This is a genomic window from Flexithrix dorotheae DSM 6795 (genome assembly GCF_000379765.1).
Classification (GTDB): Bacteria; Bacteroidota; Bacteroidia; order Cytophagales; family Flammeovirgaceae; genus Flexithrix; species Flexithrix dorotheae.
On record NZ_KB903431.1, the window covers coordinates 1 to 57,671 of the forward strand.

Annotated in this window: 40 protein-coding genes (1 of these 40 running past the window's edge); 23 read left to right on the forward strand and 17 right to left on the reverse strand. The window is 35.9% G+C overall.

Features of this window, described 5'->3' with window-relative positions; genetic code table 11:
* From A3EM_RS41455 to A3EM_RS0103910, 5 genes are all read left to right on the forward strand, one after another.
* On the forward strand, positions 1–3,380 hold a 3,380-nt coding region (locus A3EM_RS41455; protein WP_044237447.1), incomplete at its 5' end, for a choice-of-anchor D domain-containing protein.
* Positions 3,381–3,547: 167 nt separating this feature from the next.
* The gene (locus tag A3EM_RS0103895; protein ID WP_083925169.1) at positions 3,548–4,447 is read left to right on the forward strand and encodes a PorP/SprF family type IX secretion system membrane protein; all 900 of its coding nucleotides are present in this window, start codon (positions 3,548–3,550) and stop codon (positions 4,445–4,447) included.
* Between the two features lie 11 nt (positions 4,448–4,458).
* A complete protein-coding gene (locus A3EM_RS0103900; RefSeq protein ID WP_020526860.1) occupies positions 4,459–6,099 on the forward strand; it encodes a PD40 domain-containing protein in 1,641 nt (546 codons plus the stop codon).
* A gap of 273 nt (positions 6,100–6,372) precedes the next feature.
* A complete protein-coding gene (locus tag A3EM_RS0103905) occupies positions 6,373–8,439 on the forward strand; it encodes a PP2C family protein-serine/threonine phosphatase (RefSeq protein ID WP_020526861.1) in 2,067 nt (688 codons plus the stop codon).
* A gap of 159 nt (positions 8,440–8,598) precedes the next feature.
* Entirely contained in the window at positions 8,599–9,918 is a 1,320-nt protein-coding gene (locus A3EM_RS0103910; protein ID WP_020526862.1) for a glycosyltransferase, read from the forward strand.
* 17 nt (positions 9,919–9,935) lie between these two features.
* Here A3EM_RS0103910 and A3EM_RS0103915 read toward each other — a convergent pair whose 3' ends face one another.
* From A3EM_RS0103915 to A3EM_RS0103960, 9 genes are all read right to left on the reverse strand, one after another.
* The gene (locus A3EM_RS0103915; protein WP_020526863.1) at positions 9,936–10,550 is read right to left on the reverse strand and encodes a DUF445 domain-containing protein; all 615 of its coding nucleotides are present in this window, start codon (positions 10,548–10,550) and stop codon (positions 9,936–9,938) included.
* A gap of 105 nt (positions 10,551–10,655) precedes the next feature.
* Positions 10,656–11,180 (reverse strand): DinB family protein, encoded by a 525-nt coding sequence (locus A3EM_RS0103920; protein WP_020526864.1) that lies wholly within the window; start codon positions 11,178–11,180, stop codon positions 10,656–10,658.
* Between the two features lie 187 nt (positions 11,181–11,367).
* A complete protein-coding gene (gene floA, locus A3EM_RS0103925; RefSeq protein ID WP_020526865.1) occupies positions 11,368–12,357 on the reverse strand; it encodes a flotillin-like protein FloA in 990 nt (329 codons plus the stop codon).
* Positions 12,358–12,550: 193 nt separating this feature from the next.
* A complete protein-coding gene (locus A3EM_RS0103930) occupies positions 12,551–13,309 on the reverse strand; it encodes a copper homeostasis protein CutC (protein ID WP_020526866.1) in 759 nt (252 codons plus the stop codon).
* 114 nt (positions 13,310–13,423) lie between these two features.
* A complete protein-coding gene (locus A3EM_RS0103935) occupies positions 13,424–16,078 on the reverse strand; it encodes a family 20 glycosylhydrolase (protein ID WP_020526867.1) in 2,655 nt (884 codons plus the stop codon).
* A gap of 59 nt (positions 16,079–16,137) precedes the next feature.
* Positions 16,138–17,118 (reverse strand): glycosylasparaginase, encoded by a 981-nt coding sequence (locus tag A3EM_RS0103940; RefSeq protein WP_020526868.1) that lies wholly within the window; start codon positions 17,116–17,118, stop codon positions 16,138–16,140.
* 216 nt (positions 17,119–17,334) lie between these two features.
* Positions 17,335–19,266 carry a glucosamine-6-phosphate deaminase gene (gene nagB, locus A3EM_RS0103945; protein ID WP_020526869.1) on the reverse strand — a complete coding sequence of 644 codons (1,932 nt, stop codon included), beginning with the start codon at positions 19,264–19,266 and terminating at the stop codon, positions 17,335–17,337.
* Positions 19,267–19,501: 235 nt separating this feature from the next.
* The gene (locus A3EM_RS0103950; protein ID WP_020526870.1) at positions 19,502–20,947 is read right to left on the reverse strand and encodes a sugar MFS transporter; all 1,446 of its coding nucleotides are present in this window, start codon (positions 20,945–20,947) and stop codon (positions 19,502–19,504) included.
* Positions 20,948–21,510: 563 nt separating this feature from the next.
* Positions 21,511–22,260 (reverse strand): DeoR/GlpR family DNA-binding transcription regulator, encoded by a 750-nt coding sequence (locus A3EM_RS0103960; RefSeq protein ID WP_020526872.1) that lies wholly within the window; start codon positions 22,258–22,260, stop codon positions 21,511–21,513.
* Between the two features lie 475 nt (positions 22,261–22,735).
* Between A3EM_RS0103960 and A3EM_RS0103975 the strand changes: the two genes are divergently transcribed.
* Positions 22,736–25,882, forward strand: a complete 3,147-nt coding sequence (locus tag A3EM_RS0103975; RefSeq protein ID WP_083925171.1) for a CHAT domain-containing protein — start codon at positions 22,736–22,738, stop codon at positions 25,880–25,882.
* Between the two features lie 28 nt (positions 25,883–25,910).
* Here A3EM_RS0103975 and A3EM_RS0103980 read toward each other — a convergent pair whose 3' ends face one another.
* A complete protein-coding gene (locus tag A3EM_RS0103980) occupies positions 25,911–26,168 on the reverse strand; it encodes a hypothetical protein (RefSeq protein WP_020526876.1) in 258 nt (85 codons plus the stop codon).
* Positions 26,169–26,405: 237 nt separating this feature from the next.
* Here A3EM_RS0103980 and A3EM_RS0103985 point away from each other — a divergent pair, with 237 nt between their 5' ends.
* Positions 26,406–27,404 carry a gluzincin family metallopeptidase gene (locus A3EM_RS0103985; RefSeq protein WP_020526877.1) on the forward strand — a complete coding sequence of 333 codons (999 nt, stop codon included), beginning with the start codon at positions 26,406–26,408 and terminating at the stop codon, positions 27,402–27,404.
* Between the two features lie 148 nt (positions 27,405–27,552).
* Here A3EM_RS0103985 and A3EM_RS0103990 read toward each other — a convergent pair whose 3' ends face one another.
* Together A3EM_RS0103990 and A3EM_RS0103995 are read right to left on the reverse strand one after the other, a co-directional pair.
* Positions 27,553–29,781: a metallophosphoesterase family protein gene (locus tag A3EM_RS0103990; RefSeq protein WP_020526878.1), complete on the reverse strand. Its 2,229-nt coding sequence runs from the start codon at positions 29,779–29,781 to the stop codon at positions 27,553–27,555.
* 175 nt (positions 29,782–29,956) lie between these two features.
* The gene (locus A3EM_RS0103995) at positions 29,957–30,478 is read right to left on the reverse strand and encodes a hypothetical protein (RefSeq protein ID WP_020526879.1); all 522 of its coding nucleotides are present in this window, start codon (positions 30,476–30,478) and stop codon (positions 29,957–29,959) included.
* A 394-nt stretch (positions 30,479–30,872) separates the two neighbouring features.
* On the opposite strand from A3EM_RS0103995, the gene A3EM_RS45500 reads away from it, so the two are divergent.
* Complete coding sequence (locus A3EM_RS45500; RefSeq protein WP_083925172.1) at positions 30,873–33,548, forward strand: T9SS type B sorting domain-containing protein; 2,676 nt, start codon at positions 30,873–30,875, stop codon at positions 33,546–33,548.
* 21 nt (positions 33,549–33,569) lie between these two features.
* Here A3EM_RS45500 and A3EM_RS0104005 read toward each other — a convergent pair whose 3' ends face one another.
* From A3EM_RS0104005 to A3EM_RS0104030, 5 genes are all read right to left on the reverse strand, one after another.
* Positions 33,570–37,673: a carboxypeptidase-like regulatory domain-containing protein gene (locus tag A3EM_RS0104005; RefSeq protein ID WP_020526881.1), complete on the reverse strand. Its 4,104-nt coding sequence runs from the start codon at positions 37,671–37,673 to the stop codon at positions 33,570–33,572.
* A 58-nt stretch (positions 37,674–37,731) separates the two neighbouring features.
* Complete coding sequence (locus A3EM_RS41465; RefSeq protein ID WP_020526882.1) at positions 37,732–38,718, reverse strand: FecR family protein; 987 nt, start codon at positions 38,716–38,718, stop codon at positions 37,732–37,734.
* A 559-nt stretch (positions 38,719–39,277) separates the two neighbouring features.
* Positions 39,278–40,390, reverse strand: coding sequence for a Gfo/Idh/MocA family protein (locus tag A3EM_RS0104020; protein ID WP_020526884.1), 1,113 nt, complete (start codon positions 40,388–40,390; stop codon positions 39,278–39,280).
* Between the two features lie 121 nt (positions 40,391–40,511).
* A complete protein-coding gene (locus tag A3EM_RS0104025; protein ID WP_020526885.1) occupies positions 40,512–41,375 on the reverse strand; it encodes a sugar phosphate isomerase/epimerase family protein in 864 nt (287 codons plus the stop codon).
* 83 nt (positions 41,376–41,458) lie between these two features.
* A complete protein-coding gene (locus A3EM_RS0104030) occupies positions 41,459–44,980 on the reverse strand; it encodes a PVC-type heme-binding CxxCH protein (protein WP_020526886.1) in 3,522 nt (1,173 codons plus the stop codon).
* 231 nt (positions 44,981–45,211) lie between these two features.
* Between A3EM_RS0104030 and A3EM_RS0104035 the strand changes: the two genes are divergently transcribed.
* From A3EM_RS0104035 to A3EM_RS0104105, 15 genes are all read left to right on the forward strand, one after another.
* Entirely contained in the window at positions 45,212–46,087 is an 876-nt protein-coding gene (locus A3EM_RS0104035) for an AraC family transcriptional regulator (protein ID WP_020526887.1), read from the forward strand.
* Positions 46,088–46,122: 35 nt separating this feature from the next.
* Positions 46,123–46,380 (forward strand): hypothetical protein, encoded by a 258-nt coding sequence (locus A3EM_RS0104040; RefSeq protein WP_020526888.1) that lies wholly within the window; start codon positions 46,123–46,125, stop codon positions 46,378–46,380.
* A 283-nt stretch (positions 46,381–46,663) separates the two neighbouring features.
* The gene (locus tag A3EM_RS0104045) at positions 46,664–47,368 is read left to right on the forward strand and encodes a phosphoadenylyl-sulfate reductase (RefSeq protein WP_020526889.1); all 705 of its coding nucleotides are present in this window, start codon (positions 46,664–46,666) and stop codon (positions 47,366–47,368) included.
* Between the two features lie 136 nt (positions 47,369–47,504).
* Complete coding sequence (locus A3EM_RS0104050) at positions 47,505–48,428, forward strand: NAD-dependent epimerase/dehydratase family protein (RefSeq protein ID WP_020526890.1); 924 nt, start codon at positions 47,505–47,507, stop codon at positions 48,426–48,428.
* Between the two features lie 74 nt (positions 48,429–48,502).
* Positions 48,503–49,363 (forward strand): glucose-1-phosphate thymidylyltransferase RfbA, encoded by an 861-nt coding sequence (gene rfbA / locus A3EM_RS0104055; protein ID WP_020526891.1) that lies wholly within the window; start codon positions 48,503–48,505, stop codon positions 49,361–49,363.
* Between the two features lie 71 nt (positions 49,364–49,434).
* Positions 49,435–50,451 carry a UDP-N-acetylglucosamine 4,6-dehydratase (inverting) gene (pseB, locus tag A3EM_RS0104060; protein WP_020526892.1) on the forward strand — a complete coding sequence of 339 codons (1,017 nt, stop codon included), beginning with the start codon at positions 49,435–49,437 and terminating at the stop codon, positions 50,449–50,451.
* A 6-nt stretch (positions 50,452–50,457) separates the two neighbouring features.
* Positions 50,458–51,606: a UDP-4-amino-4,6-dideoxy-N-acetyl-beta-L-altrosamine transaminase gene (gene pseC / locus A3EM_RS0104065; protein WP_020526893.1), complete on the forward strand. Its 1,149-nt coding sequence runs from the start codon at positions 50,458–50,460 to the stop codon at positions 51,604–51,606.
* Positions 51,607–51,609: 3 nt separating this feature from the next.
* On the forward strand, positions 51,610–52,377 hold the full coding sequence (locus A3EM_RS41470; protein WP_020526894.1) for a cytidylyltransferase domain-containing protein: 768 nt from the start codon (positions 51,610–51,612) through the stop codon (positions 52,375–52,377).
* Positions 52,355–53,386: a hypothetical protein gene (locus A3EM_RS0104075; protein ID WP_020526895.1), complete on the forward strand. Its 1,032-nt coding sequence runs from the start codon at positions 52,355–52,357 to the stop codon at positions 53,384–53,386. The genes A3EM_RS41470 and A3EM_RS0104075 overlap by 23 nt, the downstream gene beginning before the upstream one ends.
* Positions 53,379–53,864, forward strand: coding sequence for a MaoC family dehydratase (locus A3EM_RS0104080; protein WP_020526896.1), 486 nt, complete (start codon positions 53,379–53,381; stop codon positions 53,862–53,864). Before A3EM_RS0104075 ends, A3EM_RS0104080 begins: the two co-directional genes overlap by 8 nt.
* Positions 53,851–54,660 (forward strand): HpcH/HpaI aldolase/citrate lyase family protein, encoded by an 810-nt coding sequence (locus tag A3EM_RS0104085; RefSeq protein ID WP_020526897.1) that lies wholly within the window; start codon positions 53,851–53,853, stop codon positions 54,658–54,660. Before A3EM_RS0104080 ends, A3EM_RS0104085 begins: the two co-directional genes overlap by 14 nt.
* Positions 54,661–54,702: 42 nt before the next feature.
* On the forward strand, positions 54,703–55,584 hold the full coding sequence (locus A3EM_RS0104090) for an HpcH/HpaI aldolase/citrate lyase family protein (protein WP_020526898.1): 882 nt from the start codon (positions 54,703–54,705) through the stop codon (positions 55,582–55,584).
* 70 nt (positions 55,585–55,654) lie between these two features.
* A complete protein-coding gene (locus A3EM_RS0104095; RefSeq protein WP_020526899.1) occupies positions 55,655–56,311 on the forward strand; it encodes an acetyltransferase in 657 nt (218 codons plus the stop codon).
* Between the two features lie 12 nt (positions 56,312–56,323).
* Complete coding sequence (gene pseI, locus A3EM_RS0104100) at positions 56,324–57,373, forward strand: pseudaminic acid synthase (protein WP_020526900.1); 1,050 nt, start codon at positions 56,324–56,326, stop codon at positions 57,371–57,373.
* Positions 57,374–57,395: 22 nt separating this feature from the next.
* On the forward strand, positions 57,396–57,671 hold the 5' portion of the coding sequence (locus tag A3EM_RS0104105) for an oligosaccharide flippase family protein (protein ID WP_020526901.1). It continues 1,152 nt past the right edge of the window; only the first 276 of its 1,428 coding nucleotides appear in the window; it begins with the start codon at positions 57,396–57,398; its stop codon lies beyond the right edge, outside the window.

Sequence of the window (57,671 nt, forward strand, 5' to 3'; positions counted from 1 at the left end):
CAGGATTAAGGAGTGCTACAGTAAGTATAGACAATGATGATAATAATGAGGACCCTTACACTTTTGCGATTCAGGGAACAGGTTTAGAACCAGAGATCTTGGTAGAAGGGAGTTCCACAGAAATTGTATCTGGAGATGCCACTCCTTCGGCAGGAGATGATACAGATTTTGGATCGAGCTTAATAGCAGGAGGGATGGTAGTTAAAACCTTTACGATAGAAAACACAGGGAATTCGAATTTGAGTTTAACCGGAGCTCCTTTAGTATCGGTCAGTGGAGCAGGATCAGCAGATTTTTCAGTAACAAGGCTACCTGCTTCAATAATTAACAATGGAGATACTACCAGTTTTGAGATTACCTTTAATCCCTCAGTTTCAGGATTAAGGAGTGCTACAGTAAGTATTGCCAATGATGATAATGATGAGGACCCTTACACTTTTGCGATTCAGGGAACAGGTTTAGAACCAGAGATCTTGGTAGAGGGGAATTCTATAGAGATTGTATCCGGAGATGCCACTCCTTCGGCAGGAGATGACACAGATTTTGGCTCGAGCTTGATAGCAGGAGGGATGGTAGTTAAAACCTTTACGATAGAGAATACCGGGAATTCGAATTTGAGTTTAACTGGAGCACCCTTGGTGTCGATTAGTGGAGCAGGATCAGGAGATTTTACCGTAACAAGACTGCCTGCTCCCATAATTAACAATGGGGATACCTCCAGTTTTGAGATTACTTTTAATCCATCGTTGATAGGCACCATAGAGGCAACTGTAAGAATCGTTAATGATGATAATGATGAGGACCCTTACACTTTTGCCATTCAAGGAATTGGGTTGGAACCGGAGATGGTAATTAAAGGTAATTACACAGAAATTAATTCAGGACTGTTAATTCCCTCTAGTGGAAATGATACAGATTTTGGAAGTTCTCAAGTTGAAGGAGATAGTGTAGTAAGAACATTTAGTATTGAAAATATTGGCAATTCCTCTTTAACCTTAAATGGAACTCCTTTAGTGTCAATTAGTGGAGCAGGATCAGGAGATTTTACCGTAATAACATCTCCTGGTACTCCTTTGGCAAGTGGGGAAATTACAACTTTTCAAATCTCTTTTAACCCATCGGTACCAGGATTGAGAAGTGCTACAGTAAGTATAGACAACGATGATGATGATGAGGATCCTTACACTTTTGCGATTCAGGGAACAGGTTTAGAACCGGAAATTGTAGTTGAAGGAAATGGAGAGTCAATAATAACAGGTGATACCTTAACTTCCGCTCTGAATAACACAAACTTCGGAAATATTTTGGTGGCTGGCGATTCAATTATTAAAATTTTTAGTATTATAAATAATGGGAGTTCTTTGCTAAACTTAATAGATAATTCCCTTGTGGAAATTTCGGGTCCACATAGTGGAGATTTTTCCATAATCGTAAACCCTTTAAGTATTTTACTTCCAGGAGCTTCTACTGATTTCCAAATAAAATTCAAACCGTTAGCTCCGGGGGTGAGAAAAGCTACTATTTCTATAATTTCCAATGATAATGATGAGGGGATATTCGAGTTCTCAATTGAAGGAACTGGATTAGAACCAACTATTTCTGTAAAGGGTAATGGGAATTTGATACCCGATGGACAGATTTTTCCTGAAGTTCCCAATAATACATCCTTCCAAAATGCAATAATTGGCCAGGAAACAGTTCAAAAAACTTTTACAATAATAAATGAAGGAACCATAGACTTAAATTTATTAAATGACCCTAAGATTAAAATTTCAGGGGCAAATAGCAGTAGTTTTAAAATTTTAGGGGTGGTCAGCCCAGTAATTCCTTCTAAAGATAGCATTCAGTTTGAGGTTTTATTTGATCCACAAGAAGCAGGGTTAAATCAGGCCTCAATTACAGTGGAAAGCAATGTTTCTGAAAATCCAATTTATAACTTTAATATTGAAGGTTTTGGGGTAATTTCATATCCGGTTGCCCTGGATGATACAGTTAGTCTAGAAAAAAATAAGAACATTATCATTGATGTTCAGAAAAATGATACTCATCCGGGTAACTATAAGTTATCCACGCAAATACTTGATTTTCCTTCAAATGGGTTTACAAAAATAATAAATCAGGACAGTATATTATTCCAGCCTAATACAGATTATATTGGGCAGGATCAAATAGAATATTCCGTCTGTGATCAGTTTGGTTATTGTGATACTTCAATAGTATATATTCAGGTAATTGAGAATAATAAACCAGTTGCTTTTAATGATACTGTAGAAGTACTAGTGAATACTGCATTGGATATTTTTGTTTTAAATAATGATTTTGATCCAAGAAGCACTCCATTATTTACCACAGTTTTAACTGAACCGGTAAATGGGGATATTTCTCTAAATAATGATCAGTCTATAAATTATAATCCTAACAGGGGTGTGACAGGAAAAGATGCTTTTTCATACAAAGTATGTAATGAAGAAGGACTATGTGATACGGCATTTGTATATATAAGTATTTCTTCATTTAATCAGGAACCTATTGCAAATAATGATTCTGTGAGAATAAATCAAGATAACATTGTGTCTATTGCTGTTTTGGAAAATGACCTTAATCCAAATGGAGGTAACCTGAATCTATCCTTAGTTAGCCAACCAGGAAATGGGGAAGCTAATATTATAAATCAAAGTACTGTAAGTTTTGAACCTGCTAATGGGTTTTCAGGTACTGAAGTATTTAGTTATCAGATTTGTAATAATATTGGTTTGTGTGATACTGCTATTGTTTATGTTTTAATTGATGACCAAACTGCACCAATTGCAAATGCAGATATTTATAATACCATTACAGGAGCTACAATAGATTTTAATGTGCTGGATAATGATAATGATATTCAAAATAATATTGATGAGACTTCTGTACGAGTGATTCAGGAACCAAATCAAGGTGGATCAATTGTAAATTATGGAGACGGGTCATTTGCTTATAAATCTGCTAACTTTTTTGTAGGTAAGGAAACAATAGTATATGAAGTCTGTGATTTAACAGGTTTTTGTGATCAGGATACCGTATTTATTTTGGTAGAGGCACCAGAATCTGAGATTGTAAAAATTAGCCAGGGATTTTCCCCTAATGGTGATGGTATAAATGATATTTGGTTTATTGAAGGGTTACAATATTTCCCAAGAAACCATGTGAAGGTTTTTACCCGAGATGGAAATATTGTTTTTGAAGGGGAAGGATATGACAATGTCAAAGTTTTTTGGGATGGTATCCTTCAAAATAGCTTATCAATTGGGAATGGAAGGGCTAAAGAAGGAACTTACTTTTATTTGCTCGAACTGGGTAATGGAGAGCAACCTAAAAAGGGTTTTATTGAGGTAAAATATTAGCAAATGCAATAGGAATTTTAGGTAACTTATAGAATTTGGAATTTTATAAGTTGCCCAATGCTGTTTAGGAGTGGATTTTTTACACTTGTTTGAATTACAAATGTTAATAGCATTGTGGACAATAAAAATCTCACCGTTATAAGAGCAAAAATGACTAATTCAGAAACATGAGTTCTCCTAGAAAACTGCTTATTATTATATTAACACTTGTAACTAACCAATTGCTTGGACAGGTTGAGACTCAATTTACGCAATACATGTTCAATGAATTTGCAATCAATCCAGCATTTGCAGGTAGTGCAGAATCATTAAATCTAACCGGGTCCTACCGAACTCAATGGACAGGAGTTGAAGGAGCTCCCACCACGCAAACTTTTTCCGGACATACTCCACTTAACAATGAAAACATTGGTATTGGATTATTGGTTTTAAATGATCAGGTTGGAATCCACAAGACACTCAGAGTCCTTTCAGCCTATTCTTATAAAATAAAATTAGACAGAAATAGCTATCTTTCTCTGGGAGTACAGGCCGGTTTGGTGAATAAAAAATCTGAATATTCTAGTATTTCCTCAAGTTTACAAAATCAATTGGACCCAACCTTTTTAGGTGGGGACTACAACGAATTGATCCCCGAATTTGGAGGGGGATTATATTTCAACTCAAAAAAAGTTTTTGCCGGACTTTCCGTTCCAAATATTTCTGCAGGAACATTCAGAGATAATATTCATGGTTTTTTGTATTTGGGAGGAAAAATTGGAATTAATAAAGGTGTGGAATGGCAACCCAGTTTAATGGTTAAAGCTGTTGAAAACACGCCAATAAATGTAGATATCAATTCGAATATTATTTTTAATGAGGTGTTATGGCTTGGAGTATCCTTAAGGTCATTCAAATCCGTTAATTTTCTTGCTCAGGTTCAGGCAACTCCCCAATTAAGAATAGGATATTCCTATGATACTAACCCTATAGATTTAAACTCAATTAATGGTGGAGCTCATGAAATTGTATTGAATTTTAGGTTCACTTTTTTCAATCCACGTTTGGTAACGCCAAGACATTACTAAAATCCTAAACCATGAAAGCATTTAAGCCTTTTTTTCTATTCATTTTACTACATGCAATTTTTTTTAAGGGAAATTTATTCGCCCAGGAAAATATTGTTACAGGATTAAAAAGCGACCTTAAAAGGGCAAATACTTTCTTCCAAAATTATAACTATTCCGCTGCTCTTGATTTGTATCTTCAGATTTATTCTACGGAAGGAGGTGACGGAATAATGCAAAAAATTGCTGAATGCTATATCAAACAGAATAATCCAAGTGAAGCTATAATATGGTATAAAAAGATGGAAGAGTTTGGATTGAGCTTTCAGTATAAAGATAAATTAAATTATGCCCTGGCTTTATCTAGCAATGGTGATTATTCTAAAGCACAACAATGGTATGAAAGTTATGTGAAAGATCTTCCCAATACTATAGATAAGCAAGACCTTATGATGACAAAGAAAGATTTTGCATTATTATATAGGGATTCCATAAATTTTGATGTTGATTTTGCCGAAATAAATTCTGAGTACACCGATTTTAGCCCGACTTTTTATGACAATGGGTTAGTGTTTGTTTCTGGAAGGGAGAAAAAATTTGGGGTAAAAAATGTAAGTGGGGTAACTTCTAAAGGGTATCTTGAATTATTTTTTTCTGCCTTTTTCGAAAAGAACGCAGATGTTTTTCAAGATAGCCTTACAGAAGTAAAAAAGTTTCCGATCAAAAGTAAAATTAAATACCATGAGGGCCCAGTTGCATTTTTTCCAGGAGAGCAAAAGATGCTTTTTACTGCAAATCAGACCAAAGGGCCCGATGGCACACGTCATTTAAGTCTATTCATAGCAGAACTTAAAGGTAACAACTGGACTAATATTAAACCCCTGAAATTAAATAATCCGTCTTACAGTATTAGTCATCCATCCCTTTCCTCTGATGGAAAAACTTTGTTTTTTACTTCTGATATGCCAGGAGGGTTTGGTGGTTCGGATATTTATAAAAGTGAATTGAAAAATGGGGTTTGGTCAAAGCCACAAAATATTGGAGAAGATTTTAATTCAACAGGGGATGAAATGTTTCCATACTTATACAATGACTCCTTATTGTATTTTTCATCAAATGGACATGGAGGACTTGGTGGTTTGGATATTTTTAAAGGAAGGATTGACTCCAAGGACCCTGTTGAGATTAAAAATTTAGGATATCCCATTAATTCTATGGCAGATGATTTTGGTTTTATCTTAAACAAAATAGGTAATTTAGGTTACTTCTCTTCCAATAGAAAGGACGGAGGATTTAATGATGATATCTACAGGGTTTATGTCAATCTAAAAAATTACGGCCCACTTTATCCCTTAACGATAAAGGGAAATACTTTTTCACAGGAGTCTGCTTTTGATCAAGCTGAGCCAAAAGTATGTAAAAATGTAGATGTTCGTGTGGTAGATTTTTACACAATGGAACCTGTGGTTAATACAGTGACTGATGGCAAAGGAGGATTTAATCTTGAAATTCCCTACCCGGGAGATTTTTATTTGATTTGTAGTAGTGAAGAAGCAGGGTTTTACCAATCTGTAATAAATATTCCCAAAAAGACCGCCTACGATGAATATTTTCATATTGTATTTTTTAAGGACCAGATTGAGGATTTACTAAGCAAAAACAAAACTGAGTAGCCTAACCAATTTTATTATTGTATCTGTAATTTTTCTGTCTGATTGATCTTCCAAATTATACTTAAAATAGAAATGACCCACTATACGGTAAGCCTAAAACGTTCGTTCATTTTCAGGTGACCTATATCCATAGGAGAGGTAGATTACTACATAAAATTATTAATGAAACATTATTTTTTACATACTTTTTTGCTTGGGATACTTCTAATTTTGAATTGTAACATTGTGTTACAAGCTCAAAATGGAGAAGATTTATCCGTTCTATGTAAAATAATGGACACAAAAGGACAGCCTCTGGCTCAAGTTAACCTATCTATTGATGAAAGAAGTTTTGACCCTTCAGATGAAAATGGTTCAATTATTTTAAATCAATTTAATCCAGAAAGTAAACCTAAAAAAATATTTGCCTATAAAGAGGGAGTGGAGTTGGCTTCATGGGGAATGAGAAAGGGAAAGATAGAAATCATCATGAGGGAAAGCAAATATAAGTTATTAGAAGGTGAGGTTTTAGATTTGGAAGGCAACCCGATTATTAACCAAGAAATAATATTTTTAGGTAAAAAAAATGCGGCATCTTCAAAAACAGATCAAAATGGAAAATTTAAAATGATTCTGCCTGTAGAGACAGAATTGAATGAAGGCAGTGAGTTTTTAATTGAGGAGCATTCAATCTATCATAAGTATTTTGAGTACAGAGGAGTATATGATTTTAAACTAACAATCAAGAAAAATAGGGAGGAAAAGTACTTTGGAAAATTTTACAACGGGTTTGTTTTAGATAGTGCAAGGAGGCCCATACCAGATGTTCAATTGAATATAGGAGGTTATAATTACCTGACAAATGAATCTGGAAAATTTAAAGCTGTATTACTTGATAGTAAAGAAGGAGTCAAGGTAGAAGGATACAAAATTGTAAAACTGGATTCATCTTCAACTGAGAATAAAATTAATCTTATTTTAGAAAGGGACCCCAATTATGTTGATCTTGAAAAAAATAATTTGGGTGAAAATGGAGAAAATCTGTTTACCGGATTATTAGACATGCCCACTCTCAAAAGGTTGATTAATGATTCAACGAAGGTAAGTGATGATGTAAAATATTTATTGAGAGATTTAATATTGGAGGATGATCTTGAGGATATTGATGATGAAGAAAAAATTAATCAGGATTTAAATAAGGTTCTAAGTAAGTTAGAGGGAGGACATGAGCTTTCAAAAGATGAAAAGGATTCCTTAAAAATTCAACTTGCCAGATTGGAAAAACTGATCGAAGTGAAAAAAGTTGATTTTAAAGATTTTGAAGAAACTCAATCTTTAATAGAGAACCTAAAGGTATCACTACTTGAAAAAGAAGAGCGCCTTGCAATTATTGAAGATCAAAAAAAATTGGAACAAGCTGAGTTCCAAAGAAAGCTAACCATCATTTCGGGTATTACTGCATTTTTAGCCTTGTTGGTAGTCGTTTTTGTAATTTTAGCAAGGAAGTTGAAAAAACGAAAAAATGAGCTAACAATTTATAAATCTAAGTTAGAATTAACCATTGATGATTTAGAGGGAAAAAATTTAAAAATTACTGATAGTATCAGATATGCGCAAACAATTCAATATGCCATCTTACCGCAAGAGGAGTTAATGCGTAAACATTTTGATGATATATTTATTTTATATCGCCCGAAGGATATTGTTTCTGGTGATTTTTATTGGTTTGCAAATACCAAAAATGAGGAAAATAAAGAAATCACATTAATCGCAGCTGTGGACTGTACAGGACATGGAGTGCCAGGTGCATTTATGTCCCTCATCGGAAATACTATATTAAATGAAATTGTTGATAGGAGACTTACTTTAGAAACGGATCAGATTTTAGAAATTCTGAACAAAGAAATTATTTCAGCTTTGAAACAGGACGAAAAACAAAATGACGATGGTATGGATGTCTGTTTATGTAAGTTGGAAAAGGTTGATGAAAATATTACAAAAGTGAATTTTACAGGGGCCAAGCGTCCACTATATTATATTATTTCCAAAAACCGTTCTCTTAAATATTTGAAAGGAGACAATAAATCAATTGGAGGCCTACAAAAGAAAAATAGACAATTCACTTCAGAAAGTTTCTTTCTTCAAAAGGGGGATATTCTTTATTTATCTACAGACGGCTATGTGGATCAAAATAATTCAGAGAATATGAAAATTGGGAAAAGGAAATTTGCCGATCTACTTCAGGAGATTGTAATGCTTCCGTTAGAGGAACAAAAGCAAATTTTTGAGAAAACACTTGATGCTCACCAAAATGGACAGGAACAAAGGGATGACATTACAATAATTGGTATAAAAATTTAATTTTTCCAATTCCTTTTGTGACTTATAATAACCCATCTTTAATATTTTTTTAAAATTCAAATCTTTATTGTTCCATTAAATTTTTATTGCGATAATTTATCTTTTATTTTCTAAATTTAACCAGACAACAAACTACTTCAATTTTTTAAAACTCTGTTTGTGAAGGAATCGAAAATAAAAGTACTTATGCTTGGTTGGGAATATCCTCCCAAATTGACTGGTGGATTGGGACAAGCATGCTATGGAATTGCTTCTGCGTTGGCTGAAGCCGTTGATCTTACATTAATTATTCCGAAAAAAGAAGCAGCCTCCAGGTTATCCAATGGGGAATTAATTGGCCTAAATGAATTGGATTATGCTGATAGTTACAAAATAGAGAAAGAATATAAATATGAGTCATTCGCCAAAGTAAAATATGTACCTGCATATTTTGATATTTATCCAGTTTCAAACTCCAATGTTCCCATTGTAGAATATGAGGAGAAAGTTGTGGAAATGGAGACTAAAATTCCTCAAAAATCAAAACTCAAAGCAATTTTCAATGAAGAGGTAAATTATGGGAATAATATTAGAGAAAAAGTAATGGCCTATACAAAGGTGGTTGTTGAATTGGCCGAATCTATGGATTTTGATATTATTCATGCGCATGATTGGATTACCTTTCCAGCTGCAATGGAATTAAAACGCAGGTTCAACAAACCTTTTGTGGCCCATATACATTCTCTTGAGACTGACAGGGTAGGGGATTTCTCTAAATCTAAGGTTTATGAAATTGAGAAAAGTGCAATGGAAGCCGCAAATTATGTCTTCCCCGTAAGTTTATATACAAGGGATTGCATCCAAAAGTATTATCAGACTGACATTGAAAAAGTTTTTCCTATTCACAATGGTATTGACCAGCAGGTAAGTCTATTAAAGAAAAAGCGAAAAAAGAAAGCTGAATCGGGAATAAAAAAAATTCTCTTTTTGGGGAGGTTAACGCGCCAAAAGGGAGCAAGCTTTTTAGTAGAAACAGCCGTTCAGTTGCTTAGAAAATCGGATAATATTAAATTTTTAATTGCCGGAAATGGTGACCGGCTAAGAGAAATTATGCATTATGCTATTCAAAGAGGAGTAAGAGGCTATTTTGAATTTCATGGTTTTTTGGATAAGCAAAAGGTGCAGGAAATTATGCAGGAATCAGATATCTATTTTATGCCAAGTATTTCTGAACCGTTTGGTCTTTCTGCCCTGGAGGCGGCTCAAAATCAATTACCAGTTATTACCTCTAACCAGACAGGAGTAACGGAAGTTTTACCAAATGTGCTTAAGGCAGATTTTTGGGATACAGGAAAGTTTGCGAATTACCTTTATGCCTTGCTTAACTATAAGGGCTTAAAAAAAGACCTTGTAAAACTTAACAGTGAAAATATCTCGGAAATTACCTGGACAAAATCTGCGGAAGATATTCTCTTCTATTATGAGAAATTACTCAAATGAGCGAGTAAACTTCCATTTTAAATTTCATGAGTATATCCTTCTGCAAACACGATAATACCAACCTGGATTACTCCTATAATAAAACCAAGAACTGCACCGGCAAGCTCAATGAATTTCAACTCCTTTTTAATTACCGCCATCAATAAACTTTCTAATTTTTCATTGGAAAAATTGTTCACCCTGTCATGGACTATTTTTTCAATATCAATATTCTCCACTTTACCTGTCATCTGATTCATCAGCTTTGGAATTAACTCATCCAACATTTCAGCGAGTTTTCCTTTAAACTGGTCGATCATTTTATCATTAAGAAACATGGCAATCATTGGGTTGGAATCCTTGAACTTTGTCCTCAGATAACTATCCAGCTGAACCAAAATGGTTTCCTTAATTTTTTCCCTATTTTCACCATTATCCAATTTATCTGAAATCATTTTGGGTGAAAATAAATCTCTTGCCACAATTCTTCCTAACCTTTCAGCAAGTACTGGCTTTCTTTTAGGGAAAATTCCCTGAAGTTTAAATAATCCAAAATTTCTTTCCTCTCTCGGGTGAAATAACATCTTCAAAGCAACATAATTTGTAAACCAACCAATTGCTGCCGAAATAAAAGGAATTATGTATAATACCATCGTATTTTATAAACGCTTAATTCTAATCTGATTTTTGGATTGCAATAATAATCCATATCCTCAATATTGACAATTAGAATTTTCCAGGAAAATGGTATTTTTCCATTATCCCTTCTTATTTAGATTTATGCCACCATAATAATTTAGATCAATCTCTTTTTTCAATTTTACAAAATAAGATATTTGCCCGACATGGTAAGAAAAATGCTCGATTACATGAATAATAATACTGAGTTTTGTTTCTCTAAACCCTTGTACACCAACCTCCTGTATTAATTCTTCTACTGAAAGATGATTGATTACTTTTGAAACCTGGGACATCACTTTTTCCATGTTTTCTATTAATTCAGAGGCCGGAATGGGGCCTTTTTCATTAAATTCAGCAGAGCGATTCCTGGTATCCTCAAGTCCGCCAATCCCACTTAAAATATACTGGCTTACATTTCCACATAAATGCAATACAAGGTTTCCTACACTATTCGATTCCGAATTAGGTTTGAGCCAGATTTCCTCATCTGTGAGTAAACCAAGACACTTAATCAATCTAGGGACAGATTCTGAAAAAATCCTTCGTTTAAACTCTTCAATAATGTTTTGTAAAATGGCCTGGTTTAATGCATCGCTTTTCATGAGTGAATTGAATAGGGTAGAAGATAATTCATGATTTAACTTAAGGTAATTTCTAATTCCATGTAGCTACAGAATTTAAAATAATATACTTTAGAGTTTTTAATAAAAAAAGAGCTGTGAATAAATTAAATCCACAGCTCTTAGAAAAAATATTTTTTGAATTAGAAAAAAAGGAAGCTTACACTAATTAATCATCATCATCTTTTTTATCTGTTTTTTCCAACAATGGATCCGCAATAGAATCACGCATGGCTGTATCAGCCTGAATATTTTTCATCTTATAATAATCCATGATACCCAGTTGACCTTCCTTAAATGCATGGGCGATTGCCAAAGGAATATCGGCTTCTGCTTCGATTACCTTAGCCCTTGAAGCCTGAGATTTAGCTTTCATTTCCTGCTCTACAGCTACCGCCATAGCTCTTCTTTCTTCAGCTTTAGCTTCTGCTACCTTTAGATCCGCATTGGCCTGGTCAATTTGAAGCTTTGCCCCAATATTATCTCCAACATCAATGTCGGCAATATCAATAGATAGAATCTCGAAAGCCGTTCCAGAATCCAGACCTTTTTCCAAAACCAGTTTAGATATTTTATCTGGATTTTCCAATACATCTTTATGCGAAGTGGATGAACCAATTGAGGTCACAATTCCTTCACCAACCCTTGCCAAAATAGTATCTTCTCCGGCTCCCCCAACCAACTGGGCAATATTTGCTCTTACAGTTACCCTGGCCTGTGCTTTTAGTTGAATCCCATCCTGGGCAACAGCTGCTACAATAGGAGTATTAATTACCCTTGGGTTTACAGAAGTTTGAACGGCCTCAAATACATCCCTACCTGCCAAATCGATGGCGGCAGCCTGTTTAAAGGTAAGTTCTATATTGGCCTTGTCGGCAGAAATTAATGCCTTGATTACAGAAGGAACATGGCCACCTGCCAGGTAGTGTGTTTCCAAATCAGCTGTGGTTAAAACCAGACCGGCTTTTGTGGAATTTATTAATGATTCCACAATTACCCTTGGAGGGACTTTCCTCACCCTCATAAATACCAGCTGAAAAAGGCCAACATTTACCCCTGAAAAAATAGCAGTTATCCAAAGGTTTACAGGCACAAAATACATGAAGACAAAAAAGCCAACAATGATAAGCGCCAGGTAAATTAAAATAGTAAATTCCATTTTCTTAGTTTAAAAAGTAAGTAGATAATTTGATTATTTATAAAAAATCAAAGTCTGGAAAATCTTTAATAATTGAAAATCTAAAGTAATATTCTTTCAGGAATTATTATAATGTTTGTGTAATAAAGTTGGCATAAATTACATTCTTTTTCACATGTTTTCTGTTAAATTAATTTTGTGATTTTTTTTTCACTCAAAAATTAAAATTGGATACTGCTTCTCTCATCCTTCGGACCCTTTCCGGATCTGCAATAAGCAATTGATATTCTGTTTCTGGATTGGATTTCCCCAAAGAAATTGTGGGGTTCTTATATCGCATTTTACTTTCTTTTATGGTTTTTGCAGAAAAATGACATTCTGAAACTCCAGTTCCTTCAACAATTTCCAAAATATTATCTTCGTTTACCCCACCTCCAGGCATTATCGAAAGTTGATTCTTAGACTTTTCTACCAATTTAGCAATTAGTTCTTTTCCATCTAAGGCGGAGGATTGTTGGCCTGAAGTTAATATCCTTTTTATGCCTGTTTGCTTTAATTCCTCAAGCCCAACTTCAGGGTCTTTGCAAAGATCAAATGCCCTGTGGAAAGTAACAGGTAAGGGATAGGCCAATTCCACAATCTCTTTGGTTTTTTCTATATCAATACTGCCATCGGAATGAAGAAACCCGATTACCACTCCGTCTATACCCAGGTTTTTCCCTATTTCAATATCTCTTTTGATAATTTCAAATTCGATTTCAGAATACAGAAAATCACCAGGTCTTGGCCGAAAGATAACAAAAAGTTCCAATTCAAGATGCTTTCGAGCCATGGCTATAGTTCCATAACTAGGTGTGGTTCCTCCTTCAAATAAATTATCGCATAATTCCACTCGGTCTGCTCCACCTGATTGAGCCTGCATGGCCGACTCAACAGAATTGACACAAACCTCAATCTGGAAATTTTTCCCCATTTCTGTCTTTTATGTGTTTACGTTAGAATTTTAATAAAATATGTGTGTAAAGTCAGGAGTTAGTTTGTAGTCAGGTAGAATTTGCCCGAGTTTTTCATCAGGCAAATAAATTATTTATTTCACTAATTCCAGAGTTGCAAATCCGCTGGGGACATGAAAAACCTTCAGGTTCATGAAATCATAATATCGGTAATCTCCGGTTTTATCGTTCCGGTCATTTGTACATAGATTAATGCCAAGTTTTAAACCATTGGCAGGAGTTTTTCCAATTTCTTTCCACTTGATAGCTACCTCCACCTGGTACCCCTTATCAATATCGGTTGCCTGGTTTATGGTCCCATTAATTTTCACTGCAGTTTTGGCTTTTCCATTCCACTTGCTGTTGTATTGTCCTTTAGCATCCAGGCCTCTGTCATCAATAATTGCATTGAGAACATTAATGTGATAGGCAATATCATCCCCTTCCCAGCTCTTTGATTTGTCCAGGTTGGCATCAATCAAAAATTCAACTCCATCGTCCATATGCAGACCTTCCTGATCTCTTTTTTTCTTTAAAGCCTGAAGGTTGGAGTTTTTTACATTAAAAGCGATATACAGATTTTCTTCATCCCATTTTAGGGCAAATTCAGTTTTGTCTTTCCAGTAATAATCATTTGGTACATAGGAATACCATTTGGCATCTTCCCATTCTGTAAGCTCCCCATCAATTTCAATTTCCTGACTGGTAAAATTTGCACTAAGTACAGCACTATGATATTTTACAAGTTTTTCAATTGCGTTCACCACTTGCAGTTCAGTCCGGCCTCCCTGTTTTCTGGCATTTTGCAAGATTTCCATGTGGTCATCAAATTGACCAATACCTGGTTTAAACCCTGGTTGCATTACCTCAAGACCAATTTTGGCGATCCTGGAAAGGTTAGCCGATATTTCCTCCATTTCTTTTAAAGCCGGAGCTTTTACAATAATCTTTTCCAAAGCGGCATGGTTGTTTGCCCAAAGGCTAAGCCATTTTTTTATTTCTTCCACCTCTGCTTTTGATGGCTCATAAAGAAAAGTATTCACCAGTTTATTAAATTTTCTGGCTGCCGGAGCATCTGCATTGGCAGCATCAGCAGTGAGGGTAAATGGCGAATAACTTTGATACATAGTACCTCCAGGGTTCCTTGTATAAACTTTTAAGGGTTCAATCACTTCAATTAAATTTTTCAGTGATTCAGTGTCATTTCCCCTGGTTAAATTCCGCATAATGATCTCTCTGGAGGTAATGTGTTTTAATCCTAATTCCTCCAATTGCCTGCCTACTACTTCCATTCTTTTATACATGGACTCCACATCCTTTACATTTGCTGGTGACCAAAATCGCTCAGCAATCGCTGCTGATCTTGGCCAGATTCTGGAATCCACCGTAAGCTGGGTTACCAGTTCTCCCCACTGGGTAGCTTCGCCTCCCAAAATATTATCCTTAACTTCTTCGGTTAAATTATTTCCCTCTGGTAAGGGATCATTCAGGTAATGGTGCCATGCCGGATGCATCAGGTCTATATAATAACCATTCGATAAGATAGCTTTGTAACCTTTTTGGGCTGCTTCATACAATGATTCCTTTCCTCTCCAGGAATGAATAATAGCATTTTTGGGCAGGTCTGGTTGAAGAATTTCGTCCCAACCTACCATTTTCTTCCCCAGTGGCGTAAGAATTTCTAAAAGTCTATTATTGAAATAACCCTGCAATTCATGATTATCCTTTAATCCCTTTTCTTTCATGAATTTTTGAATATCGGCATTATTATCCCAGTCATGACCTTCATTTTCATCTCCTCCTATATGAAAATATTCATCGGGAAACAAAGGAGCCATTTCCTGGAAAAGATTGGTAAGGAATTCATAAGTTTTTTCATTTGTGGGATCCAGAGTTGGATCAAATATTCCTGCATTTCTTTCAATTACATATGGTCCTGGAGCGCTTCCTAATTCCGGATAACCTACAAGAATAGCAGTAGCATGGCCAGGTACATCAAATTCCGGCATCACTCTTATTCCCCTTTCACCGGCATATTTTACAATATCTTTTATTTCCTGTTGGGTATAATAATTGCCATCGGATCCCAATTCATGCAATTTGGGATAAACTTTGCTTTCAACCCTAAAGCCCTGATTATCACATAAGTGGAAATGTAAAACATTCATTTTAACAGCCGACATCGCATCGAGATTTCTTTTTATTACCTCTACAGGCAGAAAATGTCTTGCCGGATCCATCATTATTCCCCTCCAGGCAAATCTTGGCTCATCAATGATCTCGATAGCCGGGAAATAAAATCCCAACTCATCTACTGCCAGTAATTGCAAAAGGGTTTCCAACCCATGCATGGCTCCAAAATCTGTCCCTGCTTCTAAACTGATTTTTTGAGCGGTAACTGTAAGTTTATAGGATTCATTTTCAAAAAGCTTTAATTCTCCATTTTGCTTGGCAGATATTACCAGTGACGCATCTTGCTTATTGTCATTTTCGGATAAAAATCCCTGTTTAAAAAACATTCCTGTTCTGCCATCAAGTCTTCTTAAAAATCTGGTAGTTGCGGCATATAATTTTTGCTGTCCTTTAGAATTTTGAAAAGAAACCGTAAAAGATTTGTCAATCCTGAATTTTCCATTTTGCAGGGTAGCATTAGCAGGGTAAGGCATCAGATTCAATGATTCATGAACCTGGGAAGAAACCGAAAAATGTAATAATACCAGTATTAAAACTGTGAAAAAGCTTTTTTTCATGGAGTTAATTTAAATGTGTTTAAAATGTTTTAAAGAAGGCGGATAATTTATTTCTTCCCTCAATATTTCATTTTATGGTTAGCATCTTTTAGAATTTTAGTTTTTGGGTCTTTTACGGCATAGTTAAATCCATTATAGATGCTATAAGCTCCGTAATCCCCAGCTTTATTTAAAGCTAAAAATCCTACTTGAATGTCTTTCAGGTTTTTATGTCTTGACATGATTCTTTCAACTGCAATTTTGCAGGCTTCTTCAGGACTTTTTCCATTCCTCATATTTTCAACCACAATGGCACTGCCGGCAATTTTGATAACTTCTTCACCTACACCAGTGGCTACAGCTCCTCCAATTTCATTATCCACAAATAGGCCAGCTCCAATTAAGGGTGAATCTCCAACCCTTCCATGAATTTTATAAGCCATCCCACTGGTGGTACAGGCACCAGAAATGTCCCCATTTTTATCTAAAGCCAACATTCCAATAGTATCGTGGTTTTCGATATTCACAATTGGTTTGTATTTAGCTTCTTTCAGCCATTTTTTCCAGGCGGCTTCGGACTCTGGTGTAAGTAAATTTTCCTTTTTAAAACCCTGAGAAAGGGCAAATTGAAAAGCTCCTTCTCCTACCAGCATCACGTGAGGGGTTTCTTCCATTACCTTTCTGGCTACAGCAATGGGACTTTTGATGTGTTCCAAAAATGCCACTGAACCGCAATTTCCCAACTCGTCCATAATGCAGGCATCCAGGGTTACTTTCCCTTCTCTGTCAGGCAGGCCTCCATAGCCCACACTGGTTTCCTTCGGGTCAGATTCAGGTACCTGAACTCCTGCTTCTACTGCATCGAGGGCTCTGCCTCCGGTTTCCAATATTTTCCAGGCAGCTTCATTGGCAGCCATCCCAAAGTTCCAGGTGCTGACCACCACCGGTTTATTGATTTCGATATTTGATTTGGAAAATGAATTTAGGGGATACTGAGTCCCTAATACTGTTGCACCTAAAGTTGCGGTTTGAATAAATTTTCGTCTTCCTTTTTTTTGCATAGAAGATTATTGTTAATAAGAAATTGTAACTCTTTGTAAAAATTATCTGCTTATGTAATTTCTCCCTCTGCAGGGATACAGCCCAAAAGACTGAATTAAAAATTTGCCCACTTCACATCTTGCCAGGCAAAGAAGCAATTCACTTATTTGTTGTAAGAAGAGAAACAAGGGAGGTTTTTACAGAAAATTCCTCCCTTTCTTAAGAATCTAAATCGATTAAAACAAATATCTCTTAAAAGCCTCCATCGCCTCGTATTCTGCCATTCCCAACTGATTGTAAAGTTCTGCAGTTTTTCTGTTTCTGTCCTCAGCCCTTTGCCAGAATTCTCTGGTATCCGAACCGGGGAATAAAGGCCTGTCCTTTTGAGACTGATGCTTAAATACGGCTCTCCTTTTTCTCAACAATTCTTCAGGACTAATAGGCACTGCCATTTCAATATCTTCTACATCCCATTCGGCCCATGCTCCTCTGTACAACCAAACCCAGCAGTCTTTTGTCCAGGCTTCTTTTTTCAGTCGGTCTAATGCCCTGAATATGGCTTCCAAACAAACTCTGTGGGTACCATGAGGATCTGATAAATCTCCGGCAGCATATATTTGATGGGGCTTTATTTCCTGTAGCAAGTCAATAATGACCTGGATATCTTCTTCACCCAATGGCTTTTTCTTAACCAGGCCTGTTTCATAAAATGGCATGTCAAGGAAATGCGCTTTTTTGTCGCTTAAGCCTACAAACCGGCAACCAGCTTTGGCTTCTCCTCTTCGGATTAATCCCTTTATTTTTTGAACCTCAGGGGAATCAATATCACCGGGTTTTTTAGCTTTGATGTCGTCTACCACTTTCGAAAGTAACTGCCCCGCATTTTCTTCCTCAAAATTAAAGGCATCACTATAATCTCTCACGAAATCAGCAAATCTGACTACATCATCATCAAAAACCGCAATGTTCCCTGAAGTTTGGTAAGCTACATGCACATCGTGGCCCTGGTCAACCAGCCTGATAAAGGTTCCTCCCATAGAAATCACATCATCATCCGGGTGTGGACTGAAGATCACCACTTTTTTCTTATCGGGTTTAGCCCGCTCTGGTCGGTAGGTATCATCCGCATTGGGTTTCCCACCAGGCCAGCCGGTAATGGTATGTTGCAATTCGTTGAAGATCCGAATATTGATTTCGTAAGCATTCCCATGGCTGGCAATTAAATCGCTCAGGCCATTATCATTATAATCCCTGTCAGTTAATTTAAGAATTGGTTTTTTAACTCTCTGGCACAACCAAAGTACAGCCCTTTTGGCCAATAAACTGTCAAACTCACAAACCTCCACCAACCAGGGCGTTTTCACTCTCGTAAGGTCGGCAGATGCAGGTTCATCCAGAATTACCGTTGTATTTGGATGATTTTGCAGGTAAGTTGCGGGTACATGATCAGAGATTTTTCCCTCAATAGTTTTTTGAATAATGGAAGATTTGCCTTCCCCCCAGGCCATTAGAATAATTCTTCTGGCGTTCATAATGGTACCTACACCCATAGTAATTGCCCTTCTGGGTACATTTTCTTCAGCGAAAAAATCACTGGCAGCATCTATTCTTGTAATGGAGTCCAGCGTAATCATCCTTGTTTTGGAATGAATGCCTGAACCTGGTTCGTTAAATCCAATATGGCCGGTTCGACCAATGCCCAAAATTTGCAAATCTATTCCACCGTAGTACTGGATTTTTTCTTCATATTTCCTGCAAAAGGAATGAACCTTGTCCAGGGAAAGTGTACCATCAGGAATATGGATGTTTTCTTTCAGAATATCTACATGGTCGAATAAATATTCATTCATAAACCGCACGTAGCTCTGAAGTGCCTCTGGCTGAATAGGGTAATATTCATCCAGGTTGAAGGTAATTACGTTGCGGAAGCTGAGTCCCTCTTCCTTGTGCATTCTCACTAGTTCCCCGTAAACCCTTGTAGGAGAAGAACCTGTAGCTAGTCCCAGCACACATTTTTCTCCTTTACTGCTTTTCTTTCTTATTAATTCGGCAATTTCCTGAGCAATAGCTACAGAAGCAGAAACAGAATCTGCAAAAATCTCTGTATGGATTCTTTCAAATTTTCTGTTTTCAATGGCGCCAATTTCTTTGTGTTGAATTAAACTCATGGTAATGGTTAGAAAATTTTAAGTATTCAATTAAATAAATTTCTCGCTTGAAAAGCCTTCGGATTTATTTTTTCCCAAGGACCTACAAACTAAAATCAGGTTCAGGTATTTGATTGAAGAATCACACTGCAAATAATTACTATATTTTTTTAAAATATAAATAGGAGGAAGCCAAAGCTTCCTCCAAGATTGATAGTTAAATAAATAGGGAAAAGATTTTAAAATAATTCATACACTAAATCATGTCTTTTCTTCCTGCCTTGTATCCTTTTATCCCATAAAATACAAGATACAAATAACAAAATATAGGAACAATAAAAGAATTATGAACCCCAATGGAATCAGCGAGTAAACCCTGAATTGGTGGAATTAACGCTGCGCCCAAAATAGCCATTACCAGCAAAGAAGATCCCTGACTTTTATATTTCCCCAGACCTTCAATGGCTAGGGTGAAAATATTTGACCACATAATGGAATTGAATAATCCAATGCCGATTACCGACCAAAAGGCCATTTTTCCATCTGTAGAAAGGGTAATGACTAGCAATATAATATTTACAAAAGCAAAAACAGCCAGTGTTCTGCTTGCAATTGATTTTCCAAAAACAAAGGCCAATAAATTAATCGCAACAAAAATTAAAAATGGAGTTACGGTAGAAAATTCAAGTGTAAAACCACTTTTAAAATAAGCACCAAAATAAATGACCCCAAAAGAAGCAATGGAAACTATAGCCATTAGCCCCAGCTTTTTGGCACCATCAGCCATTTTACTCAGGGAAATTGCTCCCAGAAATCTCCCTATCATTGCTCCTCCCCAATAAAAGGCAAGGAAAATATCTCCTTCTGATTTATCCAGCCCCATAATCTCTTCAAGACCGAAGAAGTTGATTAAAATACTGCCTATAGTTACTTCTCCTCCCACATAACAGAATATGGCAAACATCCCGAAAATCAAATGTGGATATTTTAGTGCTCCTGCTCCTTTTACCCCTGCATCTTCACTGGTAAATTTTGGTAAATTGGTTGCTTTAATTAATAAAGCCAAAAGGAAGAAGGTAAAGGCAAAAACCAGGTAAGGAATTTTCACCGAGTCAGCAGAAAGTTCTCCGTCCCGGGCGAAGTATTCGAAAACCAGAAAGCCTCCAATCAACGGGGCAATTGTGGTTCCGAAAGAGTTAAAACCCTGAGATAAATTGAGCCTGCTGGAGGCCGTCTCCTCAGTTCCTAAAATAGAGACATATGGATTGGCTGCTATTTGAAGGAGAGTAAACCCAATGCCTAAAAGAAAAAGTGCACTTAAAAAGAAACCATAAATTTTTAGTTCTGCTGCCGGGTAAAATAGTGCACAACTGAACCCTGAGATTAAAAGACCTGCTATTATTCCGTTTTTATATCCAATTTTGGTAATGGGGTCCCCGCTGCTGGCTGAGATTGCAAAATAAATAAGGGAGCCAATAAAATATGCTCCAAAAAAAGCAAACTGAACCAACATCGCCTGAAAATAAGTAAGGGTAAATACATCCTTCAGGTAAGGAATAAGGATATCATTCATACAGGTAATGAAGCCCCACATGAAGAATAAAGAGGTTAATACGATTAATGCAGTGGTGTAATTCGGATTTCCACTCGAAGTTTTTTCTACTACAATCTTACTATCACCTAATGCTGAATTTCCTGCCATTTGTTTAGTTAATTAATTGAAGATTTTAAATTTCCTCTAATTTCAGTATTAAATTAAAATTATCTAACCATGTGCTGAAAATATATGCAGTTTGATCGGTTTATTATTTCCTGATTTATGAACCAGAAAAGTTTTTTTATTTAATAATCAAACAGACAAGCGAATGGCTTGTCTGTTTGAACTTTTTGGTAATAAGCACGCAATGAAATTTAATGTGTATTGTTAAACCTTGGTTAGGTTAAAAGTCTGTAACGTTTTCTTAATAATCTGGTAAAAAACAGGCTAAAGTTTGCATGTTTTTGCAGGTTATTAACTCAAAGCTATAAAAGTGGGTGGATTATTCCAATTATAAATGGAGGAAATATTCAAGAAATGCCTGATTTTTATGAATTCTCTTGAGCAGGTTGCATGATTATGCCAAAAATGCTCAAAAAAATCCTCAATTTGAGTAGATTTGAAAAGTGGGAACGTTTCCAAAATTGAATTTTCTGGCAAATCACGTATGCATTTGCCGAAATATTGCAAGATTAGCCCAATAAGGTTATAGGCTGGTTTGCTGAGCATTATAACACCTCCACACCCGATTTTTTATAATTCTCCAACCGACTGTCGTTGGGATCGAGCTCGGTTACGATGGTATTAATTTTATTAATTCCTTCTACTTTAAATGGCTGAAGGGTGTCCAGTTTATCGGAAATGGCAAGGGATACCACATGATTTGCAGATTGGGCAATGGCTCTTTTTACCTGGGCTTCTTCTCTGTCAATTTCGGTAATACCTCGGCTGTGATGAATGCTTCTGGTGCCTAAAAAACAAATATCTGCCTGAATTTCACTTAAAGAATTGATGACATCCAAACCAATACTTACCAAAGCGTTTTTAATTACTTTCCCCCCAATAAATACTATTTCAATGTTTGGGTGCTCGGCCAGCTGAGTGGCCACTGGCAGGCAATTGGTAAAAAATGTGGCTTTCAAATCCTGGGGAAGTAATCTTACTAATTCAAGGTTGGTGGTTCCGCCATCTATCAGTACCACCTGATCGTCTTTTATGAGGGGAATGGCTTTTTTAACGATGGCAATTTTTTCTTCATGTGCATAAACTTCCCGATCTTTATAGCTAAAAGGAATGTAAGAGCTGGCCATAGCTCCACCATGCACTTTTCGGATCTTCCCCGTGTCAGATAATTCCTTCAGGTCCCTGCGAATAGTGTCTTCAGAAACATTCAGCTGAATACTTAAATCAGAAGATTTAACCTTGTTATAGGCCCTAATTTCGTCTAATATATAGTTTAGTCTTTCTTCTTTTAGCATATTAATAAAGGATATAGGGATAGTTGCTTGATAATTCTACAATTCTAGGAATAAATTTGCGGATTTCCACCGGTATTCCTGCAAAACTAGGGAGTTCCTATAAAAAATATAAATTGTTGATTTTTAATTTCCTGCCTGGTGGATGGGACGGGCTTAAATAATTCGGGTTTTTAATTTAATCTGGAATTTTGTCAGTTGAAAAGTGTAGGTTTACTTATTCCGGCAATGGCCAGGGTGATCAATAAACTTTTGGTTTATCCTAGAGGAGAAAAACAAGTGTTAAGTTATGCTCCTTTTGAAAAAAGCCTAATTAATGGTCTATCCAGATACACAGGATTTTAATAAAAAAAAGTTTCTTATTGAGTTCCAGTTGTTTATATTGTTAAATTTGTATTCTTAACCTTAGGGTTTTACAGTTAAAGTGTATTTATTACTTTTTCACCTGTTTACTGGCTAATTTTTAAACAACCGTCTAATGAATCACTATCCCGCTGAGCGTGTTTTTTGCACAATGCTTTATTGTATGTGGTTAGTTTTAGGGTTTGGGTTTTATGGGAAAGCCAAATCATTATCCCTGGATAATCCCTATCCTGAAATTACTGTAGTCAACAGTAAGGCAACCACATTAATTTCTGATTCCATAAAACAGATGTTGGTTCCGGAAAACTATGAATACCTGGACCAGGGTGATGACTTGGTGGCAAAAAATAAAATTGCTGAAGCTATAGATGCTTATACTAGTGCCAGTGAAAAGTTTAAGTCGGAAAACAATGAGGACGGCTATTTTATTGCATTAATTAAAACAGGATACTGCCAAAGGCGCTTAAGACAATACAAAAAATCTTTTTCAATTTTAAATTTTGTGCTCGATTCGGCATCAAAAAGATTTGATCATTCCAGTCTGATATTGGCGGAAGCTCATCATTTCCTGGGACAATGTTTTGATTATACTAATGATTCGGAAAATGCCCTGATACATTATAATCAAGGATTAAATACCAGGATAAAAAAACTAGGTAAGGACCATATACTAGTGGCAGATAGTTATCAGAGTTTGGGTGATTTATCTTATTATGTGCTTCACGATAATAAAAAAGCGGATTTATATTTTAAAAGTGCCCAGAATATTTATGAAAATCAGTCTCCAAAAGATGAATTAAAAATTGCCAAAAATTATAACATGCTTTCAATGGTTAACCGCAAAAAAGGCGATTTTGAGAATGCTTTAACATATTCAAAAAAGGCCATTGAAATTTTTAATAATTTCAATGACAATATAAGCCTTTACAAGGCTTATAATGGTCTGGCTAATATCTATTTTGAGAAAAAAGCCTATCAAAAAGCCTCCGAATTTTATGAAATAGCAATTGATTTAGAGGGAAAAATAAATAAGCAAGAACCATCTGAGCTTAGGGTTAAGGCTTTAACTAATGTTGGTACATGTTACCTTAATTTATCTGAATATAATGATGCTTTAAAGTATTATTTTATAGCTCTAAGGGTTTTAAATAGATTGCAAGAACCCAATTATATTTTAAAATCAGCACTATTTAGTAATATCGGAATGTCTTATGGTCATACAAAACCAGACTCAGGGAAATTTTATTTAAATAAAGCATTGGAGATAAGGAGGGACATTTATAATGAATCTCACCAAAAAGTTGCTGATATTTATAACTGGTTTGGGGATTTGTACCTTGAAAATGACGATCCTGATTCCGCATTGGTTTACTATCAAAAAGCCCTGTTTTCTCCTATAGAAAACCTTCATGCAAGCGATTTGTTGAGCAATCCTGAGGCATCCTGGCTAAATACCGATCTCACTACAATTGTGCTGTTAAAACAGAAAACCAGAGCCCTGATGAAAAAAGCCGACTTATCGGCAAAAACTGAGAAGGAAGCCATCCTACGGGCTGCTTTAAATACCTGCTTATTGGCAAAAAAACTTATTTATACCAATCAGGTTTCTTATTTTCATGAAGGGTCAAAACTACTTTTATTGGATGAAAATGCTAACCTATATGAATATGCTCTGGATTGTGGGTATCAGCTATTTCTCCTTACCCGGGATGACCAGTATATCCATTTGTGCTTTGAATTTTTGGAAGCCAGAAAAGCAACAATTTTATCAGAATCCTTTCAATATGCCGAAATCCTCAATTCTTCAGGAATTCCTGATTCTGTTATGGAAAAAAGGAGGCAATTAATTTTTGAGCAGGAGAAAAACAATAAAATCATTACTGGTACGGAAAATCAAGAAGAAAAAAAGAATGCCCAGAGCCGCTTATTCGAGATAAGCCGGGAATTGGAAAAATTAGTGGAAAGTCTGGAAAACAATTATCCACAATATCAGCAATTGGGCCAGGCAAACAAAACTGAAATTTCAGAATTACAACAGCATTTAGGAGGTAGTGCTTCCGGCCTGATAAATTATTTGTATGGGGAAGAGGCGATTTATTGCATTGGAATGAATAAGGAAGAAATGATCATGCATAAAATTGATATTTCTCCAAACTTTCAGGAAAATATCCATACCTATATAGCCTGTTTGAAACATTCGAATTCGAATGTTTCAAAAGTGGAAAGGCAAAAACAACTGTTAAATTCCGCCTGGTATTTATATAATGTGCTTATAGAGCCTTTCCAACCAGTTTTAAATTCAAAAACTGTGGAGAGAATTGTCCTCGTTCCTGATGGTTTGCTTTCCTTTATTCCATTCGAAAGCTTTATTACCAGACCTGTGGATTCAATAATGAATTTCAGGAATGCCCCCTATTTTTTATACGATTATAATACAAGCTATCATTTTAGTGCAGGATTGTTCAATACAATGCCTCATAAGAATAGGGATAAAGGGCTGGGAGAGGTGCTCGCCTTTAGTTTTTCCCGTGAACTGGACAAAGATAAACTGGCTGGTAATTTCAGTATTTTCAGGGATGATGAATTCAGGGAGTTGCCCGGAACTGCCATAGAGCTGGAAACCATATCCAAATATGTAGGTGGAGCATTTTTTTCAGGCAAAGATGCCACAAAGGAAATTTTCATGGAAAAAGCACCCAATTATAAAATGCTGCATTTGGCCATTCACGGTGAGGCAGATGCTGAAAATAAGTACAATACCCGCTTGATTTTTAACTCACCAGAGGATGATATGGCAAATAAAAACTTATATAGTCACGAATTGTACAATTTGAATTTGAAAAGTGAACTGGTGGTGCTAAGTGCCTGTGAAAGTGGATTGGGAAAACAATATACAGGCGAAGGGGTGTTCAGTATGGCCAGGGGATTTGTTTATGCAGGAGTGCCTTCTGTAGTTAATACACTCTGGAAAATAAATGATAATTTTTCAGCTGATATTATGGGTGGGTTCTATCAAGAACTTGCAGATGGAAAACAGGTAGATGAGGCCTTGCAACAGGCTAAAATTAACTATATTCATCAGGCGGATGAAATTTCTGCAGACCCTGCGAATTGGGCTGCTTTTATCCTGCTTGGAGAAAAAGAAGCATTGACCACAAGAGGCTTTTTTAAAAATAGTTGGTTGATATTTTGTATTGTGATTGCGACTGGGTTGATTTTTTTCTTTTTTTATATAAAAAGAAAAGCCAAGGCATCTGCCTAGGCTTTTGATACCCGTTAAGGAAAGTTTTTTAAGTGGAAGATGACGAAGATAATACTTCTTCAATAGTGGCAACTGGTAATGTAAATGATTGACCACTCAACGTTATTTGAGCAGCTTCAACATTATACCTAACAAGTTGTCCAGCGACTAAAGGTGTGCCATCTGGCTGCTTAAATAATTTAACAGTTGGAAAAGTTTTTGGCGGAACTGAAATTACTCGCAAATATCCGAATTCAGTTCCATTAGCCCCATCATCCCGGGCATCTAAAATTTCACCTTCTGGCATAGTTTTATGGTTTTAAGTGAACAATAAGTTATAGTTGTCTATGCAGTATTTTCTTATAGGTCTCCTGAAAAATTCAAAATTTTTTTATTCAGCTATCTTTTAAGCTTAAATTTAAAGGTGGAGAATTGCAGGCCTGATAGATAAAGCTTTATTTAAGTGCTGTTTTTTTGATGTTGTCAGGGATTTGTAAGTCAATCAACAAGTTAATAAACCTGGGTTTCATTGAATAATGGGTGAATGAATAATCAAAGGAAAATCATAAAAATCTGGGGCCAGGATCCTGCCGAATCAGACTTGGGTATGGTGAATGTAGATCTTACTTTGCCTAAAGAAAAATGGCCCATAGAAGTCTGTTGTGGAGGAAAACAGATAAAAAATCTGTTGACTGTATCGCATCCAGAAATTACAGATTTCTTTAATACTGAACAATTGAAAGATTTAATACATACATATGGGGTGTCCCTAATGATGCTGCAGTATGGTGAAAAACTTTTAGGCAAGGCCATAAAATGGTCATGGAATAGGAAAGGAGAAAATTTACCCTTGCTACTTTACCCTTATTATGATGAAGATATAAATGCGTATTATGTGAAAGAAGAGCGGGCAGTTCAACTTTGCAAATACGGTATTCCTCCTTATAAAAAATATGCTTGCAGGTCTTTTGATATTGTGGCTCACGAAACGGCTCATGCCATTTATGATGCCCTCCAACCCGCCTGGCATGATTTAAAAACGGATACGGAGGCAGGAGCCATAAAGGAAGCTTTTTGTGATTTGTGTGTAGTTTTTCTTTTCCTTTCTCAGCTGGTTTTATGCAATTATATACTAAAAGTTACTGGCTCCGATTTATCCAAAAAATCAGTGCTGACTACCATTGGTGAGGAATTCTACCAAAACAGATTAAGAGATATAAATGTTTTGGTGAAATATGATGAAGTGAATAAATCCAGGAAATATGAATTTTCCGTAGTTTTTTCTGGTGGAATGTATGAAGTTCTCGCCAATTATTTTCAATATGCTTTGGAGAAAAATAAGACTAACAATCCCACAATGTTATTGATGAAAATTAGTGGGGAATTGGCAAAAATACTGTTTTTTACCATTGCCAATGAAAAAGAAGTAAAACCCACTATGGCTTTATTGATAACCCAAATGGCAGGTTTTGCCATGGATTACGACAATCCCATTTTAGCCGGGCTAATCAAAGAAAGTTTCATCAGGCGTAGGGTGATTTGAGTTTTACAGGAATTGTAAAAAGAAACCAGCATAATTGATTTGTAGGAATCTCCCGGAGCTTTCATGTCTGTTTTTTATTTGTCAACACTTTTATGAAATCAAATTAAGGACCTTTGTAGAGGTAGATTTCAACAATGTGTAACGCATATCACGAATTTCCCATTTTTTTTGAGTTTAAAATATACTGGTGTTCACCGGCAATGTGGGTAAAAGGAAAATATTTTCCCATCCACCAGATTTCATTATCGGGTTTGGGCATTATTAGCGTATTTCCACTTTTACTGGGTTCTGAATTTCCATAATTCAATTGAATATCCCGAAAATAAATACCATAGGGAAAATCCTGTCCGTCATTTATGGTCCAGGTGCCTAGTGTAATGGTGAGTTTATCCAGGTTTAAGTTATGGAATTTGGATGTGGAGTTCTTCTCAAAATCTTTCAGAATATTTAAATGCGTCTGTTGGGTTTCCGTATTTTGATCCGCCATTTTCAAATGCACATTTTTACAGAATTCACTTTGGTTAAACCTACCGCCCAAACCACCATAGGCAATTCCCGTCCAGTAAATAAGGTTAAGTTTTTTGAAAGACCGGTCAAAGCCTTCAATCCAGATATAGGCTCCACACCAATCTACCTGGTCTGAAAATGCTTTATCAATCTGGTAATTAAGGGAAATAGAGGGAGACTCACCGGGTTTCAGTTTTACTGTTTGGGAAATTCTGTTGATCGTTTGGGGAAGCCTGTCCTGACCGGGGATATCGTAGCCTCTTTTCCTGGAAAACAGATACAAACAGGGTTGTCCATGATTATCCCTTATCTCACAAATATTGGAAGGATTTTTATCTTCGGTATAAACAAACCTTTTTGTCCAGCCTTCAATTCCATTTTTAAAGTCACCATTCACTAATTTATCCGAGGCTGGGAGTTCAAATTTATAATTGAGCCATAATTTATATTTCTCTTCCTCAAATTTGGGCAGGGTTTCAGGATATTCATAGACTTCCTGAGTCACGGTCTTAAAGGTGGCTTTTGCCTGATCATCATTAATATCCACAACCAAAATCCCCTGGCAGGGACCGCCTCCGAAATCCTCTTCTCCAAAAGCCCTTGGTCTGTAACCCGCAGCCGGCAGGTTAATCATTTTCATTCCCTTATATTCAACTGCAGTTTTGAAAGAAGCTTTGATGGGAATATGCACATGGCCACTAAAATTGTATTTCACATTGCTATGTCTGGTTAAGAGCGCAAGCAATGTCCTTTTGACTTCTACCGATTCTGCATAATTAATGAGTGGGTTGATGCCAATCGGGTGGGAGGGGACATGTTGCATGAAAATAGTTGGTCTGTCTTTATGTTTTTCCAGGTCTTCTTCCAGCCAGTCGAAATAATGAGGATGAGTTTCCCAAAAATTATTTCTAAGGGGATCTGGCCAGACTATAAAATGCCATTTGCCCAGGTTGAAGGAATAAAGCATAAGCTCCAAACCATTGATTTTTTTCTGAGCAGCAAAAAAATTGTTGAATTCCTCCATATAATATCCCGGAGTAAATTCAGCCTTATACCTGGTCTCATGATTGCCAACCGCATACAGAATGGGAGATTTTAATTCCTTAAAAAACGCCTCCATACTTTGGAAGTTGGCTTCCTGACCCTGTCCATCTACAATATCTCCAAGCATTATGGAAAAAACCGGCTCAGGATCTAGTTTATTCGCCTGTACGATACTTTCTTCTATCCAGGCATTATGGATTTTCATTCTGGTTGGATGGTTCCCTTTTTCTTTAGGATCGCCCCCCTGGGGGTCTGCCATAATTACAAATCTGAAGGTATCACCAGGAATTTTGGCTCCTATTTCTTTTAAATCCAGTTCTCCAATTTCCTTATCGAGTAATAGGTTGGACGTAATTTTGGTTTTACCGAAAATTTGAGCAAACTCCTCATGATCTACCAATTGCTGAAGGGTAAAAGTATATTTCCCTTTTGCATGTTTAAAACTAATTTCGGTTTTGGGAGAAAATTCATTTAACCAGAGGACTAAAATATCTACATTTTCCCCGCTGGATTGGACTTGCAGGCTAATGTCTTCACTGGCAAATTTATCTTCCCCATTTTCAAAAAAGTAGGATTTGCTTTTAGAAAGTTTTCCATTTTTAATTTTTATTTTGTCTTTGGTGGAGGAAATATCGGGTATTTCAGAGGACCTGAATTCCAGTCTTACCATTATCTCCCCTTTTTTAGAAACAGCCTCATCCAGGTGCTCAATTTTTCCATAGCTGTAGGCAGGAGTAAAACTATGTGGGGAAGTAATTAGTGAGGAGGTTGCCAATACCGAAGGAGCGGAAAGTCCTAAGTTTTTGATAAAGTTTCGTCTTTTCATGAGGGTTGATTTTTTTCATTTTCAATTTAAATACCCCATTTGTTCTTTAGGTATGAAACCTAAAGGCAATTAAATTTCAGGATAACAAAAAATTGTTACCAATGGGCATTGAAAAGGAAATTTAGTCAGATTAATGTTTCCGGATGTCCTGTGCTTTCATGAAAATAAGGAACAATTATTTCCCAAATGGGATAAAAACAAACTTGCCGGGAGAAGGATCGAGATTGAATCGGGGTATCAATACCGAATCGGAAGGTTCTTCATAATACCGGGCAGCCAGGTTGGTATAGGTATCCTCTTCTGTGAGGTAATGCATGCCTTTCACCGGAACAATAAACCATCGTTCTCCCATTACATCATTCCATTTGATGGCTTTGCTATTGGTGATATTAAATTTTAAGGCCACATCCAGTACTGAGTATCTTTTTTCTACATCCCTGTAAAGTCCATAAATTCGGAAATTATCACTATCGAAAGGATCAAATCTATATTCATACATAGCCCTGTCCCGCTCAAAGTTGTCTTCTTCAATTTTTGCAAGTTTTTCACTTAAAGTGGCGGATAGATTTTCCAGGCTGTCCAGTTTGCTGGAAGAATTGGAGTATTTGGTCTCCCATTCCTCCTTATTTTGGAGATATAAATAGGTGATAAATCCTGAAAAGGCAAGAAAGGCTATGATGTTGATTGCTTGTTTCATTTTAAAAAAATTCTACAATCCCCGATGTATTTCGGTGATAGTGATCCATGGTATTGATCTAAATAGAAAAAATGGAAGTTTATTCCCCTTCCAACTGATATTCCAGCCCAAAATTATTACTTCTTCCAAATTCTAAAGATTTTTTGATGAAAATTTAGGGAGATCTGCTTTAAAAATGTAATTATTAAGGTAACCTGCAATTCACGTTTTACAGACAGAAAGATTGGGAAATAATGAAAAGAAAGGGAAATATTGATTAAATTGATCAGCATTTAGTTAATAAATTTTTCCATATTTTTTTGGCAAAACGTTTTGGGTTACCTTAGACAACAGCTGAATTTGGAAGATAAAGTCTGATTCCTTCAAGGATCAGATAAAGCTAAAAACCGAAACTATGAGAAGATATTTACTACTGAAACCTTCAGGGCTCATGCTCTGGCTAATTTTCTTTTCCCTCATCCCGACAACTCATCTTTTTGCTACTCATATAGTAGGTGGGGAAATGGAACTTACCCATCTTGAAAACAATAGATACCGAATTGGTTTACTACTTTATTTTGATGAAATAAATGGTCAACAGGGCGCCAAAGATCAAAGTGTAAGTATTGCCATATTTAGAAAATCCGATAATTCCAGAATCCGAAATTATATATTATATCAGCGTGAGGTTGTCCCGGTAAATTACACGGTTCCTGAATGTGCTATTGGTTCGTTAAAAACAAGTAAGGTATATTATGCAGGTGAATTTTTTCTCGCACCCAATGATTTTAGTGATCCTGAAGGGTATTATATGGCATTTGAAAGATGTTGCCGGAATGACATAATCGAGAATATTTTAAGGCCTGAAGATGCGGGGCAAACATTTTACCTGGAATTCCCGCCTTTAATAAAAGATGGGGCGCCTTTCATTAATTCCTCCCCCAAATTATTTCCTCCCTTAAGTGATTATGCCTGTATCAACCAACCTTTTATTTTTGACTTTTCTGGTGAAGATGCCGATAATGATTCCTTAAGTTATGCTATTGCCACTCCAATTAATGGGTTCTCCACCCCGGATGATCCTGCGCCAAACCCAAGGCCGGGACCTTATTCCACAGTAGAATTTTTACCCACATACGGTTTAGATAGTATGATCAAAGGAAGTCCTCCTTTAAACATTGATGCTAAAACGGGAATCCTGAGCCTCACTCCTTCAGAGCTGGGCTTATTTGTGTTTTCAGTGAAATGTGAGGAGTTCAGAAATGGAGAAAAAATAGGTGAAGTGGTGAGAGATTTTCAGATGTTGGTAGTCGATTGTCCAATCCCCAATGCACCCACAGTGATGGCACAAAATTCTGATGGAACCTTATTCAACAATGTAGATACTTTGATTTATGAGGTAGGGAAAGGGGATGCCTGTATCGAAGTTTTTGTTACAGATCCCGATCCTCAAACCAGAGTTTATACCAGAGTGATTCCAAAGAATTTCAAAACAAACGAACTGGAAATTTTAGGGGATTTACAAAGAATGATTAATCCCGGAGATACCGCAAAACTTCAGCTATGTATAAAAGATTGCCCCGATATTAGAAATGAAATTTATGAAGTTGAGGTATTGGTAGGGGACAATACCTGTAGCTTGCCATTAGTGGATACTTTCCGGTTGGTTTTCGATATTCGGGAGCCCAATACCCCTCCTGAGTTGAAAAGTGAAGATTTGAGCTTTAACAATGAATTGAAGGTATATGAAACCACATTGATTTTGGGAGATACCCTTGATTTTAAAATGCTGGGTTTGGATGAGGATATGGATAGTGTGGTCATGAAAGCCATTGGCGATGGATTTGATTTTGGAACTGAAGGCATGCAATTGAATAATGTTTCCGGAATTGCCCCTGTGGAAGCTGGATTTAGTTGGGTGCCAACCTGTGCTAACATGGGACCGGGAATTGAGGAAAAGTCCTTTGAGATAGATTTCCTGCTTCAGGATTATGGGGCTTGTGGAATTAAATCTACTGACACTGCAAGAGTGAAAATTAACCTGGTTCATATTCCAGAGCCGAATAAAGTTCCTCAGGTTTCTGCAGATGGACTTTCCTTCGATGGTAAATTGAGTGCATATTGTGATACGGTAATTGTAGGAGATTTGTACAAATTGAATATTCGGGGATTTGATCCGGATGGTGACAGCATTACCCTTACCGGATTTGGAAGTGATTTTAATTTCCTGGAAAAAGGGATGGTATTTGGCAATGTTTCTGGCTTTGGAGAAGTTACCTCAGAATTTATGTGGCAAACCTCCTGTAGTGATATTCAGGGCGTAAATGAGGGCGTAAATATGCAGACTCTGGAATTATTTTTTGTAAGCTCCGATTACAATGATTGTTATGCTATTACTGCGGATACCGTTAAATTAAAATTGAAACTGATATTTGTACCTGATCCGGCAAAAGCTCCCGTATTGAGCATTAACGGAGCAAAATATGATCATGAAGCTTTGATTTACACCGAAACGATTGAAGCAGGCCAGGATATTTCCCTGGATATTTTTGGAAGAGATTTTGGGTCGGATGAACTTGATGTCACGATTTCAGGAATGGGATTCAATCTGGCAGATTTGGGTATGACTACTCAAAATGTCACGGGGAAATCTCCAGTGAAATCTGAGTTTTACTGGATTACGGACTGTAGTATGCTCAATGATTCTGCTGCCACAGAATTTACTTTGCAGATAATAGCCCGAAATAGTCAGAAATGTGGCCTGGAAGCCGCTGATACCGCTCTTCTAAAGCTAAAAGTAATTGATCCCCTAAGGGAAGATTTGGAAGCTTTCCCCAATGCATTTACACCCAATGGAGATGGCAAAAGCGATACGTATTACATTACGGAACTCCCCAAAGATACCTGCAAAGACAGGTTTGAATTTGTTGAAATCTCCAACAGGTGGGGAGATATTATCTTTAACAGTGAGGAAAGAAATTTTCAATGGGATGGGGTAGGGCATCCTCAGGGAGTCTATTATTATGTCATCAAGTTTACGGAATCCATTTACAAAGGAACCATTTCTCTGGTTGGCCCAAATACCAATTAAGGAAGTAAGGGCAAGGAAGGCTTAATCCTCTTTTCTTATGAAAACAATTTTCTCTCTGTGTTTAGTCATGATTTTATCAAAGAAGGCTTTGAATTCAGGATATTCAGAGGGAAATATTTCATTGGAGCGGGTGTGAATTGTACTAGAAACATTGATTTCATTCATATTGTAGGAAACCTGGTAAATGAACTGGGCCACAAGTGAGTCTTTCCCCATTTTTACAAGAAAATCAGAAAGCTCTTTTTCAAATTTAATATCTGTGTTTTGTGGAGCCCTGGCTATTTTATAACCTTCCGGAATCTCCAAGGTAATGACGTGCACATAATTTTTGGGGTAAAGTAATGTAATAGGATCAATAATGGAATCTGCAGAAAATGGGTTGGCGCGCATTTGTTCCAGCATCATAGGGTTTACTACAATGGAATCTGCCTGTTTTTCAGAAAAATCCAGCGTTCTAAACTTATAATTGGATTTCAAAGGCTTATCAAATTCTGTAAGGTTGATAAAAGCCATATTGTCCACCTTTACATCATTAAACCGGCTTTCAAATACAGATTGCAGCTTTCTGGACAATTGTTTCTCATAAATTTCCCGTCTTTTGTCCAGCGCCATAAAATTCGTCTGCTGATAGGTGATTTCCCCTTCCATTGCCCCAACCATATCCAGATGCATTTTCGCATAAGAAAACTGGGTTGACCGGGCATTCAAAATATTGAGCCACTCGGGGTTATCTGAACTTACCTTCCAGGCCAGACCATTCATGTCCTCAGCCGAAATAAGGTTGTAACCCCTCATAAAATCCGTAGCATCCAGCAAAATGGTTTTTCCATTGATCTTCACTTCAGCAATCACATTGTTCAATTTCCGGATATCAGGCACTGATTGCAGTAATGGACCATGGGTTTTGGTACTCAGTACCACAGGGTTAGCCTTAATTCCGGCATCATTGAGCAAAGCTGTAAGGAAAAGATTTACATCTGCACTGTTCCCCCTTTTAGATTCTGCTATTTTTTTGAGGTCCTGGGAAACGAAAATAGAATATTCTCCATTCCACCGTACATTATTTTGCACATATTTATAGATTCTAACCATTCTCGCCAGGTCAGAATCAATGAAATCGAAGAGTGGAATCAGTTTTTTAGTGAATTTTTTGGAATTTTTGAGTTGCTGCCCGAAATTCTCATGGGTAATCAAAACTTTATTAACTTCTTCCCACGATTGGGTTTTTGTAGGCAGTTTTTCTCCAATTAACAATTCATTTTCTTCTCCGGGAAATACAGCCCTCATGGGGTGTCTTTTGAAATCGTCCTCCAGGCTTTCTCTGGTCCACCTTCTTCCACTGTATCTGGAAGTTACAGGGCGATTAATGCCTCGGTTGAATGCTGTGAAATTATTATTGAAAAAACTTGGTCCGTATCTGTTCCACCTAATTCTTTGCAGCCAGGTAGCATCCTGAAAAATACCCATAGGATTTACATTGCTGTATCCTGATAAATTAAAGGTCAATTTCGAAACCTGATTGATGCCCGGGTTTTCGGGTATTGGAGGAAGATCCTTTAAAATAAATACCGTTCTTAAAGTACTTACAGCCTGTTGATAGTTTATGTTTTGTCCATTGTACCTTGGTGCGGTATTGGTATTCATCCAGTTACTATAGCCCATTTGCATATAATCCCAATTGGCAAATTCTGCAATTGCTGCCATTCTGATGTTTCCGGAAATATTCTGGGATACGGATTCTTTAATTATCTGGTGGGCGGGATACAAACCTTGTAAATCTGTTTTGTATTCGTAAAAATGGGGAATAAGTAATTCCAGCTCGCTATATTCTGTAGGAAGCTTGTTTTGGAAAAACCATGGAATCAGGTTTTCGTAGTCATCGTAAATCAGTTCATAGGTATATTCAATAATGCTTCCCACACGAACCTCCGGCATAGTTAAAATTTTATAGGCAACTGTAGTATCTTCATTGAGGGCATATTTGAACTTACCCCTTTCATTTTCATATCTATTAGTAAAGTCGGTGACAATGTCCCTTTTCTTTATTTTATTTCTACTGATATTGTCATTCAGGTCGAGATTGTAGGTATTGGCTTTCACATAATTGATACGGGCATTTTTAGGGAATTTTATTTTTATATTTCCGTGTTTTACCCCTTCCTGTGTTTGAATTTTTATTCTTCTTGTTTTTTCAATTACAAGCTTTACCAAACCATCGCTATCAACAATATCGTATCGAATAATACCCTTATCGAAAAGAATTACAGCATCGTGATTGGGAAACTTCACGGAATTGTTTTCTAAATCTTCCTGCGTAATTTTACCAAGGTTTGAAGTGATTTCGTGTATGGTTTTAGAAGCAGCTTCATTTTTCTTTTCATTTTCTAATACCCCTAATGAAGCAGGTATCGCATCCTGTTCCTCGTTTGTTTCTTCATTTTCTCTGAGCTGATTTTCCTTCAGCCAATCCACATATAAGTTGCCAAAGGTACCGGAGGCTTCGAAAGATTGGATTACATTTTCCTCAATAGGAGTTCTTCTTACAATAGGATTTTCCTGCCAGAATTTCGGGTTATAATTAACTCCTTTTATTTTTTCCAGATCAGAAAGCAATTCCTCCTCTTCATTATTCATCTGGCTTTCATGCTGGAGAATTACTTCTGAGTTAAAACTGTATTCGTCCGTATTGATAAGCGAATCCGACTGGCTTTTATCGGCATCGAGGTCATGGTTGTAAAAGGATAAAAATGAATGGGTGGTAATTTGTCGGTCATATTGTTTTCGCTTGGAATGATTAAAGGTATGTGTAATATTAATATAATCGAGCACCAGCGATTCATCCTCCAGTTCCCTGTAGGCCATATCTATTTTTCGTCTGTAATCTGAAATTTTACTTCCTTTCCCCTTCACCAGATTTATGGATGCTCCAAGAATCTCTCCTTTTAGTTTTAAGATATCATAGTTTTTGGTATCAATATAAATGTCCCCCTTAAAAACTGGAAAACCGATAGTTACATTAGGTATAAACTCTAAAATGGCCACAAGCCGGTCCTGATATTTGATGAAGTTTTTTAATTCAATATCGTAAAATTGTTCGGGGTTTTCCCTGATAGGAGAGAGTAGCAGGTTTTCATCGGAAATCCCATCATCAAAAGATTTTAAATGTTTGGATATCAGTGTGAAATTGATATGATACAGGTATTCTTTTTCGAAAATATCGCCTCTTAAGGCAAATCTGCCATTGTTGATTTTCCAATTGGCAATTCCCTTTCTGCTATAGGAAACATCATATAAAATCTCATAGATTTCCGGATAAACATCATCAATTTTGGAGATTTGCCTGTAAAATGCTTTGGCAGTTTGTAAACTATATTGGTAAGAAAGTGCTTTCTTTCGTGCATTTTCAATTAATGACTTTTCATAATTTTCATTGACGGTAATTTCAGGAATTATCTGTGCACTGGGAGTAAGGTAAATTACTGAATTTTCATTTTCTAAGGTAGAAGCTAAAATTTCGATTCTTTCAAACCCAATGTGAGAGAAAATTAAGGTATCGGTACGTCCTGATTTAATGATAAATTCTCCTTCGATGTTGGAAGAAGTACCCTTTCTTTTTCCTTTTAGACCAATATTTACAAAAGGGATGGTAGCCTGGGTTTCCTTGTCCTTTACTTTGCCGGAAAAATTTTGAATTTCCGGTTCATTAATTTTGAGCACAACAATATCTGTTAAAAAGGAAAAGGAAATATTATCCGGGCCGAACAGGTTACTCAAAACCTCCCTTAAAGGCTTTTGTTCTAATTTGAGAGTTGTTTTTTTTTGTAGTGTCTGAAGGATATAGTTGTTGATATAAGAAAACCTGATTTTATATTTTTCTTCTAATTCCCCCATGGCCTGTTCAATGGAAATATCCTGGAAATCCACCGAAACTATTTTATCCTCCAGGTTGGACTGGGCCATCACCCGTCCTGAAAAAGGGTTGAAAATACTTGAAAGTAATGCAAAGATTATGAGAGGGAAAACCTTTTTCAGGAAAGGTTGAAGCATATTGGCCTTATACCTGTCGAAATGCAAAAGGTAAATTTCTTTACTTTTTTTTGGTTTGTAGCAACTCAGTTTCGGCATATATAAAAGCTTTTTTGAGGACCATTATTGAATTAGCCTTCAAAAATTAAATTGTAAATTATTGGCATCCACTTCCCTTTAAAATGCAAGCATCTTTTTCTAATGTATAGGATATATTTGAAGCTGTCTTTAAAACTTCCAGAATTTTTTCTAAATCATCATTTTTGAATGTGGATGTTAACCTGCAATTGTATAAGGCCTCATTTTCAATAATAACATTCACTCTATAATAATGTTCCAATACTTGCTCTACATCCGACAAAAGTGTATTTTTAAAAATTATTTCTTCGTTTTTCCAGGCAAGCAGATTAGGATCATAATTTACTTTCTTTTCCATTTTTGGGCTGCTTCGGTGAATAATGGCCTGTTCTCCTTTAGTGAGTAGGATTTGGGAAGATTCGCCTTCATCTTTATTATAGCAGGCTACCTTTCCGCTAACCACTATTACTTCGTCTATTTCTTCATCCTCATAACACCGAACATTAAATGAAGTACCTAAAACTTTTATTTTGGAATTTCCCACATTGATAATAAAGGGCTTTTCAGGATTTTCGGTGACATTAAAAAAAGCTTCGCCCATTAATTTTACTTCACGGATTTCGCCTTTAAATTCCTCCGGATAATACAATTTACTGCCTTTGTTTAGGAAAACAGAACTGCCATCGGCAAGGATGATTTCCTGCTTTTTATTTTGGCTGGTTGAAAGTTCAATGTAGTCCGGCTGATCATTCAATATGCTGAACCCAATGAATGCCACCAAAAAACCTAATCCTACCATAGCGGCTACATTGGTAAAGAATCGCATTTTCCTGGTTTTTGTTTTTTCGGGTTGAATAAACAATTTGCTTCTGGAGGGATTTATTTTTTCATAGGCGCTGGTTAGATCGGGTTTAAAATTAATGGCACCTTTTTCAGCCAATTCCATTTCATTTTTTATTTGTAGAAGGTATTGCTTGTTCTCTTCAGAACGATTGACCCAATTTTCAAGATCTTTATTTTCCTGTCCTTCCAAATAAGATTTTATGACTTCTGAAAAGTCTTTCATTGTAGTACTCTTGGATTATAATTAAGATTGTTGATAGTAGTAGGTTTTGTATCCTTCAAATTTCAGGAAAATCAGATTCTAAGCTTATGAACTTCACAAGTAAATAAATTTCCCGTTTACCATGTTTATTTTTTTTAGATTTTAACTGGCAAAATAGTAATCCATGTTCATAATTCCTTAACAAATTCATTAATAACTCATTTGGGAGCAATTAAAAACTATTGGGATACGACATTTGCCAAAAAAATCCTCTTGTTAGTTCCCAGACAAAAAGTCCGGTATTTTGGAATTTTAAAATTCCGTTAGTTTATCTAATTTATTTTAGCTGGTACGAAAAAAACAAGGGGGTTATCCAGTTCTTGTTTGATATTTAATTAGTAGCAGCTTTCCCAGCCTACCCCCAAAAAAATTTAAAATTTTTTAACTTTTCAGTTGGAGCTTAAAAAGAAAAGTCCTGTTAAAGAGTTCGTTGTGGTTTTTATTTTTTCCCGGAAATAAAAAAGGAGTTCCTTAGAAAGAAACTCCTTAGTGATATTTTTTCACAATAATAAACTACCTCCTAACCTAAAGTGAAGTCTGGTAGCTTAATAATCTTTCCTCCTTCCATAGCCGAATCATGAGCCAGAATACCCACGCATGTAATGTTGGCAGACTGTTTGGCATTTGGATAAGGAGACCTTTTTTCATTGAGTGCCGTAACAAATTCATGTACCAAGTGCGGATGAGATCCTCCATGTCCTGCTCCCTGGGTAAATGAAAGGTGCTGGTTTTCATCGTCATCATATACGCCTTTAGTGGTATACTTCTGGATTTCTTCAGGAAGTAAATGGGCATAATCAGGTACATCTACACGCTCAGGACTTTCCCCGGTATGAATGACAGGTTGCTCATGCTCAATCTGAGTCCATTCAAAAGATTTTTTAGAACCATAAACATCAAAACTTTCCCTATACTGGCGGGCTGTATTGAACAAGGAACGAGTAATTTCAGCCGATAGGTCTGAGTCTTTATATTTGATATGGCAGGATTCAATAGCAAATGGAGACCCATAAATAGGAATTAATTTTTCATCAATCCGGCCAGATCCAAAACAGGAAACATATTCGGCTTCTCCCTGAGTTAAGGCCAGAACCGGACCCACACAATGTGTAGCGTAATACATAGGAGGAAGTCCTTCCCAATAGCCCGGCCAGCCAGCCATTTCCTGCTGATGGGAAGCTCTTAAAAATTGTATTCTGCCCAATTCTCCTTTTTCGTAAAGTTCTTTCACAAAAAGAAATTCCCGGCTGTAAACCACTGTTTCCATCATCATATAAGTGAGTCCGGTTTCTTCAACTAAATCCACTATTTTCTTGCAATCTTCTACTGAAGTGGCCATTGGAACGGTACAGGCTACATGCTTACCTGCTTTCAAAGCTGCAATAGTTTGTTCGGCATGGTTAGGAATGGGTGAATTGATGTGTACAGCATCCACTTCCGGGTCTTTCAGTAAATCTTCATAAGAAGTATATCTTTTCTCCACCCCAAAATAGTCCCCAACTTCATTGAGTTTGCTTTCTGTTCGTTGGCAAATGGCATACATATTAGCCTGAGGATGTTTTTGGTAAATGGGAATAAATTCTGCTCCAAAACCCAGCCCTACAATTGCGTAATTAAGTTTTTTGTTTTCCATATTTATTAGAATTTAAGTAATCAGTCAAGTTTAATTATATTGTGAGATGCAATTGCTCTAAATTATTTTGTGCTGACACTTGAATACATTAGAAACCATATCTAATTTAATTTTTAATGATTCAGTTTGAATTTAATAACCCTTCTAAAAAGGTCAGCCCATCTTTAGCGAATTGATCTTGAGAAGGATGAAAATTCCGCCAGATGCATACTGCTCCTGCTAATTCCTGAACATGTGGTGTAAAGCTTTCTATCGATACCACACCCGAATATTGAATGTTTTCTAAGCCTGATTTAATATCATCCCACCTGGTCTGGCCGGTTCCTGGGGCTCCTCTGTAATTTTCGGAAACCTGAAAATGAATCAGCTTATCTCCAACTAATTCAATGGCATGTTGAAGATTTCTTTCTTCCAGGGTCATATGAAAACTGTCCAACATTATCCTGGCGGCTGGATGGTTGATATCATTTACCAGATTTAAAACCTGTTCAGCAGTATTTACCAGATCAGACTCGAAGCGGTTGAGTGGTTCCAGTGCAATCTTTTGATCAAATTTGGTTGCCATTTCACATACTTTTCGCAGATTTTTCACAGCAAGGTTCCATTCTGCTTTTCGCTCTTCTGGGGGAAGAAGTCGAGTTTTCCCCACTGCCGAATACATTGGTCCAGCTACAAAACCTGCATCCAGACTTTGAGACAATTTAAAGCAGGCTTCAAGATATTGGAAACAATTTTCGTGAATTGATTCCTCATTACTGGTAAGGTCCCGGGAAGGACCAAATGCACCACAAATAATAGGTTTTAAATTGTTTTCTGTTAAGGCTTTTTTCACAGTTTCGGCATCAATTATATCAGGATCTTCCACTGGAATTTCCACATAATCAAAACCCATTTCTTTTATTTTAGGGAATAATTCAACTGTTTCTGAATTAAATGGAGAAGTCCAAAGCCAGGTACTTACCCCAAGTTTAATATTTTTTGTCATGATAATTTTTCTGAACAATTAACCTGAAAAGGTCAATTGCTTCCAGTTTTGCTATTATTTTCTGATAAGGTTGATATTTCTCTTTATAAATTAGTGCCGTTACCTACAACTTTCATCACTCCGTTCATAATTCTCCAATGACCTGGGAAAGTACAAACAAAAGGATATTCTCCTGGTTTATCGGGAGCTTTAAATTTCAGGATGTATGTACTTTCCGGATCAACCAGAGTGGTGGCAAAAAGTACTTCTGGAATTTCAGGAACATAATTTTTTTCTGCTCCATCTGGAGCCGCAGCCATTTCATCAGCTGCATTTCCGATAATTTCAAGGCTTCCACTTGCTCCAATTACCAGGTTGTGTTGCATAAAATCTATATTTTCGAAATGAATTTCCACCATATTTCCTGCCTTTACCTGGAAAGTTTTGGTATCGTATTTCATTTCATTTTTGATGGGCTTAATGGAAATAATGACAGGCAATTCAGATAATTCGGAAGTTTTATCCTCAGTCTTATTTTGAAGATTCTGTGCATAGACTTTTTCCACAAATACTTCCCTGATACCTTTTTCTGCAGTAAAAAATGGTTGTGACCCTTTGCTGAATTCCTTTTCAATTTTATATTTCCAATTTCCCTGAAGGTTGATTTTGCCATTTCTTGTCTGGACAAAAAGGCTGTCTGGTTTACCCCAGATTCCTCCTCCGCCACCAGTGTCAGTCACTTTGATGGCGATTACATTTTTCCCTGGTTTTAATACGCCATTATTTACATTGTAAAGTCGGTTGGCTTTGTAATCATTTTTTGTGTAACCAACTTTTATCCCATTTACCCAGGTTTCATCTTCATCATCAATTGGTCCTAAATAAAGCCTGGCAATACCCGAAGCCTGAGCATTTGATAAATTAATTTCCTTCCTGAACCATACAATTCCATCCAGTTCGCCCAAATCTGTATTTTCCCACAAAGTAGGTAAATTCATGGTTTTCCAGGCTTCATCTGAAAAATTGGTTTTTACCCAATCGCTGGTAGTGGACTGTTCATTTGAAGCCATAACCGGAATTTCTCCTTTATCCATTTTCATAGCCTCTATAAATCCCTTACTATGTTTTGCAGCAGCACAATAAACAGCTTTGGATAGCCATTCATCCTGAACAATTTCCTGGTTATCAGCCATATCATAAAGCCATTTTCCAGTTTTTTCAGAAGGAGCCATTTCGGCTAAAGCCAGGATGGCAGTCAATTGAACATTTGGATCATTGTCCGCTAAAACACCTGATGAAGTAATCGCCTGATTTGCCCAAAGTGTTCTTGGCAAAACCTGAATCGCAGCCTTTCTCACACCAGAGGATGGATGGTTTAGGGCATTCACTGCTGTCCAGTAAGCCTTATTAGCTTCCTCTTGAAATGCACCGAGTCCATGTAAAGTCCATAGGGCATGGATTGCTCCCGGGTTAATACCAATTTCATCAACTGTATTGTTTTTTACCAATTCAATTAATTGTTCCGCTACATCCATTTGTCCTCTTTCCACCAAAAGACGCTGAGCTGTCATTCTCCAAAAAAGATTATCATTTTGTAGCGTTTTTACCAATTCCTGAGGTCTGTCTTTAGAAAGGGTGATGGGTTCATAAGCTTTTCCATAATTATAACTCAGGCGATAAATTCTTCCATGCTTTTTATCTCTTAAAGGGTTGATGTGGGCATTTCCTTTCCCATTTTCAAAACCTTCAGGTGTAGGGTTATGCTGAATAATAAAGTTGTACCAATCCAAAATCCAAACTGCTCCATCAGGCCCAACTTCCGCATGTACCGGCCCAAACCATTCATCATTTGAGGCAACCAGATTCCATCCATCCTTCTCTTTAAATCCGGCACCATCCTTTTCCAAAATGGCATTATGGATTAGTCTTCCTGTAGGTTCACAGACCATAGCTATTCTATTCCAGTAAGCTTTTGGGAAATTCCTGGCCGTGTATAAACTATGTCCTGCTGCAGCAGTAAAACCTCCAAAAACATCTACTTGTCTGTAATTTGCAGTAATAGGATGAAAAGCATAATGACCGTCTATTTTTTTACTACCATTGAAAGGAGGTTCCTCAAACACATCAAAATAGGTATTGGGAATTCCCATGAACAAACTATGGGTATTATTAGCGGTTGATCCAAAAACATTAAAGTCTTCTGAAAAACCTAATCCCCAGGTATTGTTACTTGTTCTGGTGAGATAAGTTAAATCACTGCCATCCGGGTTAAAACTGTAAATTCCCTGACCGAATTTTACCGAATCTCCATTTACAGGGCCATAATATCCGGAGTAACCAACGGTTCCCCAAATTCTGTTATCAAAACCATATTTTAAATTTGATGGACCAGCATGGGTATCAAAAGTTCCCCAGCCTGAAATGATTTTCTTTTTAACATCGGCTTTGTCATCTCCATCCGTATCTTGAAGAAAAAGGAAGTGGGGTGCCTGGGAAATAATTACCCCGTCATTGGCAAAAACTATACTGGTGGGGATATTCAGGTTTTCTGCAAAAATGGTAAATTTATCCGCTTTCCCGTCTCCATCAGTATCTTCACAAATTTTTATCCGGTCATCACCTTCGCCTTCAGTATCCCTAACCGTGTTCGGGTAATCAACTGTTTCGATTACCCAAAGTCTTCCTTTTTCATCCCAGGCCATGCTGATAGGATTAATAATATCAGGCTCAGAAGCAAATAATTCCAAGGTGAATTCCTGAGGATATTGAGTTAAACTTTGCGAGGCTTCCGGGGATAAAGGGTTTTGCAATTTAGGCGCTGGATCTCTTTTTTCATAGTTAGGTATTTTGGCTAATTTATATTCCAGATTGGGGAATTCTATAGTGCTTTTCTCAGAAAGAACTTCTTCACCCACTGCCCATTTTATACCACTTTCCATCAGTTGGTGGAAGCCAGGGTTTTCCCATGTTCTTTCATCATGCCCATAGGCAGTATAAAAAATCCTGCCTTTTCCCTGTTGTCTGACCCATGTCCATGGCTCTTTTTCCCCATTTTCCAATCTTTCCATCAAAACCACTTTATCCTCATTATGCAAATGGTGGACATAGGTTTCATCCCAGGTTTCAAATTCTTTTACGTTTTTTAGTGCCTGGTGCTGATTATCAATAATTTTGGCCGTGAAAGTTCCCGTACCATGTTTTTGGAATTGTGCGCCTACCAAATCTACGTAGCTCTGAGAATTCCTAAAGCAATAGGATGCACAATGAATGGGAATAAATCCTTTACCGCTTTCCACAAATTGAAGTAATGCAGCTTCTTGGGATTCTGTAATTACATCATGATTGGCATAAATTGCAAGGCCATCGTATTTGCTAAGGTTTGCTGTATTTAAGTCTTTCGGATCGGAAGTATAAGTGAACTGAATCCCTTTTTTTACCAGGGCAGAGGCCAAAATAGGTAAATACTTTTCAGAATGATGATGTTCACTATCATGCCCTAAAAAGAGAATTTGAATATTTGGATTGGTACTGGTTTTTTCCTGCTGTTGATTTGAACAGCTTAAACATAAAAATCCGAATATTAGAAAAATGAAAGCTTTGAAAAATGATTTGGCTTGTGTATCCATTTGAATAATGTTTATTAAACTACTGCCTTGAAATTCTAATTATTAAATGGTTGTTGCTTTAGATTCAATTTGCAGATAGCTTGATTCATTTTCATATTAATTAGTTGTCTTTTCGATATACAATTATCCAAAAAAAATAATCAAGATACTTTCTTTATTTTTGCTAATAATGACTGTATTTTGACTTTATTTGTATTTGAGTTCTTAATATATGGATAAATTAAGCTATAAATGAAGTTCCCCATCCAAAAATCAGCCATTCCTGAGGCCTATACTTTTGAAATACATGATCTAAAAGCTCCATTTTTCGATCCGAACTGGCACTTTCATCCGGAATACCAATTATTTGTGGTCATGAAAGGATCTGGAACCCGGTTTATTGGGGATAATATCAAACATTTTCAGGAAGGAGATATGGTGTTTACGGGCCCTAATTTGCCTCATCTTTGGAGAAGCGATGATATTTATTTTCACCATGAAGGGCTGGAAACACATGGTATAGTGATTTATTTCTCAGAACAATTTATGGGTAAGGAATTCCTGAAAAAAAAGGAAATGGAGAAGATTAAACAATTGTTTGAGGGAGCTGAAAGAGGTTTGGAATTTTTGGGAGGGACTAATCGTGAAGTGACACAGTTGATGAGGGAATGCATAAGGTTGAAAGGATTTGATCGGGTAATTGCCTTAATGCAAATTTTAAATGCATTATCTTTATCTAAGGAGTTTAATTATATTTCCTCCTTGGGGTATCTTAATACGCATTCAGAATCGGACTCTGGAAGAATGCAGAAAGTTTATGATTATGTGATGAAAAAATTTAAAGAAAAAATTTCTTTGGATGATGTATCTTCTTTAATTAATATGAGTCCTTCTTCTTTTAGCAGATATTTTAAAAGCAGGGCGAATAAAACATTCTCTGATTTTGTAATAGAAATCAGAATTGGATATGCCTGTAAATTACTTTTAGAAGGGAATCTTAGTGTAACTCAAATTGCATACGAATGCGGCTTCAGAACTCTTTCTAATTTTAATAGAAAATTTAAGGAAATCAATAATAATAGCCCTTTAGGGTATAAGAAAGAATTTTCCAAAGTGATCAGTGCTTAGGTTTGAAAGAATATTAAAAAATTGAAAATGATTATATGGCAAATAGTGAAGAAAAAATAGCCTGCCCAAAATGCAAGTGGGAGCCTGATGGTGGAAAATATTGGAGTTGTAATTGTGGGCATCACTGGAATACATTTGATACCTATGGAAAATGCCCAGCCTGTGGAAAAGTGCACAAGGATACCCAATGCCCTAAATGTATTGAATGGTCTCCTCATCCCGAATGGTACCTTGACCTTGAAAATATTACACTTAAACTTGATCAAGTTGAAAAAATTTCAATTTCCAAATAGCTAAACATAGAAGTCTCGCTTAAAAATAGTCTCTGATTAAAAAATAGGGCATATTATTAAGTTAGTAGAAACTAACTGGATTTGGAAAGGAAAGTGACAGCCTTTAAGTTTGCAGTCATACAACAACAATTAACATACATCAAAAGAATACCTTCAAATTTTTAATTTGAATTAAATTAAACTTGTTTTTGTTAGAGGGATTCTAATCAAAATAAGCTTTTAGCTTCTATTTTTAAATTGATTGTTTAATTGTTAGTCTTTCAAAGGGCTGTAATCTGGAAATATGCTATTTGTACCCACATCTGAACTAATCGAGAACTTCAACAAGATTGTTGAAGAAATCAAACAGGAACTTACTGAATTTCAAAATGAAGGGAAGCAAATATTTGCTACTTCTTCATTTCAGACGAATAGTATACCGCTATTGCATATTATTGGTCAGATGGAAAGGAAAATCCCAGTATGTTTTCTAAATACTGGATTTCATTTTCCTGAAACTCTTGCATTCAGAGATAAACTGGAAAAGGAATTTAACCTGAAAATATTAAACCTGAGCTCCGCTGCACCAAGGAGCCAGCAGAAGGATAACTTAGGACGGTTCTTTTATACTTCAGAGCCAGATTATTGTTGTCACATTAATAAAATAGCCCCGCTTGATCCTATTATGGCCAGCCATGATATTTGGATAAATGGAATTAGGAAAGGTCAAAGTGCCGTAAGGGCTCAAATGAAAAAAATTGAGCCAGCCCCCCAAAATGTTTTACGATATCATCCAATGCTGGATTGGACCACTAAAATGGTTCATGATTACATTCGGGTATTTAAGCTTCCCCGTCATCCTTTGGAAGGAAAGGGATATATGAGTATTGGATGCCAACCATGTACGCATAAAATAAGTGCCAATGATATGTTGGATAACAGAACAGGAAGATGGAAAGGTATGAATAAGACCGAATGTGGGCTTCATACTAAACTTGTGAGTAAATAACCTTTCCCTCAAATTACAAGAGAAGCATTTCTAATTTTCTTTTGGAATAAAATAAATTATCCTTTTCAAATTAGTGAATAATTCTAATTCTTGATTGTACTTTTGACCAAAAGTCAGACCCGATAAAAGCTATAACATGAAGATTTTAATAACAGGTGGTGCCGGATATATTGGTTCTGAGTTGACCGAAGTACTTGCCGCCAATTCAGAAGTGGATGAAATCATCATCTATGATAACCTTTCGAGGAATAATTACAATATTTTTATTGCTGGTAATTTGCCTAAAGGCAAGGTTAGGTTTGAATATGGAGATATTCTGGATACTTATAAACTCAAACAGGTAATCGCAGGTGTAGATGTAGTTTTTCATTTGGCAGCTAAGGTCACTACTCCATTTGCTAATGAAGACCCTCATATTTTTGAACAGGTAAATCATTGGGGAACAGCCGAGTTGAGCTATGTATTAGAGGAGAGTGATGTAAAACAAGTTTATTATTTGAGTTCTACTTCGGTTTATGGAACATCGCCTAAAGTAGTTGATATTGATACTCAACCAAATCCAAGAACGCATTACGGGATCTCCAAGATGCATGGAGAGAAAATGATTGAGCGGCTTTCCGACAAAATGGAGACCTATGTTTTAAGATGTGGAAATGTCTACGGATATGGAAAAAGTTTAAGATTTGATGCCGTAATCAACCGTTTTATGTTTGACGCTCATTTTCACAATAGAATTCAGGTTCAGGGGTCTGGCAGGCAGAAACGGGCTTTTATTCACATTAGTAAAATTTGTGCTACACTGGCAGGATTGATAAAGAAGCCATTATCTTCGGGGGTTTATAATCTTGTAGATAAAAATTATTCTGTTAATGATATTGTGGAATCTATAAAAGAAATTTATCCAAACCTGGAAACACTAGGCCTGTTGAGCGATTTTAAGTTGCGGACAATCAGTGTTTTAAAAGATAAAAGACTTGAAGAACTTCAGCTTTATTCTGAAACAGCACTCAGTAAGGAGTTGAAGGAATTCAGTCAAAAATTTTCTTTTACCTCAAATTAATTGATTCCTACCTACAATAGTTTATTTTTGCACTCGTTCTTGGGTTGATTTTTTAAACTTGTACAAATTTTTTAATGAAAGGTATCATCTTGGCAGGGGGGTCTGGGACTAGGTTGCATCCACTTACACTTTCCGTTAGCAAACAATTGGTTCCTGTTTATGACAAACCAATGATTTACTATCCATTATCTACTTTAATGATGGCTGGGATCAGGGAAATCTTAATCATTTCCACTCCCAGAGATATGCCTCTTTTTCAAAATTTATTAGGAGATGGGAAATCCTTGGGATGTTCTTTCCAATATGCAGTACAGGCTGAACCCAATGGTTTGGCACAGGCTTTTGTAATAGGAGAGGAGTTTGTGGGAAATGATAAAGTGGCCTTGATTTTGGGTGATAATATCTTTTATGGTGCGGGGTTAAAGGATTTGTTACTTTCCAAATCAGATCCGGATGGCGGAGTAGTTTTTGCCTACCATGTTTCCGATCCTGAAAGATATGGTGTGGTAGAGTTTGACGAAAATGAAGTGGCAGTAAGTATTGAAGAAAAACCAACCAAACCAAAATCCAATTACGCAGTTCCGGGATTATACTTTTATGATAATGAAGTAGTTGCGATTGCAAAATCTATCCAACCCTCGGCAAGAGGAGAGTATGAAATCACCGATGTAAACAGAGAATATCTGGAAAGAAAAAAGTTACAAGTTGGGATATTGGATAAAGGAACAGCCTGGTTAGATACAGGCACATTTGATTCTCTGATGGCTGCTTCCCAATTCGTTCAGGTGATTGAGGAAAGACAGGGATTAAAAATAGGAAGTCCGGAAGAAGTAGCTTACGAAATGAGATACATCAATTCAAATCAATTGGAAGCACTTGCCCGGCCATTGTTAAAAAGTGGATATGGTGAGTATTTGATGAATTTAATTGGGTGATTATATTGATTAATTTTTTTATAATTGTTAGTTATCACAATTAACTATTTTTTTAACCAAATTTTTTTAAGTTGGATCTAAATAATAAATCTATTCTTGTTACTGGCGGTACTGGTTCCTTTGGGAAAAAGTTTGTAGAAACCGTTTTAAAAAAATATCCTGGAATAAAAAAACTTGTAGTTTATTCAAGAGATGAGTTAAAACAATTCGAAATGTCCCAAGTATTTTCTCATGAGAAATATCCTGCAATAAGATATTTTATTGGAGATGTTAGAGATGGGGAACGTTTAAAAAGGGCATGCGAAGGAATAGATATTATCATTCATGCTGCTGCCTTAAAGCAGGTTCCTGCAGCTGAGTATAACCCAATGGAATGTATTAAAACTAATATTTTTGGAGCCGAAAATATTATTAATGCAGCTTTAGATTCTGGTGTAAAAGATGTAGTCGCTTTATCAACTGACAAAGCTGCTGCTCCTATCAATTTGTATGGTGCTACCAAGCTGTGCTCTGATAAACTCTTTGTAGCTGCCAATAATATGAAAGGCAAGCGTGATTTAAAATTTTCTGTAGTGAGGTATGGAAATGTAATGGGATCCAGAGGTTCTGTAATTCCATTTTTTCTTAATAAGCGAAAAGAAGGGGTTTTGCCTATTACTGATGCGGCAATGACGAGGTTTAATATATCACTTGAGGGTGGTGTTGATTTAGTATTATTTGCCTTAGAAAATGCTAGGGGAGGTGAAATTTTTGTACCTAAAATACCATCGTATAAAATTACAGATGTAGCTACGGCAATTGGGCCAAATTGTGAACAAAAAATTGTAGGAATAAGACCTGGAGAAAAAGTGCACGAGGAAATGATAACGGAATCTGATTCATTTCTTACTGTAGATATTGGAAAATATTATGTAATTCTACCTCAACAGTCTGACGAAAAAAAGCAAAAGTATTTAATGGAAACTGGAGCCAAAGAAGTTCCTAAAGGGTTTAAATATAATTCTGGAACTAATGATGAGTGGTTGAGTGTAGAAGACATGAGAAGTTTAATTACAGAATTTGTGGACCCTAATTTTAAAGCTGAATAAGAATTTATGAATTCCATTCCTTATGGAAGGCAGGATATTTCAGATACTGATATAGCTGCCGTAATTGAAACTTTAAAGTCTGACTTTCTTACTCAGGGTCCTAAAATACAGGAATTTGAGGAAGCTTTTGCTCGTTATATTGGTGTAGAATATGCCGTTGCTGTTTCTAATGGAACGGCTGCTTTACATTTATGTGCTTTAGCGCTTGGAGTTAATAATCAATCAAAAGTGATTACAACTCCAATCACTTTTGCAGCTTCTGCTAACTGTATTAAATATTGTGGGGGAGAAGTAACTTTAGTAGATATTGATCCTGAAACGGGATTGATTGATGTTGATAAAGCCAGAAAGGTTTTAGAACAAGCTGATGAAGGAGAGTATAAAGGAATTATTCCGGTAGATTTTGCCGGGTTGGCTGTAAACCTGGAAGAAGTCAGAAAACTTGCTGATGAATATAAACTGTGGATTATTGAGGATGCCTGCCATGCCCCGGGAGGTTATTTTGTGGATGGGAGTGGTGAAAAGCAATTCTGTGGAAATGGTAATTATGCAGATTTGGCAATATTTTCTTTTCATCCTGTGAAGCATATTGCAACAGGAGAGGGTGGAATGATTACCACAAACGATCCAGAATTGTATGAAAAACTATTATTGCTTCGGACGCATGGTATTACTAAAGATGCTGATCTGCTAAAAGAAAATCATGGCGGTTGGTATTATGAAATGCAGGAGTTAGGATATAATTACAGGCTTTCAGATATGCAGGCTGCATTGGGTATTACCCAATTGAAAAGAGCAAAAAGCTCTCTGGAAAAGAGGCGTGCAATAGCGCTAAGATATGATAAAGCTTTTGATGGAACTAATATTTTACCATTAAAGGGAGATGCTGGTCACGCTTATCACTTGTATGTTATTCAGGGGGCAGATAGAAAGGGATTGTACGAGTATTTAAGAGATAATAAAATCTTTGCTCAGGTACATTATATTCCACTACATTTAATGCCTTTTTACCAGGATCAGGGCTATAAAATTGGGGACTTTCCTATTGCTGAAGCATATTATAAGAAATGCCTAAGCTTACCCATGTATCCAACATTAACTGAAGAGGAGCAAGATTTTGTGATTGAAAAAGTAAAAGGATTTTATAGTTTGTGAAAAATGCAAAATACGGTTATAATTATTCAGGCACGTTTGGGTTCAACCAGGCTCCCAGGAAAAGTTTTGAAACATGTAAATGGAATTCCATTGATTAAAAGGGTATTTGATAGATGTTTACAAGTTAAGAAAGCTTCCAAAGTAGTGATTGCTACAACAGAAAATACTTTAGACGATCCACTTGAAGAGTTTTGTAATGAAAATGATATTTTAGTTTTTAGAGGTAGTGAAGAGGATGTTTTGGATAGATATTTTCAGGTTGGAACAAAATTAAAAGCAACCGCTATTGTAAGAGTAACAGGAGATTGTCCACTAATTGATCCTGTTGAAATAGATAAATTAATTGAAAAATTTAATGAAGGGAAATGGGATTATATAAGCAATAGCATGCCATTAAAATTACCGCATGGATTAGAAGCTAGCATTGGAAGCTTCGAGGCATTTAAAAAATCATGGGAAAAGGCAAATCTTTCTTCTGAAAGAGAACATGTAACTCACTATATCCGGACTCATCCGAAATTATTTACAATTGGAGGTGTTGAGTATCAATCTAATTATTCTCATTTACGACTTACTGTAGATTATCAGGAAGACTATGATGCTATTAACCAACTATACAAGATTTTGGAAGAAAGAGGTTTGTTTGGGCATTATATGGAAGTTGTGAAAATCCTTGAAGAATTTCCGGAAATAGCCAAGATAAATGCAAAATTTAAAATCGGAGAAGGACTGAAAAAAAGTATTGAGAATGACAAAACAGTTAGCAATTAGATTGGACGGTGGTGGCATTTTTGGTTTTGGTCATGCTAAAAGATGTGTTGCGTTAAGTAAATTTCTTGAAAAAGAATACAATATTAAATCCTATTTTTTTTCTCGATTTAATAAAAATCTGGAGGAGTTCTATCTAGAAAATAAAGTTGAATATCAATTTTCTTTCAAAAATGATGATTTTGAGGAGGAGGGTTTTATTTATGATATTTTGGAGAAAGGCTATAAGGTCTTATTTTTAGATAAATTATTTCCATATTCAGAAGATTTAGTTGAAGCAATTCAAAAAAGATGCAAATTAGTACTTTTTCATAATGATTGTAAAGGTTTAACTAAAGCTACAAAGGTTATTTTTCCAATTGCACATTTGTCAAGTGAAGTTTTAGAATTAATTAATAGTTTAAGACCTGGACAGGTTTTACATGGTCCAAAGTACATCCTTCTCAATGAAGAAGTTACTAATTTTAGAAATACAAATTCTGAAAAAAATTATATTGCTATTACTACAGGAGCTAGCGATCCTGAAGGGGTTATGCTATCTTTATTAAGATGGATTAATGAATCTAACCTGCAACAATCATTTGTTTTTCTTGAAGGTTTTGATCTTGTTCATAAGGTTGAGCTTAGAGAATATCAGAAAAAACTACGAGAAAATATTACTGTAAAACCTTTTTCATATTCTTTGCTATTTAATAGTTCATTGGTAATTTCCGCTTTTGGAGTTACTACTTATGAAGTTATTTATCACAAAATTCCCATATTTACTATTGGACATGCTCTTAATAATGCAATAGCCAGTAAAAATTTAGAAAAAAACTACAGCGTAAATATTGATTTTGGTTTTTTTAGAGAATTATCTCAAAAAGATTTTATATCAAAATTTGAGAATTTAATAATAAATTCTAACCTGTTTGAATCAATAAAAGAAAATCAGACAAATTTTGGACTAGATCATCTAGGGATTCACAGGATAGGGAAAGAGGTCGATTTAATCTTCAAAAACTATGAATAAAATTATTATTGGAAAAGAGAAGTTTGGAAATTATTATGATGATTTTGAAGTAGGTAGTATTTATAAACATTGGCCAGGAAAAACCATAACTGAAAGTGATAATAACATTTTCTCTTTGCTTACAATGAATCATCATCCGGTTCACTTGGACGCAAATTTTTGCCAAACACATCAACATAAACAAGTACTGGTTGTAGGTACGCTTGTGTTAAGTGTTGTAGTTGGTCTTACAGTTTCTGATATAAGCGGAAAAGCTATTGCCAATTTGGAATATGAAAAAATAAACCATGATGGTCCTGTCTTTATAGGAGATACTTTATATGCTGAAACATGTATCCTGGATAAAAGACTTTCAAAAAAAAATCCAACCCGAGGAATAATTTATGTCGAAACTATGGCAAGAAATCAGAGGAACGAAAAAATTTTAACTTTAAGAAGAAAAGTATTAGTCCCGGTTAGCAATAATGAAAACAAATAGCCTTCATTTTATTCCTGCAGATAAGCCAGAATTTTTTGCGAAAACTTCAATGTTACCTGCAAATATTTTTATCTTCGATTTAGAGGATGCTGTGCCAATAAGGAAAAAAGAACTAGCAAGACAAAATATTTTAAATTTTTATTTAGAAGGCCAAAACAAAAATGGAAAAAAATATTTTCTTCGAATAAATGAGATTAATAGTGAATTCTTTGAAAGAGATATTGAGTTAGTAAATAATGTCCCTTTAGAAGGAATAGTGATTCCAAAATTTAATTTTGGAAGTCAAATGCTCGCCTTTTTGGATAAACTAGATTCAAAATTAAAAATTATTTTAATTTTTGAGTCCATTAAGGATTTAATGATTTTGTCATTTTTTGAAAACAAAAATATTCTTGGGGCAGGACTTGGCTTAGAAGATATGTTGTCGAGTTTAACTTTTTTTCCTACTTTCGATTCAGATTTTTTAATTCAATTGAAAACGAATTTTGTTCTAAAATGTAAAGCTAACGGTTGGGAATGCTTCGATACAGTGTCAATGAAATTTGCAGATGAAACTGAACTTTCAAATGAGTGTAATTTTTCAAGAAGGTTAGGCTTTGATGGTAGATTTTCAATTCATCCTAAGCAGATAGATATTATCAACTCAGTATATAGTATAAGTGAAGAAGAAATTAATTGGGCTAAAAATATCATAGAAGCCGTAGGTGAAAATTATAATGGAGGTTACCAAAAAGTTGGAAAACTAATTGTTTCCCCTCCAAAGTATAAAAAAGCTAAATTAATATTAGGGATTTGAGTGAATTTAGATATATACTATTGAAAATAAACCAATTAATTAATGAATTATAGTTTAAGAACTATGTTTTTTGTCCCCAGTTATATGACAAAATTCCTGGAAAAAGCTACAACCTTGGAGGCTGATGCATTGATTCTGGACTTAGAAGACTCTGTTCCTAATGAGAATAAACCTGAAGCTAGAGAAAATATTAAAAATTTTTTAGATCGTGATGCCTTTAAGCAAAAAGTGTTTATCCGGGTAAATTCTATAGATTCCAATTTATTATCGGAGGATTTAAAGTGGACTATCCATGAAAATACTGATGGGTTTATGTTTACCAAGATTCAAAATGAGCAGGATATTTTTTATTTTGATAAACTGTTATTACAATTGGAGGCTGATAATGGTTTTCCTGAAGGGAAATTTAAAATGTGTCCACTTATTGAAACTGCTGAAGCTGTTTTAAGAGCATACGAAATTGGAATTTCATCAAAAAGAATGATTGGGTTGGCATTTGGAGGAGAAGACTATTTAAGAGATTTAGATGGACTCCACAAAGAGCATGGCACAAGTTTATTAGTTCCCCGATCAAATATTGTAATAGCTGCCAGGGCTGCAAAAATAGAACCTATTGATACTCCTTATCTGGATATTCATGATTTAAAAGGATTTAAAAATGAAGTGGAATTAGCCAGAGAGTTAGGCTTTTCTGGATCACTCACGATTCATCCTAGTCAATTGAAAATTGCTAATAAAGCATTTTCTCCTTCAGACCTTGAAATTGAGGAAGCCGAAAGAATTATTGCAGCTATAAAAGAAAGTGAAAAAAAGGGGATGGGAGTTACTCTGTTAGATGGAAAACTTATAGGGCCACCAATGCAGAAAAGAGCGGAAAGTGTGTTGAAAAAAGTTGAAAAAATAAAAAGGAATGGAGTTGACTAAATGGTAAGTTAGTAATTGGACGAAAAGTTAGCAGATGAATTAGTTAATTATAATCAAAAATTAAAATTAAATGAAAAAATTAATCATAATGGGGGGGATGGGTAATGGAAGTGTAGTAGCGTCAACGGTGGAGGATATTAATATGGTTAATAAGGAATGGGAAATATTAGGATTTTTAAATGATTTTGAGACTGAACCAATAAATAGCTATCCCATTCTTGGGAAAATCACAAAAGAGGAAGTTGAAAAATTTATTTCTGATCCTGATGTATACTTTTTTTATGCTTTAATTTCAGTGAAGTTAAATCATAAGTTTTTATCCAAATTACTAGATCTTGAGATTCCTGATGAGAAATTTGCCACAGTAATTCATCCAACCGCAGTTGTTTCAAAGTCTGCGAGAATTGGTCATGGGGTTTGTATTCAGCCATTTGTTAGCGTTGGACCAAATGTGGTTATAAATAATCACATACAAATTTTTGGACAATCTCTAATTGGTCATAATGCAATTCTCAAAAATTATAGTTATGTAGCGAATAATGCTTGTATTGGAGCTTCTTTAGTATTGGATGAGGGAGCCTACTTAGGAACGAATTGTACAACAATTGAAAATATTAGAATAGGGAAATGGGCTGTTGTGGGTATGGGAAGTGTTATAATTAAGAGTGTTGAAGATTATGCTAAAGTGGTTGGGAATCCAGGTCGGGTAATTGGATCAACTAAATAACAAAACATATAAATGGGATTTTTTATAGGGAAAAATAAAATCGATAATAGCCTTCCCGAGGTTTATATTATTGCAGAGTTATCAGCAAACCATAATGGCCAATATGAAATTGCTGCAAGGACTATTGAGGCTATGAAAAATTCAGGAGCCAATGCAGTGAAATTTCAGACTTATAAACCAGAAAGTATGGTTTTAGATTTGGATGATCCCAAATTTAAAGCAAGGAAGGGCACTATTTGGGAAGGGACAAAACTATTTGATTTATACAAAGAAGGGGCAATGCCTTACGAATGGCAGAAAAAACTGAAAAAAGTTGCTGAAAACCTAGGAATGGATTGTTTTTCAAGCCCTTTTGACCAGGAAGGAGTAGATTTTTTAGAAAGTATCAATGTACCTGCTTATAAAATAGCCTCCTTGGAGATTACTGATATTCCTTTAATAAAATATGCTGCAAGTAAAGGTAAACCAATTATTCTATCAAGTGGTATTTCTACAATTTCGGATATTCATTTAGCTTTAGATACAATTAGAAAAGAAGGGAATGAGGATATTGCTGTTCTTAAATGCACATCTGCCTATCCAACACCATTGGAAGAGGTAAATCTTAACACTATTCCAAATATAAAAGATACGTTTAATGTAATTCCTGGTTTATCAGATCATACTTTAGGTATAAGTGTACCTGTTGGTGCAGTGGCCTTAGGGGCAAAAATAATAGAAAAACATTTTATTCTGGATAAGAATTTGGGGGGAATTGATTCAAATTTTTCATTAGATCCTCAAGAGTTTAAAATGATGGTTAATTCTGTAAGAGAAACAGAAAAAGCTCTTGGAGAAATTAATTATAATCTTACTGAAAAAATGAAAGGTGCCCGAGGGTCGGCAAGGTCATTATTCTTTGTGAAGAATATCAAAAAAGGGGAAAAAATTGAATCAAATCATATTAAAAGTTTGAGGCCAAATCTTGGAATTCATCCACAGTTTTTTGATGAGATTATTGGGAAAAAGGCAAATATAGATATAAATGAAGGTACTCCTGTAAGTTGGGAAATTTTAAACTAAGAGATTTTAGGGTTATAAGAGGATGTTTCGAAAGGTATTTTCCAATATATTTATTTATACTGTTTTTCCAAAACTTCATTCAATTGCAGGGATTTTTATTCTTCCCATCATAACTAAACATTTAACTCCTTCTGATTTTGGAATCTATGGGGTAATTATTGCTGCAACGGGAGCATTAGAAGGATTGAAAGAGTTGGGGTTTCAGGTAGTTATAGCCAACTCTTATTTTAAGTTTAAAAATAGGTACAAATGGATTTGGCGGCAGATACAAGGCTTTATGGTTTACTGGGGATTTGTG

Bases quoted from the DNA above. Each gene is read 5' to 3' on its own strand.
- A3EM_RS0103995 (WP_020526879.1), bottom strand. From the start codon at position 30,478: ATGAAACAAGCAATCAACATCATAGCCTTTCTTGCCTTTTCAGGATTT.
- A3EM_RS0104090 (WP_020526898.1), top strand. From the start codon at position 54,703: ATGAATTATAGTTTAAGAACTATGTTTTTTGTCCCCAGTTATATGACA.
- A3EM_RS0103895 (WP_083925169.1), top strand. From the start codon at position 3,548: ATGAGTTCTCCTAGAAAACTGCTTATTATTATATTAACACTTGTAACT.
- A3EM_RS0104085 (WP_020526897.1), top strand. From the start codon at position 53,851: ATGAAAACAAATAGCCTTCATTTTATTCCTGCAGATAAGCCAGAATTT.
- A3EM_RS0103930 (WP_020526866.1), bottom strand. From the start codon at position 13,309: ATGGGGAAAAATTTCCAGATTGAGGTTTGTGTCAATTCTGTTGAGTCG.
- A3EM_RS0103905 (WP_020526861.1), top strand. From the start codon at position 6,373: ATGGACACAAAAGGACAGCCTCTGGCTCAAGTTAACCTATCTATTGAT.
- A3EM_RS0104075 (WP_020526895.1), top strand. From the start codon at position 52,355: ATGACAAAACAGTTAGCAATTAGATTGGACGGTGGTGGCATTTTTGGT.
- A3EM_RS0104050 (WP_020526890.1), top strand. From the start codon at position 47,505: ATGAAGATTTTAATAACAGGTGGTGCCGGATATATTGGTTCTGAGTTG.
- A3EM_RS0103960 (WP_020526872.1), bottom strand. From the start codon at position 22,260: ATGCTAAAAGAAGAAAGACTAAACTATATATTAGACGAAATTAGGGCC.
- A3EM_RS0104035 (WP_020526887.1), top strand. From the start codon at position 45,212: ATGAAGTTCCCCATCCAAAAATCAGCCATTCCTGAGGCCTATACTTTT.
- A3EM_RS0104040 (WP_020526888.1), top strand. From the start codon at position 46,123: ATGGCAAATAGTGAAGAAAAAATAGCCTGCCCAAAATGCAAGTGGGAG.
- nagB (WP_020526869.1), bottom strand. From the start codon at position 19,266: ATGAGTTTAATTCAACACAAAGAAATTGGCGCCATTGAAAACAGAAAA.
- pseI (WP_020526900.1), top strand. From the start codon at position 56,324: ATGGGATTTTTTATAGGGAAAAATAAAATCGATAATAGCCTTCCCGAG.
- A3EM_RS45500 (WP_083925172.1), top strand. From the start codon at position 30,873: ATGAGAAGATATTTACTACTGAAACCTTCAGGGCTCATGCTCTGGCTA.
- A3EM_RS0103915 (WP_020526863.1), bottom strand. From the start codon at position 10,550: ATGGTATTATACATAATTCCTTTTATTTCGGCAGCAATTGGTTGGTTT.
- A3EM_RS0103920 (WP_020526864.1), bottom strand. From the start codon at position 11,180: ATGAAAAGCGATGCATTAAACCAGGCCATTTTACAAAACATTATTGAA.
- A3EM_RS0104030 (WP_020526886.1), bottom strand. From the start codon at position 44,980: ATGGATACACAAGCCAAATCATTTTTCAAAGCTTTCATTTTTCTAATA.
- A3EM_RS0104045 (WP_020526889.1), top strand. From the start codon at position 46,664: ATGCTATTTGTACCCACATCTGAACTAATCGAGAACTTCAACAAGATT.
- rfbA (WP_020526891.1), top strand. From the start codon at position 48,503: ATGAAAGGTATCATCTTGGCAGGGGGGTCTGGGACTAGGTTGCATCCA.
- A3EM_RS0104025 (WP_020526885.1), bottom strand. From the start codon at position 41,375: ATGACAAAAAATATTAAACTTGGGGTAAGTACCTGGCTTTGGACTTCT.
- A3EM_RS0103975 (WP_083925171.1), top strand. From the start codon at position 22,736: ATGAATCACTATCCCGCTGAGCGTGTTTTTTGCACAATGCTTTATTGT.
- A3EM_RS0103950 (WP_020526870.1), bottom strand. From the start codon at position 20,947: ATGGCAGGAAATTCAGCATTAGGTGATAGTAAGATTGTAGTAGAAAAA.
- A3EM_RS0103990 (WP_020526878.1), bottom strand. From the start codon at position 29,781: ATGAAAAGACGAAACTTTATCAAAAACTTAGGACTTTCCGCTCCTTCG.
- A3EM_RS41470 (WP_020526894.1), top strand. From the start codon at position 51,610: ATGCAAAATACGGTTATAATTATTCAGGCACGTTTGGGTTCAACCAGG.
- A3EM_RS0104020 (WP_020526884.1), bottom strand. From the start codon at position 40,390: ATGGAAAACAAAAAACTTAATTACGCAATTGTAGGGCTGGGTTTTGGA.
- floA (WP_020526865.1), bottom strand. From the start codon at position 12,357: ATGGAATTTACTATTTTAATTTACCTGGCGCTTATCATTGTTGGCTTT.
- A3EM_RS0104095 (WP_020526899.1), top strand. From the start codon at position 55,655: ATGAAAAAATTAATCATAATGGGGGGGATGGGTAATGGAAGTGTAGTA.
- A3EM_RS0103935 (WP_020526867.1), bottom strand. From the start codon at position 16,078: ATGAAAAAAAGCTTTTTCACAGTTTTAATACTGGTATTATTACATTTT.
- A3EM_RS41465 (WP_020526882.1), bottom strand. From the start codon at position 38,718: ATGAAAGACTTTTCAGAAGTCATAAAATCTTATTTGGAAGGACAGGAA.
- pseC (WP_020526893.1), top strand. From the start codon at position 50,458: ATGAATTCCATTCCTTATGGAAGGCAGGATATTTCAGATACTGATATA.
- A3EM_RS0104005 (WP_020526881.1), bottom strand. From the start codon at position 37,673: ATGCCGAAACTGAGTTGCTACAAACCAAAAAAAAGTAAAGAAATTTAC.
- A3EM_RS0104080 (WP_020526896.1), top strand. From the start codon at position 53,379: ATGAATAAAATTATTATTGGAAAAGAGAAGTTTGGAAATTATTATGAT.
- A3EM_RS0103980 (WP_020526876.1), bottom strand. From the start codon at position 26,168: ATGCCAGAAGGTGAAATTTTAGATGCCCGGGATGATGGGGCTAATGGA.
- A3EM_RS0103940 (WP_020526868.1), bottom strand. From the start codon at position 17,118: ATGCAAAAAAAAGGAAGACGAAAATTTATTCAAACCGCAACTTTAGGT.
- A3EM_RS0103985 (WP_020526877.1), top strand. From the start codon at position 26,406: ATGAATAATCAAAGGAAAATCATAAAAATCTGGGGCCAGGATCCTGCC.
- A3EM_RS0103900 (WP_020526860.1), top strand. From the start codon at position 4,459: ATGAAAGCATTTAAGCCTTTTTTTCTATTCATTTTACTACATGCAATT.